Origin of the sequence: Acinetobacter nematophilus, assembly GCF_026344175.1 — a bacterium.
GTDB classification, from domain to species: domain Bacteria; phylum Pseudomonadota; class Gammaproteobacteria; order Pseudomonadales; family Moraxellaceae; genus Acinetobacter; species Acinetobacter nematophilus.
The window spans coordinates 173,015-229,396 of record NZ_JAPKMY010000007.1; the positions used below are offsets into that span (position 1 = coordinate 173,015).

50 protein-coding genes, 6 tRNA genes and 2 pseudogenes (1 of these 58 running past the window's edge) are annotated in these 56,382 nt (G+C 38.2%); 41 read left to right on the top strand and 17 right to left on the bottom strand.

Annotated features, from left to right (window positions below):
* The 3 genes from OSH00_RS13970 to ssb all read left to right on the top strand — a co-directional run.
* Window positions 1-609, top strand: partial view of a DUF475 domain-containing protein gene (locus OSH00_RS13970; RefSeq protein ID WP_266130970.1) — the 3' portion only. It extends 474 nt beyond the left edge of the window; the window shows 609 of its 1,083 coding nt (coding positions 475-1,083); its start codon lies off the left edge, out of view; its stop codon occupies window positions 607-609.
* A 139-nt stretch (window positions 610-748) separates the two neighbouring features.
* The gene (locus OSH00_RS13975; protein ID WP_266130922.1) at window positions 749-2,113 is read left to right on the top strand and encodes an MFS transporter; all 1,365 of its coding nucleotides are present in this window, start codon (window positions 749-751) and stop codon (window positions 2,111-2,113) included.
* A gap of 51 nt (window positions 2,114-2,164) precedes the next feature.
* On the top strand, window positions 2,165-2,749 hold the full coding sequence (gene ssb / locus OSH00_RS13980) for a single-stranded DNA-binding protein (RefSeq protein WP_266130923.1): 585 nt from the start codon (window positions 2,165-2,167) through the stop codon (window positions 2,747-2,749).
* Between the two features lie 151 nt (window positions 2,750-2,900).
* Here the strand turns inward: ssb and OSH00_RS13985 are convergent, their stop codons facing one another.
* Window positions 2,901-3,806, bottom strand: coding sequence for a DMT family transporter (locus tag OSH00_RS13985; protein WP_266130924.1), 906 nt, complete (start codon window positions 3,804-3,806; stop codon window positions 2,901-2,903).
* Window positions 3,807-3,989: 183 nt separating this feature from the next.
* Between OSH00_RS13985 and OSH00_RS13990 the strand changes: the two genes are divergently transcribed.
* Window positions 3,990-4,895 carry an AraC family transcriptional regulator gene (locus OSH00_RS13990; RefSeq protein WP_266130925.1) on the top strand — a complete coding sequence of 302 codons (906 nt, stop codon included), beginning with the start codon at window positions 3,990-3,992 and terminating at the stop codon, window positions 4,893-4,895.
* A 207-nt stretch (window positions 4,896-5,102) separates the two neighbouring features.
* Here OSH00_RS13990 and OSH00_RS13995 read toward each other — a convergent pair whose 3' ends face one another.
* Complete coding sequence (locus OSH00_RS13995) at window positions 5,103-5,438, bottom strand: hypothetical protein (RefSeq protein ID WP_196074807.1); 336 nt, start codon at window positions 5,436-5,438, stop codon at window positions 5,103-5,105.
* Window positions 5,439-5,635: 197 nt separating this feature from the next.
* Here OSH00_RS13995 and ahpC point away from each other — a divergent pair, with 197 nt between their 5' ends.
* On the top strand, window positions 5,636-6,199 hold the full coding sequence (ahpC, locus tag OSH00_RS14000; protein ID WP_266130926.1) for an alkyl hydroperoxide reductase subunit C: 564 nt from the start codon (window positions 5,636-5,638) through the stop codon (window positions 6,197-6,199).
* Window positions 6,200-6,266: 67 nt separating this feature from the next.
* On the opposite strand, the gene OSH00_RS14005 is transcribed toward ahpC, so the two are convergent.
* Window positions 6,267-7,190, bottom strand: a complete 924-nt coding sequence (locus OSH00_RS14005) for a LysR substrate-binding domain-containing protein (protein WP_196074809.1) — start codon at window positions 7,188-7,190, stop codon at window positions 6,267-6,269.
* Window positions 7,191-7,308: 118 nt separating this feature from the next.
* Window positions 7,309-7,935, bottom strand: a complete 627-nt coding sequence (gene ycaC, locus OSH00_RS14010) for an isochorismate family cysteine hydrolase YcaC (protein ID WP_196074810.1) — start codon at window positions 7,933-7,935, stop codon at window positions 7,309-7,311.
* Between the two features lie 276 nt (window positions 7,936-8,211).
* Between ycaC and OSH00_RS14015 the strand changes: the two genes are divergently transcribed.
* From OSH00_RS14015 to OSH00_RS14025, 3 genes are all read left to right on the top strand, one after another.
* Window positions 8,212-9,087, top strand: a complete 876-nt coding sequence (locus OSH00_RS14015; protein ID WP_266130927.1) for a pirin family protein — start codon at window positions 8,212-8,214, stop codon at window positions 9,085-9,087.
* A 718-nt stretch (window positions 9,088-9,805) separates the two neighbouring features.
* Window positions 9,806-11,104 carry an FAD-dependent oxidoreductase gene (locus tag OSH00_RS14020; protein WP_196074812.1) on the top strand — a complete coding sequence of 433 codons (1,299 nt, stop codon included), beginning with the start codon at window positions 9,806-9,808 and terminating at the stop codon, window positions 11,102-11,104.
* Between the two features lie 54 nt (window positions 11,105-11,158).
* Window positions 11,159-11,974, top strand: a complete 816-nt coding sequence (locus tag OSH00_RS14025) for an SAM-dependent methyltransferase (RefSeq protein WP_266130928.1) — start codon at window positions 11,159-11,161, stop codon at window positions 11,972-11,974.
* A gap of 105 nt (window positions 11,975-12,079) precedes the next feature.
* On the opposite strand, the gene OSH00_RS14030 is transcribed toward OSH00_RS14025, so the two are convergent.
* Both OSH00_RS14030 and OSH00_RS14035 read right to left on the bottom strand, forming a co-directional pair.
* Window positions 12,080-12,155 (bottom strand) — tRNA-Thr (locus OSH00_RS14030).
* Between the two features lie 668 nt (window positions 12,156-12,823).
* Window positions 12,824-13,051: a hypothetical protein gene (locus OSH00_RS14035; protein WP_004826172.1), complete on the bottom strand. Its 228-nt coding sequence runs from the start codon at window positions 13,049-13,051 to the stop codon at window positions 12,824-12,826.
* A gap of 282 nt (window positions 13,052-13,333) precedes the next feature.
* Here OSH00_RS14035 and OSH00_RS14040 point away from each other — a divergent pair, with 282 nt between their 5' ends.
* On the top strand, window positions 13,334-13,654 hold the full coding sequence (locus tag OSH00_RS14040) for a hypothetical protein (protein WP_266130929.1): 321 nt from the start codon (window positions 13,334-13,336) through the stop codon (window positions 13,652-13,654).
* A 163-nt stretch (window positions 13,655-13,817) separates the two neighbouring features.
* Here OSH00_RS14040 and OSH00_RS14045 read toward each other — a convergent pair whose 3' ends face one another.
* The 4 genes from OSH00_RS14045 to OSH00_RS14060 are packed head-to-tail and all read right to left on the bottom strand — an operon-like array spanning window position 13,818 to window position 15,061.
* Window positions 13,818-14,402: a hypothetical protein gene (locus OSH00_RS14045; protein WP_266130930.1), complete on the bottom strand. Its 585-nt coding sequence runs from the start codon at window positions 14,400-14,402 to the stop codon at window positions 13,818-13,820.
* A 47-nt stretch (window positions 14,403-14,449) separates the two neighbouring features.
* Window positions 14,450-14,674, bottom strand: coding sequence for a hypothetical protein (locus OSH00_RS14050; protein ID WP_266130931.1), 225 nt, complete (start codon window positions 14,672-14,674; stop codon window positions 14,450-14,452).
* Window positions 14,675-14,803: a hypothetical protein gene (locus OSH00_RS14055; RefSeq protein ID WP_266130932.1), complete on the bottom strand. Its 129-nt coding sequence runs from the start codon at window positions 14,801-14,803 to the stop codon at window positions 14,675-14,677.
* Between the two features lie 3 nt (window positions 14,804-14,806).
* Window positions 14,807-15,061 (bottom strand): hypothetical protein, encoded by a 255-nt coding sequence (locus OSH00_RS14060; protein WP_266130933.1) that lies wholly within the window; start codon window positions 15,059-15,061, stop codon window positions 14,807-14,809.
* A gap of 529 nt (window positions 15,062-15,590) precedes the next feature.
* Between OSH00_RS14060 and OSH00_RS14065 the strand changes: the two are divergent.
* The 10 genes and pseudogenes from OSH00_RS14065 to OSH00_RS14110 form a co-directional block, all read left to right on the top strand.
* A pseudogene (locus tag OSH00_RS14065) lies at window positions 15,591-15,740 on the top strand (recombination directionality factor); the annotation flags it as partial.
* An 82-nt stretch (window positions 15,741-15,822) separates the two neighbouring features.
* Window positions 15,823-16,050 (top strand): helix-turn-helix transcriptional regulator, encoded by a 228-nt coding sequence (locus OSH00_RS14070; RefSeq protein WP_266130934.1) that lies wholly within the window; start codon window positions 15,823-15,825, stop codon window positions 16,048-16,050.
* Between the two features lie 92 nt (window positions 16,051-16,142).
* Window positions 16,143-17,972: a GmrSD restriction endonuclease domain-containing protein gene (locus OSH00_RS14075; protein ID WP_266130935.1), complete on the top strand. Its 1,830-nt coding sequence runs from the start codon at window positions 16,143-16,145 to the stop codon at window positions 17,970-17,972.
* A gap of 180 nt (window positions 17,973-18,152) precedes the next feature.
* Window positions 18,153-19,175 carry a competence protein CoiA family protein gene (locus OSH00_RS14080; protein ID WP_266130936.1) on the top strand — a complete coding sequence of 341 codons (1,023 nt, stop codon included), beginning with the start codon at window positions 18,153-18,155 and terminating at the stop codon, window positions 19,173-19,175.
* A gap of 46 nt (window positions 19,176-19,221) precedes the next feature.
* Window positions 19,222-22,080, top strand: a complete 2,859-nt coding sequence (locus tag OSH00_RS14085; protein WP_266130937.1) for an SNF2-related protein — start codon at window positions 19,222-19,224, stop codon at window positions 22,078-22,080.
* Entirely contained in the window at window positions 22,081-23,898 is a 1,818-nt protein-coding gene (locus tag OSH00_RS14090) for an AIPR family protein (protein ID WP_266130938.1), read from the top strand.
* A complete protein-coding gene (locus OSH00_RS14095; protein ID WP_266130939.1) occupies window positions 23,895-25,601 on the top strand; it encodes a site-specific DNA-methyltransferase in 1,707 nt (568 codons plus the stop codon). Before OSH00_RS14090 ends, OSH00_RS14095 begins: the two co-directional genes overlap by 4 nt.
* Window positions 25,598-28,399 (top strand): DEAD/DEAH box helicase, encoded by a 2,802-nt coding sequence (locus tag OSH00_RS14100; RefSeq protein WP_266130940.1) that lies wholly within the window; start codon window positions 25,598-25,600, stop codon window positions 28,397-28,399. The genes OSH00_RS14095 and OSH00_RS14100 overlap by 4 nt, the downstream gene beginning before the upstream one ends.
* Window positions 28,400-28,533: 134 nt before the next feature.
* Entirely contained in the window at window positions 28,534-29,613 is a 1,080-nt protein-coding gene (locus tag OSH00_RS14105; RefSeq protein ID WP_266130941.1) for a dsDNA nuclease domain-containing protein, read from the top strand.
* A gap of 50 nt (window positions 29,614-29,663) precedes the next feature.
* Window positions 29,664-31,349: a hypothetical protein gene (locus tag OSH00_RS14110; RefSeq protein WP_266130942.1), complete on the top strand. Its 1,686-nt coding sequence runs from the start codon at window positions 29,664-29,666 to the stop codon at window positions 31,347-31,349.
* Window positions 31,350-31,457: 108 nt separating this feature from the next.
* Here the strand turns inward: OSH00_RS14110 and OSH00_RS14115 are convergent.
* Both OSH00_RS14115 and OSH00_RS14120 read right to left on the bottom strand, forming a co-directional pair.
* Window positions 31,458-31,763, bottom strand: a pseudogene (locus OSH00_RS14115) (tyrosine-type recombinase/integrase); the annotation flags it as partial.
* Between the two features lie 174 nt (window positions 31,764-31,937).
* Window positions 31,938-32,028, bottom strand: a tRNA-Ser gene (locus OSH00_RS14120).
* A 120-nt stretch (window positions 32,029-32,148) separates the two neighbouring features.
* On the opposite strand from OSH00_RS14120, the gene OSH00_RS14125 reads away from it, so the two are divergent.
* Window positions 32,149-34,029: a potassium transporter Kup gene (locus OSH00_RS14125; protein ID WP_266130943.1), complete on the top strand. Its 1,881-nt coding sequence runs from the start codon at window positions 32,149-32,151 to the stop codon at window positions 34,027-34,029.
* 47 nt (window positions 34,030-34,076) lie between these two features.
* On the opposite strand, the gene OSH00_RS14130 is transcribed toward OSH00_RS14125, so the two are convergent.
* Entirely contained in the window at window positions 34,077-34,430 is a 354-nt protein-coding gene (locus tag OSH00_RS14130; protein WP_266130944.1) for a hypothetical protein, read from the bottom strand.
* 295 nt (window positions 34,431-34,725) lie between these two features.
* Here OSH00_RS14130 and OSH00_RS14135 point away from each other — a divergent pair, with 295 nt between their 5' ends.
* Window positions 34,726-35,805 (top strand): DNA/RNA non-specific endonuclease, encoded by a 1,080-nt coding sequence (locus OSH00_RS14135; protein ID WP_266130945.1) that lies wholly within the window; start codon window positions 34,726-34,728, stop codon window positions 35,803-35,805.
* A 209-nt stretch (window positions 35,806-36,014) separates the two neighbouring features.
* On the top strand, window positions 36,015-36,260 hold the full coding sequence (locus OSH00_RS14140; RefSeq protein ID WP_196076529.1) for a hypothetical protein: 246 nt from the start codon (window positions 36,015-36,017) through the stop codon (window positions 36,258-36,260).
* An 88-nt stretch (window positions 36,261-36,348) separates the two neighbouring features.
* Here the strand turns inward: OSH00_RS14140 and aqpZ are convergent, their stop codons facing one another.
* Both aqpZ and OSH00_RS14150 read right to left on the bottom strand, forming a co-directional pair.
* Window positions 36,349-37,041 carry an aquaporin Z gene (aqpZ, locus tag OSH00_RS14145; protein ID WP_266130946.1) on the bottom strand — a complete coding sequence of 231 codons (693 nt, stop codon included), beginning with the start codon at window positions 37,039-37,041 and terminating at the stop codon, window positions 36,349-36,351.
* A 284-nt stretch (window positions 37,042-37,325) separates the two neighbouring features.
* Window positions 37,326-38,333 carry an AraC family transcriptional regulator gene (locus OSH00_RS14150; protein WP_266130947.1) on the bottom strand — a complete coding sequence of 336 codons (1,008 nt, stop codon included), beginning with the start codon at window positions 38,331-38,333 and terminating at the stop codon, window positions 37,326-37,328.
* Window positions 38,334-38,548: 215 nt separating this feature from the next.
* Between OSH00_RS14150 and OSH00_RS14155 the strand changes: the two genes are divergently transcribed.
* Window positions 38,549-39,187, top strand: a complete 639-nt coding sequence (locus OSH00_RS14155) for a sterol desaturase family protein (protein ID WP_266130948.1) — start codon at window positions 38,549-38,551, stop codon at window positions 39,185-39,187.
* A 661-nt stretch (window positions 39,188-39,848) separates the two neighbouring features.
* Here the strand turns inward: OSH00_RS14155 and OSH00_RS14160 are convergent.
* Entirely contained in the window at window positions 39,849-40,118 is a 270-nt protein-coding gene (locus OSH00_RS14160) for an oxidative damage protection protein (protein WP_004826212.1), read from the bottom strand.
* A gap of 11 nt (window positions 40,119-40,129) precedes the next feature.
* On the bottom strand, window positions 40,130-41,560 hold the full coding sequence (gene argH, locus OSH00_RS14165; RefSeq protein WP_266130949.1) for an argininosuccinate lyase: 1,431 nt from the start codon (window positions 41,558-41,560) through the stop codon (window positions 40,130-40,132).
* 134 nt (window positions 41,561-41,694) lie between these two features.
* Here argH and OSH00_RS14170 point away from each other — a divergent pair, with 134 nt between their 5' ends.
* The 18 genes from OSH00_RS14170 to OSH00_RS14255 all read left to right on the top strand — a co-directional run bounded on the left by OSH00_RS14170 (window position 41,695) and on the right by OSH00_RS14255 (window position 56,239).
* Window positions 41,695-42,711: a sensor histidine kinase gene (locus tag OSH00_RS14170; protein ID WP_266130971.1), complete on the top strand. Its 1,017-nt coding sequence runs from the start codon at window positions 41,695-41,697 to the stop codon at window positions 42,709-42,711.
* A 52-nt stretch (window positions 42,712-42,763) separates the two neighbouring features.
* The gene (locus tag OSH00_RS14175; protein WP_266130950.1) at window positions 42,764-43,501 is read left to right on the top strand and encodes a LytR/AlgR family response regulator transcription factor; all 738 of its coding nucleotides are present in this window, start codon (window positions 42,764-42,766) and stop codon (window positions 43,499-43,501) included.
* 96 nt (window positions 43,502-43,597) lie between these two features.
* Window positions 43,598-44,524: a hydroxymethylbilane synthase gene (gene hemC / locus OSH00_RS14180; protein WP_266130972.1), complete on the top strand. Its 927-nt coding sequence runs from the start codon at window positions 43,598-43,600 to the stop codon at window positions 44,522-44,524.
* A gap of 10 nt (window positions 44,525-44,534) precedes the next feature.
* Window positions 44,535-45,317, top strand: a complete 783-nt coding sequence (locus OSH00_RS14185) for a uroporphyrinogen-III synthase (RefSeq protein ID WP_266130951.1) — start codon at window positions 44,535-44,537, stop codon at window positions 45,315-45,317.
* Window positions 45,314-46,147 carry a hypothetical protein gene (locus tag OSH00_RS14190; RefSeq protein ID WP_266130952.1) on the top strand — a complete coding sequence of 278 codons (834 nt, stop codon included), beginning with the start codon at window positions 45,314-45,316 and terminating at the stop codon, window positions 46,145-46,147. The genes OSH00_RS14185 and OSH00_RS14190 overlap by 4 nt, the downstream gene beginning before the upstream one ends.
* A 1-nt stretch (window position 46,148) precedes the next feature.
* Window positions 46,149-47,342, top strand: coding sequence for a YfgM family protein (locus tag OSH00_RS14195; protein WP_266130953.1), 1,194 nt, complete (start codon window positions 46,149-46,151; stop codon window positions 47,340-47,342).
* 9 nt (window positions 47,343-47,351) lie between these two features.
* A complete protein-coding gene (locus tag OSH00_RS14200) occupies window positions 47,352-47,789 on the top strand; it encodes an acyl-CoA thioesterase (protein ID WP_266130954.1) in 438 nt (145 codons plus the stop codon).
* Between the two features lie 227 nt (window positions 47,790-48,016).
* A complete protein-coding gene (locus OSH00_RS14205) occupies window positions 48,017-48,343 on the top strand; it encodes an H-NS histone family protein (RefSeq protein ID WP_196076310.1) in 327 nt (108 codons plus the stop codon).
* Between the two features lie 163 nt (window positions 48,344-48,506).
* Window positions 48,507-49,253 carry a type II secretion system protein N gene (gene gspN, locus OSH00_RS14210; RefSeq protein ID WP_266130955.1) on the top strand — a complete coding sequence of 249 codons (747 nt, stop codon included), beginning with the start codon at window positions 48,507-48,509 and terminating at the stop codon, window positions 49,251-49,253.
* Window positions 49,250-50,101, top strand: a complete 852-nt coding sequence (locus OSH00_RS14215) for a type II secretion system protein N (protein ID WP_266130956.1) — start codon at window positions 49,250-49,252, stop codon at window positions 50,099-50,101. The genes gspN and OSH00_RS14215 overlap by 4 nt, the downstream gene beginning before the upstream one ends.
* Before the next feature lie 41 nt (window positions 50,102-50,142).
* Window positions 50,143-52,389: a type II secretion system secretin GspD gene (gene gspD / locus OSH00_RS14220; RefSeq protein ID WP_266130957.1), complete on the top strand. Its 2,247-nt coding sequence runs from the start codon at window positions 50,143-50,145 to the stop codon at window positions 52,387-52,389.
* A 174-nt stretch (window positions 52,390-52,563) separates the two neighbouring features.
* Window positions 52,564-53,298, top strand: a complete 735-nt coding sequence (locus OSH00_RS14225) for an FHA domain-containing protein (RefSeq protein WP_266130958.1) — start codon at window positions 52,564-52,566, stop codon at window positions 53,296-53,298.
* 128 nt (window positions 53,299-53,426) lie between these two features.
* Entirely contained in the window at window positions 53,427-54,095 is a 669-nt protein-coding gene (locus OSH00_RS14230) for an HAD-IA family hydrolase (protein WP_266130959.1), read from the top strand.
* Between the two features lie 142 nt (window positions 54,096-54,237).
* A complete protein-coding gene (trpE, locus tag OSH00_RS14235) occupies window positions 54,238-55,731 on the top strand; it encodes an anthranilate synthase component I (RefSeq protein ID WP_266130960.1) in 1,494 nt (497 codons plus the stop codon).
* Between the two features lie 98 nt (window positions 55,732-55,829).
* Window positions 55,830-55,905: transfer RNA gene (locus tag OSH00_RS14240), tRNA-Thr, on the top strand.
* A 54-nt stretch (window positions 55,906-55,959) separates the two neighbouring features.
* A tRNA-Tyr gene (locus tag OSH00_RS14245) sits at window positions 55,960-56,043 on the top strand.
* A 33-nt stretch (window positions 56,044-56,076) separates the two neighbouring features.
* Window positions 56,077-56,152, top strand: a tRNA-Gly gene (locus tag OSH00_RS14250).
* 12 nt (window positions 56,153-56,164) lie between these two features.
* Window positions 56,165-56,239 (top strand) — tRNA-Thr (locus OSH00_RS14255).
* Window positions 56,240-56,382 lie beyond the last annotated feature (143 nt).

Sequence of the window (56,382 nt, forward strand, 5' to 3'; positions counted from 1 at the left end):
AAGCGTTTAGCTAACTTGGCCAATGTGCCTGCGATGTCAGTTTTCCTTGCACTCATTGCTTTGTTGGTGATGGCAGCCAACGTTGAAGAAGCAAAACGCCTTGTGGTGACCATGGCGGGTATTTGGGGCATCGTGATTTATATCGGTGTGCAAGTGCTCAGTCATTTACTGGGCGGTGAACCAGAGGTTGACGAAGAGGGCAATGCAGTAGGTCATGACGCCAATGGTGCACCGACGGGTATCATCAAAGCCGGGATCGGTGGTTTTATTTATTTGGAAGTTCTCGATGCTTCTTTCAGTTTCGACGGTGTGATCGGCGCGTTTGCCATTACTTCTGATGTGGTTATCATCATGTTGGGCTTGGCAATTGGTGCAATGTTTGTCCGTTCAATGACGATCTATCTTGTTGATAAAGGTACACTGGATGCTTATGTCTACCTTGAACATGGCGCGCATTACGCGATTGGTGCTTTGGCTTTCATTATGATTGCAAGTGGTACAGGGCTCCATGTACCTGAAGTCGTCACAGGCTTGATCGGTGTTGCCTTTATTGTATGGGCGGTGATTGCATCAATCCAATATAACAAGCGAATTGAACAGCAACATTAATCCTTTTTTAAGAAAAGAGATTACAATGGGAGAGCACTTTGAAAGTGCTCTTTTTTATGCTCAATGTTTCCACAAAGTTGCCACAATATGCGATGATGTGTTGGAAAATTAGCTCGCCAGTTTTGATAAGCCAGTAGATATGATGAATCCTTTAGAACGCCGCTCGACCTTTGCATTAAGTAGTATTTTTGCTTTACGCATGTTGGGGCTGTTCATGATTATCCCTGTGTTTGCGGTGGTGGGACAGACTTATCAATATGCAACACCTGCCTTGATTGGTTTGGCGGTGGGTGTCTACGGTTTAAGTCAGGCCATTCTGCAAATCCCATTCAGTTTATGGGCCGATCGCTTTAGTCGAAAACCGTTGATTGTATTTGGTTTGCTGCTGTTTGCTTTCGGTGGCGCAATTGCAGCAATGTCTGAAACCATTTATGGTGTGATTCTTGGGCGTGCGATTGCTGGCGCTGGCGCCGTGTCAGCGGTTGTGATGGCCTTATTGGCAGATGTGACTCGTGAAGAAAACCGCACCAAAGCCATGGCAGTGATGGGCATGAGTATCGGTTTATCTTTTGTGGTTGCTTTTAGTTTAGGGCCTTGGTTGACCAGCTTGGTGGGAATTTCAGGCCTGTTTTGGGTCACCACCGTGATGGGACTGTTGGCTATTTCAATGTTGTTTCTGGTACCCAAAACCACACGCCATCATAAGAACTTTAAGCAAGGCTACCTCAATCAGCTCAAACAAGTGTTAAAAATGGGTGATCTGAATCGTTTGCACGTTTCGGTATTCGCCTTGCATTTATTGCTCACTGCAATGTTTATTTATGTGCCTTCACAGCTGATTAATTTTGCAGGCATTCCATTAGCCAAACATGGCATTGTGTATTTGCCATTGTTGGTGATCAGTTTATTTTTTGCATTTCCAAGCATTATTCTTGCTGAAAAATATCGCAAGATGCGCAGTATTTTTCTAACAGCCATTGCAGGCATTATTGCTGGGCTGGTGATTCTTATATTTGGTTATGAATCCAAATATATTTTATTGTTGGGTCTGGGCTTATTCTTTATTGCTTTTAATGTGATGGAAGCCTTGTTGCCTTCATGGTTGTCCAAAGCCGCTCCGATTCAGTCCAAAGCGACCGCGATGGGTGTCAATGCAAGTGCTCAATTTTTAGGTGCTTTTTTTGGTGGTACACTCGGCGGGCAATTAATTTTGCTTAATAATACAACAATGGGTTGGAGTGTTTTAGCAGCTATTGCTATACTTTGGTTGCTCATTAGCTTTGGGCTGGCTCAACCACGATATTTGACATCAATCGTTTTGCGATTACCTGAGGATAAACAAACCGATAATTGGACTTCTCAGTTATTGTCAATTCGTGGTATTGAAGAGGTCGTGGTGATGTCTGACCAGCAAGTGGCGTATATAAAGGTTGATAAACAGCAGATTGATGATGCTGCGCGACAACATTTAACGCAGTTGTTCGGGAAAGAGGTAGCCATTTAAACATAACTCTTATAAAGTAAAACATAGAATCGAATAGGAAGATAACATCTAATGCGTGGTGTAAATAAAGTTATTTTAGTTGGTACTTTGGGTCGTGATCCTGAGACGAAAACATTCCCAAATGGGGGATCTCTTACTCAATTTTCAATAGCGACCAGTGAATCTTGGACAGATAAAAATTCCGGAGAAAGAAAAGAACAAACGGAATGGCATCGTATTGTATTGCATAACCGTTTAGGTGAAATTGCACAGCAATACTTACGTAAAGGCTCAAAAGTTTATATTGAAGGTTCTTTACGTACTCGTCAGTGGACAGATCAAAATGGTCAAGAACGCTACACAACGGAAATCCGTGGTGAGCAAATGCAAATGTTGGATAACAACCGTCAGCAAGGTGAAGCGGGTGAAAACGGCGGGTATAACCAACCCCGTTTCAATAACAATCAACAAGGTGGTTTTAACAACAACCAAGGTGGTGGTTATATTCAAGGCAACCAAGGTGGCTATGGCAATGCAGCTCCTCAAGGAGGTTATGGCAATGGTGGAAACAATGTCAATCAGGGTTTCCAGTCGCCTAAACCACAACAGGCACCTGCAACGGCTCCAGCTGATCTAGATGATGATCTTCCGTTCTAGATCATATATCGCAAGTATTGGCTAGGCTGGTTGAGATTAATTTTATCCAAAGTAATTTAAACTCAAAAGCTTGCTGAAATACATCGCCGCACGTATTGGGTCAATAGGCGCGGCGATTTTTATTTTGTGTTGGGATCAAACCTTTAGTCATTTAGCTTCGGTTAAGTATCTGAGATAGCCTAAAATTCGGCAATTTTATAAAGAAAATCGCATTGCCACATAAAATCAGAATTACCCCGATCACAGCATTGATATGCCATTGATAGCCTTCCCAGAAGGTTGAAATGACCAAGGCGACCAATGGAAACAACAAGGTACTATAAGCCGCCTTGCCCGCACCAATACGCCCAACTAAATAGAAATAAGCAGTAAAGCCAATCACTGAGCCAAACACAGCCAAATATAATAAAGCGCTGACTGCACTGAGTTGCATGCTTGGGAAAAACTCATCCTGCTTCATCACCGCGATCAATGCCATTACGATTGAACCATATAACATGCCGTAAGCATTGGTGGTAAAAATATCGAGTCCTTTTTTTTGATGGCGCGTACTGATCATATTTCCCAGAGAAAAGCCATAGGTTCCCAATATGCAAAGACCTATCCCCATCAACGTATATTGATTTAAGCTGCTTCCCATCACATCATGCCAAAACAAGGCAATAATCCCCAAGCCACCGAGCAGAGCAGCAGGATAAAAACGTTTAGAAATCTTTTGCTTAAAGAAAATTTTGGCATTGAGTGTGTTAAAAATCACTGCCATCGAAAAAATGACAGCTTCTAAACCACTACTGATATATTGAACTGCAAAGTAAAAGCAAACAAAGTTGAAACCAAAAATACAGCAAGCTTGCAGCATGCAGAATAAATGGTCGTTTAAAGCCAACTTGTGCTTTTTTCGACACAAAAGAATCAAGGCAAATAGACACATCGCTGAAATAAAGAAGCGCCAAAACACTGCTACATTCACCGATATTCCACTTTGCTGTTGCAGACTAATCGCAATCCATGTCGTTCCCCAGATCACCACGACCAACACATATAAGAGTGCATTCATATTCTTTCAATCAAACTCAAACGATCGACATTATTGTGCTTGATTTAAGCCCATTGTTTCTTGTACCTCCTTGTGATTGCTATCATGATCTTGTGGTTTTTTTCTACTCACATGTTTATATCAATGATAAAATAAGCCTGAAGTCCTACTTAAAATATTCAAATTTAATACTGCCTATAGACGATGAAATATCAGATTCTCGATCAATTGCAACAGCATAAAGCGCAACTGCTTGATTCGGTTGAGTTGGGCTCCGGTATGCAATTGGCCATGTGGCAAAATGATCAAGACCGCGTCAGTGTTTGCAGTAACCACCATACCCTAAGCATGTATATTCAAGGGGGCTATCACAGTTATCAAAAGACGGCACAAGGTTGGCATAACGGCGGTGGTCCCGATCGTATGTGTTTGATGCCACAAGATTTTGAGTCCACATGGGACTTACGTGATTCCCTAACTTTTGTACACCTTTACTATACTAAGCAACATCTACAACGCGTTGCCGAACAGGTATGGGACCGTGAACCGAGTCAAATTATTCTAGACCCGCAAATTTTTGTCGCTGATCCACAGATTGCCATGATCTATCGTCACTTTTTATTAAATACGACTTGGCAGCAGAGTGAAAATCACCTGCAAATGAGTACAGCCACGACACTGTTGCTGAATCATCTCATTAAAAATTACAGTGCTGCTCAGTGGCAGGCGCCAGAGATCAAGGGAGGCTTGTCACCTTATACACTCAAATACTTGTTGGCATGGATTGATCAGCATATTCAGCACAGCTTGACCTTATCTGATTTGGCTCAACAGGCTCAACTGAGTGAATATCATTTTGCGCATATGTTTAAGCAATCCATGCAGATCCCACCTCATCAATATGTGATGCAACGTCGTCTGGAATTGGCTCACCAGGCTTTACTACAAACGACAGCAAGTTTGGTGGACATCTCAGAACAATATGGATTCAGCTCAAGCAGTCATTTTAGCAATCGCTTTAAAAAGCACTTTGGTTATTCTCCGTCTCAAATGAGGAAAGGGGAGAAAAGTCGCGATAAATATGATCGATACCCTGAAATCGAAAAATAAAACAAGGCTTTGCTACATAGAACTGATCATGGATAGTTTTTATGATCACAACAAAAATAAGGTCTTCAATGCTCAGGTATCTGCTAAAACGAATACTGCATGAATGCTTTAAACCTTTTTTGGCAATATGTTGAATATATGTCGATTTCACCCAACAAGGCTGAATGATCAACCTTGTTGAATGCATTTAAGTGAAAAACTGGTCATTTAAAAAATGCGCGAGCTGTGCATATAGTGATTGGTCACTTGATTATAGGTTTCGAGAATTTTTTGACTGCTGTTGGTGCGAAGTGCTGTATTGAACTGATGCATATACTCAAGTAATTGTGATTTTGCTTTGCTTGCAAACTCAGCGGTGATGGCTTGATCTTCATAGAGTAAAACATAGTTTTTGGCAAAGCCATAAATCATAAACAAAGCTGTTTTCTCAAAATCTGATTCGCAATCAAGAATTTGATCTTCACAGTTTATTTTCAATTGTTTAAAGGCATCGGTACCAAAAGGAAGGTTTTGGAATTGCTCCAAAATAGCTGAGAACGTCATTTTTAAAGTCCACGCAAAAAGAAAATCTACAGATTAAATCTTGCGAGGTCAAGCCGCTTTTCACGAAGAATGAGAAAGTTTGTTAATTTGTAAAACCGATTTATTTTATTAAAAACTACAGTTTTACCGATTTAATTATTTTTCGTATAGTGGTTTCACAGACAAGCAATCCCTGAAACCTATTGAAGGAAGACCCAATGAGTTTAATTAATACTGAAGTTAAAGCTTTCAACGCAACTGCATATAAAAACGGTGAATTTATTGAAGTATCTGAAAAAGATTTTTTGGGTAAATGGTCAGTGGTGTTTTTCTACCCTGCAGACTTTACCTTTGTTTGCCCAACAGAGTTAGGTGATCTGGCCGATCATTATGCTGAATTCCAGAAAATGGGAGTAGAAATTTATTCAGTATCGACCGATACACACTTTACCCATAAAGCTTGGCATGACAATTCAGACGAAATCAAAAAGATCCAATACCCAATGATCGGTGATCCAACTTGGGCACTGGCAAAAAACTTTGAAGTGCTGATCGAAGCTGAAGGTCTTGCAGACCGTGGTACCTTTGTGATCGATCCGGAAGGCAAGATTCAAATCATTGAAATCAATGCTGGCGGTATTGGTCGTGATGCACAAGAGTTATTGCGTAAGGTCAAAGCTGCACAATATGTACATGCACACCCTGGTGAAGTTTGCCCTGCTAAATGGAAAGAAGGCGATGCGACACTTGCACCATCGATTGATCTGATTGGTAAAATCTAATTGTTCAATCAATTTTACAATCAAAAAACCAGAAGTCTTACTTCTGGTTTTTATTTTTAAATGGGTTTTATAGTAGATAACCCTCATGTTGAGGTGCATAAGCACGGATGCCTTCAACAAGGTCTTCAATGAGTTTTTCCATCACCAAGCGTTGTCCTTTTCTTGAGGCATAAACCAGTTGTACAGTCCCTATATTGGAACACCATTCCGGTAAAAGATGGATTAATCGGCCTGAAAGAATATCTTGTTCTACCGTTAAATATGGCAAATCGGCAATACCTAAACCATCTAAAACTGCATAATAAGCCCCCATCAGATCATTACTTTTGATACGCGGCTGTAGTGGAATATCAATTTCTTCCTGTTGCTCATTATGATGTAAATGCCAATGATAGTGCTGTTTGTCAGTACCTAAGACAATGCTGGGAAATTCACATAATTCAGTCACATGTTGAATTTTACGATCACCCAAAAGTTCAGGGCTAATGACTAAACAATGGGTCGTTTTAATAATGTCGCGAACAATGATGCTAGAGTCTTCATTCATGGTGAAATTGGTACGAATCGCCAGATCAATATCATCATGTAACACATCAATACGTCGACTGGTCAGTGCCAATTCAACATTGACCTTGGGATATTTCTTTAAAAACCGATTTAAAATAGGACGAACTTGATGTTCTAACATGACGGGTGGACAACTAATTTTAATCAACCCTTGCAATTCAACTTTCTGTTTTAACAGTACATTCTGTGCAGTATCTGCTTGCTCAATGATTTTTGAACACTCTTCAAAAAACTCCTGCCCTAAAGGGGTGACTTTAAAATGACGTGTCGAGCGTTGAATCAAAGTGACATTAAATTTTGCTTCCAAATCCAGAATGCGTCGACTGAGTTTTGACTTGGTAATATTACTGGCTTCACTTGCAGCACTAAATCCGCCGTGCTTTACAACCAAATAAAAATAATAGTAGTCATCAAAAGAATGCACAGTTTTATCCCTGAATGAAGTCGCTTTAGATCATATCATTGATAGGAAAATATGCTCAATCATATCCACTCAAAATAGAAATGTAAGGGCTTACATTTCTATTTGAGTATGGATTGTCTTATTTTTGAGAAGTATTCTGGTTGTAGCTGTTGATGAGATTGCGATAGTCAGGAATATGGTTGCCAAATAATGTACCTAAGCCTTCGATATCATTACGCCAGTCGCGATGTAACTCACACGCAGCACCAAACCAGGTCATTAACTGTGCGCCCGCACTGCTCATACGATCCCATGCTGAATCACGCGTAAGTGGATTAAATGTGCCAGAAGCATCCGTTATGACAAAGACCTCAAAGTCTTCTTCAAGTGCAGAAAGTGCAGGAAAAGCCACACAGACTTCAGTGACAACCCCGGCAATAATCAATTGTTTTTTGCCTGTTGCTTTTACCGCTTTGACAAAGTCTTCATTGTCCCAAGCATTGATTTGACCGGGACGAGCGATATAAGGTGCATCTGGAAACAATTGTTTTAGTTCAGGTACAAGCGGGCCATTGGGACCATTTTCAAAGCTGGTGGTTAAAATGGTAGGAAGGTTAAAATATTTGGCTGCTGCTGCCAGTGCCAATACATTGTTTTTAAATTTATCAGGATCGATATCACGGACTAAAGACAGTAATCCCGTTTGATGATCGACCAACAATACGGCTGCATCTTCTTTATTTAAACGAACGTAAGGTTTTCCCATTTTTTATATCCTGACTTTAAAAAAGTTGAAATCATGCTTAAAAACAAAACAAACTGCTTTGTATGAACTTTATCTTAAGGTGTTTATATTGAACAAATAAGCCTAAAAAACGAGATAAATAATCCTATATATAAGATTATTATTGGGCGGGGAAGGCTCAGTATTGCGACCTAATGTCCTATTTTTGAGATACAGTGTATTGATGGATTCCTATATCCAGCACTTTAAAAAACATAAAATACAATCATATTAGAGCCTAGAGATAGGAGTATTGAGATGAAAAGAATTATCGGTGTATACCGCAATCAAAATATGCATTGGGTGGGTGACGGCTTTCCAGTAAAAAGCTTGTTTTCGTATGATCGTCTAGGTCAGGCAATCAGCCCGTTTTTACTTTTGGACTATGCTGCACCGTATACATTTGCACCTAGTCATGAACAGCATGGTGTGGGCTCGCATCCTCATCGTGGCTTTGAAACTGTGACCATTGCCTACCAAGGTGAAGTGACACATAAAGATTCACATGGTGGTGGTGGAACGATTAAAACAGGCGATGTGCAATGGATGACTGCGGGTGCCGGTTTGGTCCATGAAGAATTCCATTCACATGAATTTACTGAAAAAGGCGGAATTTTTGAGATGGTTCAACTTTGGGTGAATTTACCTGCGGCAGATAAAATGACCCAACCCAAATATCAGGCCATTGCTGCGCAGGATATCCCAGTGATTGATTTTGATGAGGATGCAGGTCATTTACGTGTCATTGCTGGAAAATATGCTGAACAGCAAGGCGCTGCATCAACCTTCAGTCCTGTGAATGTCTGGGATGGTCAATTAAAAGCAGGTCATGAGCAGATTATTCATGTTCCGGTTGACCATAATGCCTTGGTGGTTGTTCTTGAAGGTGAAATGTTGCTCAACGGTACACAAAAAGTACTCGACAGTTCGATTGTCATGTTTGATCAAGATGGCGATGCTGCAATCCAACTCGAAGCGGTGCAAGACGCTAAGTTTTTGGTGTTGACAGGAAAACCATTGAATGAGCCTATTCAAGGTTATGGACCATTTGTGATGAATACCAAAGAAGAAATCGTACAAGCGTTTAACGATTTCAATCAAGGTAAATTCGGTGAAATTGCAGCTGAAGCTTAAACGAAGGCGGATTGTAAAATCCGCTTTTTTTATACTTTAAATCGAAACAAGCACTGGCTGAAAAAGAAAAAGAGCTTTGATCTCATCAATCAAAAGCTCTTCACGCTGTAGTTTTCTTGTATTCGGCATCTGTATTTTTATCTGGTGGTTTTAATGTATTTCATGCATCATAATTAATAAAAAATGTGAAGTAAAGCACATATTTGCTTATTTGTTTAAATTATGATCATGAGCATTCAGATTGATCAATACATATTGCGACAGCAAGGTCAAAAATTTTCTTTCCATAAACCCATTTCCAAGTGAAAAAAAAGGATCTCTATTCCACACTATAGAGATCCTTTTTATGCTGTAGTTTCTTTTATTGTCGGTATTGTCATAATTATTTGTTTTTATTGTAAATGTGATTTGATTATCATTTTTATGCTGTAAATCATAAATAAGAAAATATGGTTTGTAAACGATTTTTTAATAAATAGTTAAATTATCTTCATGTTTTTAACAGAATTTTTTAATATATGAAAATAAAAATGAAATATAAATCATGTAGATCGCACACCTTATCACTGTTTAGGATTCCGATGAATGGTAAGCTTAAAATGGGCATTTTTTCCTAAAAAATTTCCAACAAAAAAAGTTAAATGTGGAACTTTTTAATACCGCGATTTAATCCGCTATAGCTCATAATAAAAAAAATGGTTACGCACGGATAATAACTTTGGATATTGCAGTGATTGGTAGTGGTATGGCTGGCCTGGCTACCGCAAGAATTCTTAAAGATGCAGGTCATCACATTACCATCTTTGAAGCATTACCTGGTCGTGGTATGGATAGTCACAGTATTGAGTTTGAAGGTGGTCTAATTGATGCGCCATTACGTGTGATGAATCCACATTTATGGAAAAATACACTGAGCCTCGCGACACATTTGGGTATAAAAACATTTCCTGTCCGCACTTTTATGGCGTGCAGTTGGTTATTTGAAGACAAGACAGAAACTTGGTTGACCACCTCACGCACTCGGATTGGTAATTTTCCGATTATCAATAACCGCAAAGGCATCAAGCAGTACGGATGGCGCTTAGTGAAAGGCATGTTGCAACTTAAAACAGCCATTTCTCAGTTTTTTAAATCTAAAAATCAGGAGATTACCCTCGCTGATTTTATCAATCATAATGAAATCGAAGAAGTATTTTGGCATGGCGCAGTGATGCCAGTGCTTTATACCATCTGTACCTGTGACCCTAAAACCATTGGTGAATGGCCAGCAAAACCGCTGTTAATCTTTTTAAAGCAATTGACCGATGGCGATGCTTTACTGCGTTTGCATGGGGGAACCCCTGCTTTTGTCGATAAATTAATTGAAGGCATTGATATACACAGCAGTTCTGAAATTAGGCTTGTTGAAGAACAGGGTGAAGGTGTATTGGTTAAAAATGCCCAAGGTGAGCAATTTCAATTTGACCGTGTTGTGGTGGCTACACCGACCAATAAATTGGAAAGCTTTTTAAATGCTGAACAGTTTGCTGATGACATTGAACTTTTGAAAAAGTTTAAGTTTGAGCAGGGCGAATTGGTGATGCATACCGATGCAACGGTGATGCCGCCCAATCGTAAAGACTGGTCAGTGCTGAGTTATATGATGGACCGTAAATTTACCAAGCAACAGTTTACAGTCTGGCTGAATTCGATCGAACCGAGCCTTGTCGGCAAATCTCCAGTGTTTCAGACATGGCGTCCAGTGACAGCCATTGATCCCAAGAAAGTGATTTCTACGGTGACTTTAACCCGTGCTGTAGTTGATTCGGAAACGGTCGCCTTGAATAAAGAGTTACAAGCACGTCATAAAGTGGCAAATCGCAAAGTGTTTTATTGCGGCTCATGGTCATGTGATGGTTTACCGATTCTAGAGTCTGCGGTAACTTCTGCCATGCATATTGCAGAGATTTTTAATGCCCCATTGCCATTTAAAGGCTTAAAGCCTAATGTTGAGGTTGCACCACAACTGGGTTATTAAGACTAAATCAGTCCAATGGTGTATGACCAAGCACGATAGATTGAGCATTTAACCATGAAATGGATTCAAGCAATTCAGCAGCAGCTTCCCCAACATAAATATGCAATCAATGCAGAGATGTTGGGCGATACGGCTGAATGTGCTTGGACCAATCTCGGTTTTTGGAACGATACTACAGCATCGTATCCGCACGCCTGTCAGCAGTTGGCAGAACGGCTTGCGCAAACGGTACAACTACAACCAAATGATCGTGTGCTGGATTTGGGTTGTGGGCAAGGCGCGAGTTTAAAGTATTGGTTAGCACAGTATCAGATCAAAGACCTTGAAGCGGTAGAGTTACAACCAAAGTGTGTCGATCACATTCAAAAACAGCTACCGCAACTTAAAGCAGTACATTGCCAATCATTTTTGAATTTAAACAGAAATTCATTTTCAGATCTTTTTGATGTGGTGATGTGTATCGATGCGGCCTATCACAGCGATTTAAATTCCTTCTTGGCTTCAGTCTCACCCCTTTTAAATTCAAAAGGACGTTTAGGTTTTCATTATCTGATGCTGTCAGATGCGCATTTAAATTCAAAACAAAAACTCAAATATCGTTATTTACTTAAAGCCGCAGATGTACGCTTCAACGCTTTAATGACAGAGCAGCAGATTCAGCAAACCTTAGCGCAGCATCATTTTGAGCAGATTAATATTCAAGATCTGTCCACTGCGGTATTTGCAGGGTTCAGTCACTATATTGCTTCAAGAAAAGACATGGGGCGGGGGCTAGAGCAATTTAAAATACAAATGACCGCAAAGCTATGTAAGACCTTATTTGCAGAAGGGATTGTGCGTTATATACAGGTCAATGCGGTAAAAATATAACGATAGTCGGTTCGATTGAACCGTCTCAATTGACTTAAAATACGCATGATGAATGCATCCGCCAAAAACAACAAAGCCTCACTAAAAAGCGAGGCTAAGTAAAAATGGTGCCGGCACACGGATTCGAACTGTGGACCTACTGATTACAAGTCAGTTGCTCTACCAACTGAGCTATGCCGGCAACGTGGCGAGAATTCTACAGAAAAATGATAAGAATGCAAGCCAAAAAATAAGCACTTAATTGGGGTTGAGTAATTTTTTTAAAATCAATGACTTTTTATATGTTTTCGAGTGCTGTGATACCGAAAGATCGATTAAAGGAAATTAAAAAATTAAATCATGATAGATAAAACATAGATGGGTGTATAAAGCGATCTAGCGTGTAATGTTAAAATTTTGATGGTTTCAGAGGTTTAGCCAAAAATTGTCATTGAAAAAACCACACTGTTGGCAAGCAGTAAAATTGCAAATAAAATGATCTGGAAATTTTTCATGGTATTTATTTTTTAATGTGAAATAATATGCATTATTTGTATCAAAGTTGATTTGATATGTAAATAGTGAAGTATTTATTATTTCAAAAAAACATATTATTTTTTAAGTATTTTTAAATCCAAACCATAAAAAATTGATCGTGAGTGATCTTATCTTTCTGTCAATGGTGTGGATTGATGTCAAACATCTTCTGGAACAATCTGAGCATATACATTATTCAGCCTAAACTGACCTAAAGTAAATGAATGCTATACGGATGAACGCTGTATGCTGGCAAAAAGGCTTACGGTGATGTAAGCCTTATGGTTTTAAGTGAATTTGAATAAATCTTTATCCGATATTAAAAATATAGACTTATTTTCTCCTCAAAATATGATCTAAATCTTGTGCGCATTCTTCTAGAGTGATTGCCATATCAAATTGCATTTGGGGTTTCAATTCGTTTGCGAGTTTTCTCCATTGCTCAATCAACTGGATAGCTTTCTGAATTTTATGTTTATTTACATCCTTGGCAATTGTTGGGGTGTATCCACCACGTTTAGCATTTTTGACTTGTCTTACATAATTGGCGCTGTTATTCATTATGGCTCCCGAATAGCAGTTTTATGTCATAAACTTGTTTGAATCGCTAAGAGTTACTGCATCATCATTATCTAAAGAGAATATTACATCTATATGATTTTTATTTTGTATTTCACCTCCTATGCATGTCACGAGAAGTTCTTTTCACTTGATACTAATTCAAGAAAGTATGAATTGAAATAGGGAATTGTCTGATTCATTGAGTGGATATGTATCTATTTGCTTCAAAAAGTCGGTCAAATATCGTATAACTCAATGAAGTTAAAATGAGAACAATTGAGAATGAAAAGATTCAGTATTTTATTATTTTTGGTTTCGGTCGCACATGCTGAAGTTCCGAATGAATGTCAGTTGGTTGAAGAAACCTCCGAAATGTTAATGCAGTTACGTCAACGTGGTTTGTCGTTGGATGATGTGGACTTTAATCCTGAAGCCTTGTCTCCCAAAGAACAGGTATTGTTAAAAGGTATGATTGACGATGCAAAGGATGTTCCGATTTATCAAATTCCTTTAACCCGGCAAAAAGCCATTGATGATTTTAAACTCAAGTGGCAAGAGATGTGTCAGTCAGCAGATGTAGTGATGCCGACTGAAACGAGATAGCTCTTATTTTTCGATCAAGCTAACAAGTGGGTAGAAGTGAGACAGTTTCTGATTGTTCCATTCAATCGGATTGGAATAGAAACCGAGGTGTCCAATACAAATCGGTTTCAGTCAAAGTTACATCATATCTGTGTTTGATGTTTTCGATAGACCATACCCAGACTTAAGTGAACCGATAAAGCTGACCTTCTATTTTAAGTTCAACATATTTGATCTGTTTGGTTGGGCAGTGATCTAGAATAATACTCAAACCCTCATCCGTCAGGTTTTCACCATCCGCTCCCCAAGTCACAATTTCACAAGATCGACCATCTTTTGTTGCAATCTTTAACTCATCTATCCACAGATCCCTGAATTGATGGGCTTTCATAAATTCAATACTAATAATCTGATCTATATGGGGTCTTGGATCTGCGGTGTACATGAACCAGATCAGCGGGTATGTAGGATTGTTACAATCAATGCTGTATTCATTTGAACCACAATGCTGCATGTTCATCGCTGATTTTGATGATGTTTTTACTGCTTGTGTTGTTAAAGGTGGTGTAGAAAGGCGTAAAGAATCATGTTGTGAGGTGTTTGTGACAGTGGCTTCTGATGCTGAGCTTTGGGGCTGATTAGGCTGAAGCATTGCTTTAGCATAGTTCTCTCGTTGGGCTTGCTGGGAACGAGTCAATAAAATATACACAATTCCTGCAAGGGCAACGACCAATATGGCAATGATGATGATTTGTAGCTGAAGTTTCATGTCATTCTCCTTTTTATTTTTTTATAAAAGGTGATGATGGTCAAAGCCTATTTGGATTTAAGCAGCAATCCACCGACGATCAAAAAAATAATTACGCCACCAATGAACTTTCCAACGGAAGGAAACATCATCGCAGGCCAAATCACGCCTTGACCTAGATGGTAGGTAAATGATTTGTAGCTGTGTGGTCCCCAATAGTTTTGGTAGAGCGCAAATAGAAAACCCACGATGAAGTAACCACGGATCAGCCAAGATGTAATAGATGTATTCATTTATTTTTCCCCAAGTGCAAATTTAAGAAGTAGGTAGAACAGTCCAAACATGATCATCAAGCCAATGAAAGGCAGGCCTAGAAAACAGATGATCACGATCACACAAATGATTGCTGCAATTGCTCTCATGGCTTACTCCTTTAAGCATTGCAGACCGCTTTGCATCAAGTCGTATTGAAATGATTCGCTCTGGGTCAGTGTGTAGAGGTTGTTCTTTAAACCGTCTTCTCCGTATTTGCTTTCGAGTTTTTTATAGGCGCATTTGCATGCGCTGCGGTCCATACCTGTAGACTGACAGCCACTGATAAACTCGCGTTCTGATTTACTGGCGCAACCGAGCGTCAGGAGTGAACAGGTGATGATTAAAATTGAAGTTTGAATGTTCATGATTCTCTCTCTTTTATTGTTGTGGTTATTTTTTAAATTTAGATTCAGCGATTTGATCGAATTCAAGGCGTAGTTTGCCTGTCCAAAGTGCAGTTGTACCTTTAGATCAATCTAAGCTGAAATAAATCTATAACGCTTGCCGAAGGCAGGGGATATGCCTAAAACGTTTTTGAGAAAGGAATAAAAATAAGAAATGTTGAGTCATGGTGACTACTCCTAGATGTAAATAGAAGTTCTACCGAATCACTGTCAATTGATTATGGTGGCAGAACGAAAAGGGGTTGACAGACTGGACATCTAGAACCAGCACGCGCGGACGCGTCCCCCTCCCGTTCTACCGCAAAGAGGGACGAGAAGGTTTTACGCATGAAGATACTCAGAAAAAAATGAGTCCTGATGCGCTAGATGAATCGGTCTGTCAAAACCGACTGGCAATGTAGGCCAGCAGTTGAATGATAAGTTTTGGGATGGGTTTAGTCAAATGGGGTTTTTTGGGGGCTTAAGGATTATGTGATTGATGTTAATTTAAGTAAATGAGTTTTATACGGATGAGCTTATTGAATCTGAACAAACTCAGCCTGAGCTAAAATCTAAAGTTAAAATTAAGCTCGATCAGGGGGATAGTTTTGTTCGAGATATTCAGCAGGGATTGCAGGGGAATGTGAGGGCTGTGAACTGAATGAGGTCAAATACTAAAAGTTTACAGACTTACTGGATTATTTGAGCAGTAGCGCTCGCATCAATGATCAGGCGTAAACATCATGAATGCGTTCACAGGTCAAACTTTTCAAATGAACCAAATTATTAACATTAAAGAAGTTATTCAATATACGAGTATCAGTCGGGCAAAAATCTATGAAATGATTAATGTAAACTCTAAGTATTATGATCCAACATTCCCGAAACCAGTACGGTTAAGTGAATCACGTATTGGTTGGGTGGCTTTAGAGATTCATCAATGGATTGAAGCTAAGATACAAAGTCGATAAGTGCAGGGAGTGAAAGCTCCCTTATTTTTTGCTAATTGAAAAATTTATAAGATAATGTATTTTAAACAAATGAATTTAAATAAGTTTGGCATATGAGTAATTTTGACAGTTCAAAAGAATATTTGAATGATATTTTAAAAAAAGTTATTGAAGGTAAATTACAGTTACCTGATTTTCAGAGAGGTTGGGTATGGGATAATTCACATATAAAATCTTTGCTAGTGAGTATATCTAGGTCTTTTCCAGTTGGTGCAGTGATGTTATTGGAAACAGGTGGAGATGTTAAATTTCAAGTGCGCCCAGTAGAAAATGTGGATCTAAAAAATAAGGATATTGAGCCTGAAGAGCTCATATTAGATGGTCAACAACGATTAACATCTTTAACTCAAGTACTAATGCTTGATAAACCAGTAAAGACTTTTGATGAAAAAGGGCGTTTAATTAAACGGTTCTATTATATTGATATTGAAATGGCTCTTAGTGGTAATCTTGAGGAGGCCTTTATATCGGTAGAAGAGGATAGAATTGTTAGAACTAATTTTGGGCGCGATATTAAAAAAATAACAAATGAAAAAGGGGGCGAGATTCTACTAGATTTTTCTTCAACACAGAAGGAATGCAAGGCATTTTTCTTTCCCTGTAATAAAATTCTAAACTCTGATGAATGGGAAGAATCTCTTTTTGAAAATGCCCCTGAAAATATGCCTAAATATATGCAGTTTAGGAAAAAAGTATTAGATGCTTTTCGAAAGTATGCTGTGCCAGTGATTAAGCTAGATAAGGATAACTCAAAAGAAGCAGTATGTTTGGTATTTGAAAAAGTAAATACTGGAGGTGTTCCATTATCTGTTTTTGAGTTAGTAACAGCAACTTTTGCAGCTGAAGGTTATAACTTAAGAGATGATTGGTACGGTCACCCAGAGAGAAATCCTATTGGGCGCTTCCAGCACTTATTTGATAAAGAGTCAATTTTAAAAGTGATTGAACCTACTGATTTTTTACAAACGATAAGCCTTTTGAGTACATTGCAAAAACGAACAACAGATTTAAAAGAAAATAAGTCTGGAAAGTTAGTTTCAGCAGTCAGTGCAAAACGTTCAGCGATATTGGCAATGTCATTAGAAGAATATAAGCAGTGGGCCGATAAAGTAGAAAATGGTTTTTTACTGGCTGCAAAGTTTTTGAGAAAAGAGTGTTTTTTCTTTACAAAAGATCTGCCATATAGAACTCAGTTAGTCCCTTTAGCTGCAATATTAAGCCTCTTAAATGAAAGATGGCTTGAGCCAAAAGTTTATGAAAAATTAACACAATGGTTTTGGTGTGGTGTTTTAGGTGAACTATATGGTGGGGCAGTTGAGACTCGTATTGCAAATGACTTAGAAGACTTCGTAAGTTGGTTAACAGATAACCATCATGATGTTCGTACTATTCAAGAAGCCTCTTTTCAGGCACAACGTCTAATAACTTTAAGATCTCGTTTGAGTGCTGCTTACAAAGGACTAAATATACTGGTATTAAGAGATGGAGCTCAAGACTTCTTTTGGAAAGAGTCTATTCAAAATTTGGATGTAGAAGAGGTAGCTCTAGACATTCACCACATTTTCCCTAAGAAATGGTGTGAAGAAAATAAGAAATCTGTAAAAGTGTATGACTCGATACTTAATAAAACTCCAATATCTTATAAAGCAAATAGAATGATTGGGGGGAAGGCTCCTTCTAAATATCTAGAGGATTTACAGAATCATAAGACGGTTATGATCAATAATGAAGTAATGAATCAAATCTTGGAATCTCATCTTATTAGCATTGATGCTATTAGAAATGATAATTTTGAACTTTTCATTGAAAATAGAAAAAATGATTTACTTGGATTAATTACAAGAGTAATGGGTAAATCTTGCTCAGATATGAGTGTTGGTTAATTAGAATTGGGAGATAGCTTATCTCCCAATTTTTCATATGTATCTATATAAAGGAATATTTGATTTTATGGGGCTAAATTTTTTAGTTGGAATAGGGTATGTCTTAATATTTTTTAGGAGAATTGAGGAGGAAATAATTATCGCTTAGAGTATTTGATTATAAATATAAAAGGTAAGTTTATGGCACGTTATCAATATGCTAAAGATCGATTAGGGCAAGTAGTTAGAGCTATTGATCTAGTTAATAAGGAGCTACAGTCAGATTTTACATGTTTAGGCTGTAATAATATTTTAATAGCTAAAGTGAATGGAAAAGTAAAACAACCGCATTTTGCACATAAAAGTATTCAAGAGTGCAATGGTGAAACATATTTGCATCGTTTGGGTAAACAGGTTTTTTTTGAGGTATATCAAAAATGCTTAGAAGAAAATGAACCTTTTTATATTACCTTTCATGTTTCTAAGAAATGCAATAAATTCAGAAGAAATATTCGTAAGAATTGTAATCTTGGATTTATTGAAAAGAAGTTTGATCTGACCGAATATTTCTCAATTATTGAAGTTGAGAGGAAAGAAGAAAATTTTATTCCAGATTTGTTACTTTCTAGAGCAAATTTTCCAGAAGACAATATTTATATTGAAATTGCCGTAACGCACTTTTTGAGTGAGAAAAAACAAAGCTCAGGAAAACGTATTATAGAAATAAGAATTGATTCTGAAGAAGATATAGATCAAATATATCAAGCAAATTTAGAGCCTCATGGTGCCTTGTTTTTAGGTTTTAATCAGGGTGGTACCTCAGTTACTGATGCTGAGTGTAAATGTTTACGCAAGCAATTTTTTGGCTTCTATGTTTGGGATTCAGGTAAGTCCTTTTTAGAGCTCGCTTATTTGTCAGATATTGAAGCAAAGCTTGTTAAGTACAAGGATAAAATTATCTATAGTAATATTATTGAAACAGATTTAGAGTTTGTGAACTCTACCGTATATATGGGCTATGCTCACGGCGATATATTTTTAGACCAGCTAAAGTTGGCAGCTCAGAACAAAGTACCTATTAAGAATTGTTTTTTATGCAAATATAGTGGGAATAATTGGGATTACGCAAATAATCAGCCTATTTTTTGCAAAGCCAAAAGGTTTAAGTGTGGGTCCAATCAGGCGGCTGAATGTGATTGGTACAAACCTGAAAAACTGTTTTAAAAATGCTAAAATATTTATTATTTCTTAATTCCAAAACAATACGGTTATGTTATCCAAGCTTTCTAATCAACAAAAACAATATTTATCATGGTTACTAACGAAAAAATCTGCTGATAACTCAATTGACTCTTTAGCGTCTACATTGATTGATTCACAAGTTGATTTGAATCCGCATCAAGTGGATGCTGCTTTATTTGCTTTTAAAAATCCATTATCTCAGGGAGTATTACTTGCAGATGAGGTGGGGTTAGGTAAAACGATAGAAGCAGGTTTAGTGATTGCTCAAACTTGGGCGGAGAGGAAAAAAAGTATTTTAATCATTACACCAGCGAATCTTAGAAAGCAGTGGTATCAGGAGCTTTATGATAAATTTGGCTTAAAGGCTTTTATTTTCGAAGCAAAAGTTTATAACCAATTCAAGAAAGAAGGTTATACGAAGCCATTTATTCAAGATGACATTATTATCTGTTCGTATCAATTTGCGAAATCCAAAGCAAATGACATAAAAAATATTGCTTGGGATTTGGTTGTAATAGATGAAGCACATCGATTAAGAAATGTTTATAAAAAACAAAATATAACAGCAAATGTGATTAAGCAATCTCTAGAGCATGTTCACAACAAAGTACTATTAACCGCAACCCCATTACAAAATTCTTTATTAGAACTCTATGGCTTGGTGAGTATTTTGGATGAGCGAGTCTTTGGCGATTTGGAAAGCTTTAAAAGTCAATTTATTACAGGTGATAAGGAAGTCACACTCCCTCAGCTTCGAGCAAGATTATCAATGGTATGCAAACGAACTTTAAGACAACAGGTACAGCCTTTTGTTTCGTATACAGCACGACGTGCAATTGTTCAGGACTTTACGCCATCTAAGGAAGAACAACAATTAAGAGAATTAGTTGCTGGTTATTTGCGTCGCCCTAATTTGCAAGCATTACCAGTTGGACAAAGACAGTTGATTTCTCTTGTGTTGTGGAAGTTACTCGCTTCATCAACTCAAGCAATTGCTGGTGCGTTGGCAACAATGACAGCTCGTTTAGAAAAAAAATTGATTGATCAAGATTCGAATATTTTGGATGAGCTGGATGATGATTATGAAGCTTTGACAGAGTCTGGAGATGACTATGAAGAGCTTCTTGAAGAAGATGAAGTTTTATCAGCTCAAGAAAAGCAAGCCATTGAGTTGGAAATTGCTGAGCTTAAAGAATTTCAATCTTTAGCTATAAACATTAAACAGCAGTCCAAAGGGCAAGCTTTACTTACAGCATTAGAAACAGCATTTGAGGCTTTGCAAGAGTTAGGTGCTGAAAGAAAAGCCATTATTTTTACTGAATCGAAACGGACTCAAGAATATCTAACTGAATTGCTGAAAAGTACATCTTATTTGGAAGGTTTAGTTTTATTTAATGGCACCAATAATGATGATAAAGCGAAGAAAATTTATAAAGAATGGATTGAACGATATAAAGGAACAGATCGCGTCACAGGTGCGAAGTCAGCAGATACACGTGCTGCATTAGTAGATTACTTCAGAGAAAAAGGTTCTGTCATGATTGCGACGGAAGCTGGTGCGGAAGGGATTAACTTACAATTTTGTTCTTTGATCATAAACTATGATTTGCCATGGAATCCACAGCGTATTGAGCAACGTATTGGACGTTGTCATCGTTATGGGCAAAAGCATGATGTTGTCGTTGTAAATTTTGTTGATCGTAGTAATGAAGCCGACTCTCGTGTTTATGATTTACTCTCTGAAAAGTTTCAACTCTTTGATGGAGTTTTTGGTGCAAGTGATGAAATTCTAGGAACGATAGGTTCAGGTGTGGACTTTGAAAAAAGAATTGCAGAAATTTACCAAGAATGTCGTGATCCTGAAGAAATAGCGCAAAGTTTTGAAAGTTTACAGAATGAGCTTTCGGCTGAAATTAATGAAGCGATGCTGAATACTCGTAATTTACTGATGAATCATTTTGATGAAAATGTCCTATATCGTATCAAATCAGATGCTGTTCAAATTCGACAGACTTATGAGCAATATTTACTAGCATTGCTCAATGATGAGTTTAGCCAACATGATGCAAATGTAATGTTTGATGCAAATGGATTTCAGTTGGATGATGCAATCACTATAGATGGAATATTATTTAATGCAGGACGTTATGATCTAGCAAAAACGAATACACATGAACATGTCATACGTTTAAATCATCCTTTTGTTCAATCTTTATTAGATCGATTTAAGGCACAAATGCTAAAGCCTGCAAAATTGGTATTTGATTATGATGCATATGGTTTGCAAGTATCGAGTTTAAAGCCCTTCATCGGTAATTCAGGTTTTTTAATTGCTGAGTTATTAGAAGTTTCTAGTCTTGGTCGTCTTGAGCAACACATTGTTTTGAGTGCGATGACTAATTCAGGAGAACTCTTGGCGGATGATGATCCTGAGAAACTCTTAAAATTACCAATGAAATCTCAAGTTGATATTGCTCACATTACATTGCCTGAGAAGATATATTTAGAGCAAGAAAATCGTAAGAACAGGATTCTTGAGGAAGTAAATGTTCGGAACCTTGGATTTTTTGATCAGGAAATTATCAAGCTTGATGGCTGGGCAGATGATTTAAAAAATGGTCTTGAGGTTGAGATTAAGGAAATTGATAAAGCGATTAAAGAAGCAAGAAAGTCAGCGACGATTGCAGCTTCATTACATGATAAGCTGAATTGGCAAAAGACTCAGCGTGAATTAGAGATGAAACGTACAAAGTTACGTCGCGAGTTATTTGATCGACAAGATGAAATTGATATGCAACGTAATGAGTTGATTGGTCAATTAGAGGGGCAGCTTGAACAGCAAGTTCAAGTGAAGAAATTATTTGAAATTGAATGGGAAATTATTTAAATGCCAGCTTTGAGAGCAGATTTATTAACAATTTTAAAAAAAGAGCTGAGCGATCATTATCTCCATCACTTACCACCTTTACTAGATCAAAGTCGACCGATTGAGGAACAAAATGAAAAAAATATAGCAAGAGCATTTGGTGCTTTTACTTTGCGAGCACTATGTAATGCTTCTGTTGTGGAAAGTGCCAGAGCAGTTATCGATGACTTTAACGATAATGGCATTGATGCGATTTATTTTGAACCAACCTCAAAAGTTTTGTATTTAGTTCAAAGTAAATTAAAGGCTTCTGAAGAGTTTAAGCAAACAGAAGCACAAGCTTTCGTTGATGGCTTGAGGCAATTATTAAATTCTCAATTTGGCTCATTTAATCAAAATGTTTTGAATCGCCAATCAGAAATTCAAAGTGCACTTCATGATGCTGAAAAAATCATATTGGTTGTTTGCTATACAGGCCAACAAGTTTCTACACATGCTCAAGATTGTTTGAAGCGTTTTATTGAAAGTGAATCGGAGAATGAAGATCGTCTAGAGGCTAATGTTTTATATTTTAATCCTTCTGAAGTTGAAAATTTTTTGATTAAGCAACAGTCTTATCAAATAGTTTCTGAAAAAATTGATATTTATAATTTTGCAAGAGTTTTATCACCAAGGAAGACACTGTATGGGCAAGTTAAATTAAAAGATTTAGTCAAATTACATGAAAATTATCAGCTAGCTTTGTATCAACAGAATATTCGTTATTTTATTGGCGGGAATACAAATCCTAATAAAGCAATTAAAAAAACTTTGAATTATGAAGCAGATAATTTCTTTTTTTATAACAATGGAATAACAATTTTATGTTCTGATTTTACAAGTGCAGGTACTTTTGGTGGAAGTGAAAAAAATCGAAAATATAAAATTTTAAATATATCAGTTGTTAATGGTGCTCAAACAATTACATCAGCTTATGATTTTTATAAAGAAAATGGAGATCAAATTTCTGATGATGCAAAAGTTTTAGTTACTGTAATTCAAGCAGATTCGATGCAAGATATTGGTAAAAAAATTACTCAAAATCGTAACAATCAAAATCCAGTAGATTTAACAGATTTCGTAGCGTTAGATGGGCATCAAGAAAGATTAAGGCAAGAAATTAAGTATTGGGGGTATGATTATTTTTATCGGTCTACAGAATTGTCTAGTACATCAATGGGGCTTACAGTTGATGAAGCTATGCGATCTTTGGCAATGTTAGAAAAAAATACAACATATCCAATCCAGCTTAAAAACAATGCAACCTTAATGCTCGATTTAGACTCACAGGAGTATCAACATATTTTTTCAAATACTCTAAGTGGTTTGAAATTAGTCAATTCAGTTTTGTTATACAGATATTTTCAACAAATTTGGAATGGCTATATAAATTTGTCAAATGGACAAGAGAAGCAGATATATAAACATTCATTTTTTGTAGCATTTTTTATTTTTTCAAAACGTTTTTTGAAACAAGAGCTTAATAAGCAAAAACTCGTTTTAATAACAAACATTCCGTCGAGTGTTAGTGTGGAGTTAGATAAACTTAGATTCTCTATATTGACTAAGTCACAAGCTAATCTTGCTAATGATACACCTCTAAAGTTTTATAAAAATAGTTCATCTGTTCTAAATGTACTTGTAGATGTCATGATTGAGCATTTTGGTAAGGCATCTGATCCGAATGTTTTGGGAATGTTGGCTACTTCTAATCCAAATGAAAGTTATCCAAGGGCAAATTTGGTAAACTACCTGACAGATAACGCTCCACAATTGACTTTAGGAACTGCTAGCCCATGACCAAAACAAAACTTGAACTGACTTGGATTGGTAAAGACAAGCGACCACGCCTAGAGCCACGAATTTTACTGGAAGATTCAAAAAAATCTTATCATGCAACGAATAAATTTTCAGAAAATGATATTTTTGATAACAAAGTAATTAAAGGTGATAATTTACTTGCACTTAAAGCTTTAGAGCGTGAGTATACTGGTAAAATAAAATGTGTCTTTATTGATCCACCTTATAATACAGGTAGTGCTTTTTCTTATTATGATGATGGATTAGAGCATTCAATATGGCTCGGCTTGATGCGTGATCGTTTAGAGATTTTACGTAACTTATTAACAGATGATGGGAGTCTTTGGATTACTATTGATGATAATGAGGCTCATTATTTAAAGGTTTTAGGTGATGAAGTTTTTGGTAGATCAAATTTTGTAGCTAATATTGTTTGGCAAAAATTTCATTCTGTTAAAACTAATTCAAAATATGGCATTTCACAGGCTCATGATCACATTTTAGTATTTAAAAAGTCAGATGCTATGTCTGATTTTAATTTATTAAGCATGGATGAAGATGCGTTAAAAGTATACAAAAATCCTGATAATGATAGTCGTGGAAGATGGAGAACAGCACCATTAACCGTTAGTCTATTAGGTGGCGCTCGGGGAGCTGCTTATGCCAAAACAGGGATATCAACTGGTATTTACGAAATAATATCTCCCACTGGAAAAGTACATCTACCTAGCAAAGGAAGATGCTGGATATCTAAAAATGGATTTGAAGAATTGCTAGCAGATAACCGCATTTGGTGGGGTAAAGATGGTAATGCTGTTCCAATGAAGAAAGTATTTCTAAATGAGTCTGGAGGAAAGAAAATAGCTTCAACATTCTGGGACCATCATGAGGCAGGTAGTAATAAAACAGCAAATGAAGAGCAAAAGATATTAAATATTGCTAAAGAATCATTCCCGACCCCAAAACCAGAAAAACTGATGGAACGTATTTTATCTTTAGCTACTAATAAAGGTGATTTAGTTTTAGATTCCTTTGCTGGCTCAGGTACCACAGGTGCTGTTGCCCATAAAATGGGGCGTCGTTGGATTATGGTTGAGCTTGGTGAGCATTGTCATACTTATATAATTCCTCGTCTGAAAAAAGTCATTGATGGTGAAGATAAAGGTGGAGTAACTGAGTCAATAGGTTGGCAAGGTGGTGGTGGTTTCCGTTATTACAAACTCGCGCCAAGTCTGATGAAAAAAGATCAATGGGATAATTGGGTCATTAATCCTGAATATAATCAGGAAATGTTAGTTGAAGCCATGTGTAAGCTAGAAGGCTATACCTATATGCCATCAGAAACTGAGTACTGGAATCATGGTAAAGGCAGTGAAACTGATTTTATTTATGTCACGACACAGACTTTGACTGATCAACAGTTACAAGCGATTTCTGAAGAAGTAGGTGAAGGACGTACTTTGCTGATTATTGCAAGTGCATGGCGTTCAAATAATATCGATCGTTTTACCAATCTGACTTTAAAGAAAATTCCAAACAGTATCATTAAGGCATGTGAATGGGGACATGATGATTACAGTTTGAATGTTCAAAATTTGCCAATGTCAGAACCTGATATTGAAGATAAGCCAAAAGCAAAAAAAGTTAAAAATACGCAAGAACAAAGTCAAGTAACGGGTGACTTATTTGGGGATCAAACATGACAGCATCAAATCAACATTCACAACGAAATCCTGTTGCCCAAGTTGTTAAAGATTTGAAAGCACGCCTATCTTTGCGTGCACCTCAAGCAGAAAGCTTAGATAAACTTGATCTAGCTATTCAAAATGCCAAAGAACTATTGACAAAGCAGGGACGAGATACTGAAGTTAATGAGCAAACACTAGCAAAGTTACAAACAGTATTTCCAACATTAGCTAACTTTGAAAGAGATTTTCCAAGTATTTGCTTTAGCTTAGCGACAGGTGTGGGTAAAACACGCCTGATGGGTGCTTTTGTTGCTTATTTGCATTTGGCTTATGGGATTAATAATTTTTTTGTTTTAGCACCAAACTTAACCATTTATGAAAAGTTAATTACCGACTTTACCCCAAATACACCTAAGTATGTTTTTGCAAATTTAGCTCAATTTAACTTTCAGTCACCAATGATTATCACTGGTGATAACTACGATAGTCGTGATACTGCAACAGCCAGTTTATTAGGTCAAATACGCATAAATGTATTTAATATTTCAAAAATTAATAGCGAAGTTCGTGGCGGTAAAGAACCTCGTATTAAACGTATGCGTGAAGTATTAGGGGAAAGCTATTTTAATCATTTAGCTGGGTTAGATGACTTAGTGCTTTTAATGGATGAGTCGCATCGTTACCGTGCAAGTGCAGGAATTAAAGCGATTAATGAGCTTAATCCATTGATGGGATTGGAAGTAACAGCAACACCATTTGTGGAAACGGCTAAAGGTTCAGTTGCATTTAAAAATGTGGTGATGGATTATCCATTAGCAAGAGCAATGGAAGATGGCTTTGTGAAAGAGCCTGCTGTGGTGACCCAGCGAGACTTTAATCCCAAAGGATTCAGTACTGAACAATTAGAAGAAATTAAGCTTAAAGATGGTATTCGCTTACATGAAATGACCAAGGTTCATTTAATTAACTATGCCCAAAATACAGGTCAGCCAAAAGTTAAACCATTTGTTCTCATTATTGCACGTGACACGACACATGCGGCTCAATTAAAAGAGCGTATTGAATCTGATGAATTCTTTAAAGGTCAATACAAAGATAAAGTAATTCAGGTTGATAGTAGTACGAAAGAAGAAGAAATCACTCAAAGATTACTGTCAGTCGAAGATCCAAATGAACCTACAGAAATCGTTATTCATGTCAACATGCTAAAAGAAGGTTGGGACGTAACCAACCTTTATACGATCATCCCTTTACGTGCTGCAAATGCTCGTACTTTGGTAGAACAGTCTATTGGTCGTGGTTTGCGTTTGCCTTATGGAAAGCGTACAGGTGTGGAAGAAGTGGATCGCCTAAATATTGTGGCACATGATCGATTCCAGGATATTGTAGATGAGGCGAATCGAGAAGATTCTATTCTTAAGTTAAAGACTTATATTCTTGAACCTGAGAATGAAGAGCAAGAAGTCATCAGTGTAACAAGTACATCTCGTTTAGATGTGCTGTTAGGTACTGGGCACAGTCAGCAAACGGATACTCAAGAAACCGTCACTATTCAAGATCAGGTTGAGCTGAAGGATGAAAAGACAAATGAGACAAAGCTTAAAGTTGATTTGGATTTAACTGATCCAAATGTAATTCAGGCCATTCAGCAAGTAAAGAAAGAGATTCAAGCGCAGGCTAAAAATACTGAAACAGTAAAACATAGTGAAGATTTAACTCGTCAAGAAGTTCAAGCTCAAATGACGGTAAATGTACTTAAGGCGATACAAGATAATGTTTCGGATATAGTGCAGGAGTTAGATTTCGGTGAAGAGCAAAGTAACAAAAAACTTCCATCCGAGGAAGAAGTGCTAAAAATTGTTCAGCAGGTTACTGAAGTACATATTCAGAATACGATTGATATTCCACGTATCTCGGTAACTCCTTCTGATGATGTAACTACAGGGTTCAGTTTATTCAATCTTGAGGTTCAAGGGTTGCATTTGCAGCCACAAGATCGTGAATTGATTGGCCAAAACTTAAGTAATAATCAAGTCTTCAGTATAAAAGCAGAAGAAGCCTTAAATGAAAAGAGTCCTCAGGATCGTATCGTGTATGCACTGATTGATTTTGATGATATTGATTACTTTACTCAAGCGGACTTGTTGTATGACTTGTCGAATCAAATGGTAGATTATTTTAAAACCTACTTAACTGATGATGAGGTAATACAGGTTGTTGAACAGAATTATCAAACGATCGCCAATAATATTCATGGTCAAATGCAAGAGCATCATTGGGAAAATGCATCAAACTATAATGTTGTAATTAACCGCAGTTTTGTTGAGCTAAAACAGCCAAGTTTTACGGCAGTAAAGGAAATTCCACCTCAGTCTATTCGCATGACACCTTCTAAAGGAATATCGATTAAAAAGTTACTTTTTACGGGTTTTGCAAAATGTCTTATGGTCTTTCAAAAATTTGATTCAGATACAGAAAGACGTTTTGCAATTATTTTGGAAAGAGATAGTAATAAATGGTTTAAGCCTGCTAAAGGACAATTCCAAATTTATTATAATTTTCAAGGAGTACAGCCTGAATATATTCCAGACTTTGTAGTTGAGACAGAAAAGTATTATTTACTTGCTGAAACAAAAGCAGAAAATGAAATGACTTCGGAAGAAGTGATTATCAAGGCTCAAGCTGGAAGTGAGTGGTGCAAAAATGCCTCGACAGTGTCGACTAAACCCTGGCATTATTTATTGATTCCACATAATCAAGTTACTGAAAACAAAAGATTGGATGACTATTTGCGTTTTAAAGTAAATGTATAAATTGAAATGCTTAAGAGGTTTTCTCTTAAGCATGGTTTAATTCTTCTTAAATTTATGAGATAAGATTAGAAGTACATTTAAAAGTTTATGCTTTTAACTTTCCATAAACCAATAATTCATTTAAATTTATTAATATGAAAAATTTGAATATCCTTAATGATGATGAGCGTGAAAATAAAGGACTAGATACTTCATTACGGTTTGAGTACCAAATTGATTGGGCAATTTATCATGCTTTAGATAAATTAAGTCAAAATCAAGAATTTGTAGTATTTGTCGAATTTCATGAAGATGTTTTATTCGCTAATAGCTGTGTTTTTAACCCTTCTATCAAGTTTGAGCTCTTTCAAATTAAAACTACATATAAGTCATATACCCCAAAAAGTATTACTAATGTTGGCCAAACTAATTCGATTTTAGGAAAAATGATTATAGGGGTAAAAGATAAAATTTTTGAAAATTATGTGGATAAGTTATGCTTGCTTTGCTTGGAAGATATTAACTTTAGCGATAAAATTCAAGAAACTGACAAAGACTATAGATTTAGCCAGTTACAAGAGCATGATAAAAAAATTATTGCAAATGCAATTTCAAGTGAGCTGAATTTTTATATTAATTCTCAATATGAGGATATGATAATTTTTCGTAAAACAGGATTAAAGTTAGATAACTCAGATTCACATATCAAGCATAAAATTTATGATTTTATTGAAAATAATTATGGTGATGTGAGTTCAAGACCGAATAGCATTTATCGTCTATTAAAAGATGATCTTCGACCAAAATCTAAACATAAACAACGGTATGAATACTGGGAAGACTGTGTTAAACATAGAGGATTAGAGAGTAAAAAAATTTCAGAAGATATTTTAAAAAATACAGATAGGGATATTGAGCCTGAACTTAAAAAAATAATTGAGTCTCAGCTTATAGAGGAGGGTGAAGATACTATGAAAATAGCAAGAATATTAAAAAAAATACGTGATTATTATTTGTTTAAATTATGTTTGAAACCAGCTGCTGTACAAACCGAGTTGGACCAGTTTCTTGATGAGCTTGTACTACCTCTAGATATTGATGATAAAACAACATATTGGAAATCTATAGATTTACTGGATAAAAAAGTAAATAAATATCTTTCTTTAAAAGAATATAATAAATTTCGAGCTGTAGCTATTTATGAGGTTTTTGGAATGCTTTATGAACAATTTTAAAAATAAGAATCCCAAAAGAAATTTTAAGCTTTTAATTAGGAATTTACGTCATGAAAACTACAAAGAGTTATTTCCAATTTCAGAGAATCGTCCTGAGATCTCTCAAAGAGCGTGGCGGGAAAGTTTTAAAACTTTATCCCAGAACACTAATTGATTCAGAAGATAATACTAAAGGAAAATCAACTCTTATCAATAGCCTATTTTGGGGGCTTGGTTGTGAAGTGAAGTTTGAGGAGACTTGGTGTGATGATTTAGAAACACTTATTTCTTTTTCAGTAGCAGAAAAAAATTATGATATTTATAGAAATAATGAATATATTTCTATTGCTTGTATTAATACGAATGAGGCTTTTAAATATTCAATTCAATCTAAAAAGGTTGGAAGCGATTTCATTAAAAAGTTGAATGAAATTTTAAATTTCAATGTCTTATTGAAATATGCCAATGCAAGTAAACTTTCTCAAGTGCCACCAAGTTATTATTTTGCCACAACTTATATTGAGCAAATGACAGGTTGGGCAGATTTCTGGTTATGCTTTAAAAATATGAATGCTTTTAATAAAAATAACCGGACTGAGTTAATAAAATATATTTGTGGTGTTTTGGATCAAAATTATTATGAAAAGAAAAATAAAGAAAATGAAATATTGCAAGAAAAGAAAGAGTTAGAGAGAATTATAGAAAGGGATACTTATAATTTTAATTACTTGAGAAGCTTTAAAAGTGAAAAGTATTCAGATAAAGTAATACATAAGTCTATTGAATTAGAAGGGTATGAAGAAAATATATTAGAGCTGAGAAATGAATATCTAATGAAAGCTTCAAATATATCTTCATTAAACAATGAAATTCAATTGGTTAATGTTGCACTTGGTGAATTAGAACAGGATTATGAGTATAGCGTTCGTAATGTTGATCCAATTGAAGTTACTTGTCCAACATGTGGTGTGATTCATGAAAATGATATTGTTAATAAATTTTCAATTTTGAAAGACGCTGATTTATTGTTGGAACGAGTTGAATATTTAACGAAAGAAAAGAATAGGAATAGACAAGATGTAAATAGGTTATCAAGGCTTATTCAGTTTGAAGAAGATAAAATAACTGAACTTTTAGACCGTAATGACATTAAAGAGTATTTAAATTATTCGGCATTGCAAAAAGTAATGATTCCAGATATTCAAGAGAGTCTCCAAAAAAATGAAGTTTTAGTTGAAGAAAAGCAAACCCTGATCTCAGAGTTTCAGAATGAAAAATTGTTAATTCAAAAGGAAAATCAAAAAGCTTTGGAAAATGAATTTATAGATTATTTTGAAAATTTATCTAAAGAACTCGAGATAACGATTGTAAAAAAGAAAAACTTCACACAAATTCTTAACCATACAAGTGGCGGAGCAAATGGCGTTAAGTTAATGTTAGCTGTTCGTTTGACATTATTACATGCAATGTGTACTTATGCAGAATCATCTATACCGCCTTTCGTTATTGATTCACCTCGTCAACAAGATATTAATGATTACAATTACAATCTAGTATTAGCTGCTTTTGCTAAAATTCCAGAAGAAGTTCAATTTATTGTTGCGGCAGTAAAAACCCAACCTATTAGTGAAATTCGTGATCGATTTGAAGAAATTTTTATTGAAGAAAACTTATTAGTAAGTCATGAGTTTGATATGGCTAGTAATTTAATTAATAATCACGAGACTATCATTTATTTGGAAAATACGGATCTCTAAAGAAATTAGCATGATATAGACGGGTATAATAATGTCTAATATTTTGTTTCTAGTAAAGAATGCTGCGAGAAGTATTTGTAAAATAGTCTTTTCTTTAACAAGATAATTTTATCTCCTCAACCCATCAATAAAATCAGACCATTCCTGCATCATCTTTACTCGGTAGTCTGAATGTTGGGCATGGTTATAGGCTTGAGAAACTGCATTACCAACTCTATGAGCTAATTGAATTTCAATCGCATCGTGCATATAGCCTTGCTCATGCAAAGTCGTGGATGCAAGTCCACGAAATCCATGCCCTTTCATTTTGCCGTTATAACCCATCGTCCGAATTGCGCATAAAAGGGCATTACTACTGATTGGTTTAGCTGTACTGTGACTATAAAAAACGTATTGCTTATTGCCTGTAAGGGGGTCGTAATTTTGTTTAATTGATTTCAAACTATTCTGTTGATCTAAATTTAGTTGTTTGAATAAAAGTTAACAGAATCACTTGATTTGTAGACTTGATAGAGTCAGACAACAAAAAAGCCTAAACCACGACAGTTTAGGCTTTTTAGCTTCCAATGGATGAGGTTGGAATAAATTTGGCGGTGAAAGAGGGATTCGAACCCTCGATACGCTATTAACGTATACACACTTTCCAGGCGTGCTCCTTCAGCCACTCGGACACTTCACCAAGGCGAAGGATGATAACCAAAAAAAAGAATTCTGCCAAGCAACAATTGAGTTAGAGCAAAAAAAATTTCACAGTGATATGATTGCGCAAAAATAGTGTCTAATTTTTGAAGACGAATCTATGCAAAGTACTGCAAAAAAAGCCGCGTTACCTGCGATCACACTCGCAGCACTAGGGGTGGTATTTGGAGACATCGGAACCAGTCCCTTGTACGCCCTGCGCCAATGTTTTCTCACCGCACACATCGCCATCACTGAAGCAACAGTGCTGGGGATACTATCGCTGATCTTCTGGTGCATGATGCTCACCATCAGCTTTAAATATGTCACCGTCATCATGCGGGCAGACAACAATGGTGAAGGCGGGATCATGTCTTTGCTGGCACTCAACTTACGTTCCAACCGAATTCCAGAAAACCGAAAAATCTTTCTGATTGCTTTAGGTTTTATCGGGGCATCACTGTTTTTTGGTGACGGGATCATTACCCCAGCCATTTCAGTGCTTTCTGCGATTGAAGGCTTAAGTATTGCCACGCCAATGTTTAACAAATGGTTAATGCCCTTGGCGATTGGTATTCTCACCGCATTGTTCCTTGTGCAACGACACGGTACAGGGACCATGGGGAAATTCTTTGGTCCGATTACTCTGACTTGGTTTGCCTCCATCGGTTTGATCGGGATTCACAGTATTAGCCAAACACCTTATGTACTCAGTATGCTGAGTCCACACTGGGCATTAAACTTTATTTTTCATCAGCCTTTTGTTGCTTTCTTAACCATGGGCGCGGTGATTCTCACCGTAACAGGTGGTGAAGCACTTTATGCAGATATGGGGCATTTTGGACGACTGCCGATTCGTTTAGGTTGGTTTATTATTGTATTGCCATGTCTTTTACTGAATTATGCAGGGCAAGGGGCGCTGTTACTGCGTGATCCAAGTGCGATTGAAAACCCATTCTATTTACTTGTGCCTGAGTGGGGCTTGTACCCGATGATTGCCTTGGCAACAGCAGCGGCAGTGATTGCCTCGCAAGCGGTGATTACGGGCGTATTCTCAATGGCAAACCAAGCCATCCAACTGCGCTATTTACCCCGCTTAACGGTTCATCACACCTCTGATGTCGAGCAGGGACAGATTTACTTGCCGTTTATTAACTGGATTTTATTTGTTTCAATCCTGCTGCTGATCGTGATTTTCCAAAACAGTGCCAATCTTGCCAATGCTTATGGTGTGGCAGTCACCATGACCATGCTGTGTGACACGATTTTAATCGCAATTTTGGCCTATGGTTTCTGGCGTTGGCCAAAGTGGAAAGTGGCATTATTTGCGGTGCCATTTTTAGTGATAGACAGTGTTTTTATTGGCTCAACCTCATTGAAAATTATATCTGGTGGTTGGGTGCCGATTTTGATTGGTGCAATCGTATTTACCATTTTGATGACATGGAAAACTGGACGTGAAATCGTCTTTAACCGTTTGGAAAAAGATGCTTTGCCACTGGACCTGTTTATTAAGAGTGTGAGTCTGAGTGATGAAACTCAGTTTGTACCCGGACAAGCGATATTCTTAACAGGTAACCCAAATATCGTACCGCATGCGATGTTGCATAATATTAAGCATAATAAAGTGCTGCATGAACGCAATATCATGGTGACGGTGATTACCCGTGATGTGCCTTATGTACCAGACCAAGAACGGATTCGTGTTGAAGTTCTTGATGATCGCTTTCAACGTGTCTTTGTTTATTATGGTTTTAAAGATCAGCCGGATATTCCGAATGCACTTGAGCTGGCATATAAGCAACTTGAAGTTGAGTTCGATATGATGCATATCAGCTTCTTTATTTCACGTGATCGTTTAATTCATACCGTGGGTGAGGGTATGGCGCCATGGCGTGAAAAGCTGTTTATTTCAATGCAACGTAATACCAGTCCTGTCAGTGATTTCTACCAAATCCCACCGAACCGTGTGGTGGAAATGGGCAGTCAAATCGAGATCTAAAACGCTCAACCTCGCAAAAGTCGGAAGTGATTCTGGCTTTTTTTGTTTCAATCTCTTGTCTGTATTGAAGTGGGTGCGGACGATGGATTCTGCGAGGGGTTTCTGTGTCGAGGAACAGGGGCAATATCGATAATTCGGCGTGGCTCAGTCGAGTTAGGATCTTTTGGAATGACTTCCAATATATGTGGAGCAGGCTTAACTAGAGGAAGCATTGGTGTTTTTAAGCGCTGCTGATGATGTTGGCTTCTATCCGCTAAACGAGGTTTTATTGTGGCTGGGGACTGCTTTTCAACACACTGATGTGATGTTGATGAAGCAGCAAAAGCAGTGCAATGCAGCAAAGTAAAGATCAGCAGCATTCCATATCTGGCGTGGAGTTTGAATCGTCGGAATATTCGCATGCTCTGTGATTCCGCAAATAGGATAGATAAATATAAATCATACGACAGATTATGTCGCAAAGCTGTCGAAGATATTGAATCAACATGACATAATCTCAAGCATAAATGCAAGCAAGAGCAGGGAAGTGATTTAATTTCTTGGTTTTTTAAGAATCTCTATTGTGAACAGCAGAATTGTTTTATTGAGTTAAATCTGTAGAAGCTTTATTCAGTTGAATATTCACATAATATCTTTCATTGCCTGAGCTTGTTAAGCTGTTTGATTCAAGTCAAAACTGAATAGGGTTTGACTTGAATGTATTGTTCTTCATGTTGTTTGGGATGGTTTTTGTTGAAAAATTCAGTAGTTAAAATGGTGTTGGGTCTTGTGGCTACTGGAAGCTTTGCGATCGCATTTGGTCAAGAAAAAATTATGCAATTGTTGCCTTTTACGCAGGGCGGTTCACTGAATGCTGAATGTTTAAATCAGTTCTATCGAGATCAACCGCCAATCTTGATGAAAGACAGTTTAAAAAAGAACAGTTATCCCTTGTGTTTTAATGGCTTTAATGTGATGTATTCGGGTGTTTCCAAAACACCGCTGTGGACAGCAGAGTATTTATCGCCACAGCGTTTAAGCCAAAAGATTAAGCGCGAAGACAGCTTCCATGAAGAGGAGCGAATCAGCAGCCAGCATCGCGCGCTATTGTCTGATTATCGTGGCTCTGGTTATGACCGAGGGCATATGTCACCCAATGCCGATATGTCGACAAAAGTTTCTCAATTCGATAGCTTTTCTTTGGCGAATATGGTGCCGCAAGCGCCTAAAAATAATCAGCAAGTTTGGCGTGAACTGGAAGAAGCCACTCGTGCAATTGTGACCAAGCAAAAAAAAGATGTTTATGTGGTGACTGGACCATTGTTTAGTGGCAAAAAGCTTAAAACGATTGGTCGTGGAGTAATCGTCCCTACTGCCGTATATAAGGCCATCTATTTACCTAAACATGGCATTATTGGTGCTTACTATGCACCGAATAATAATTCATTGCAGGTCAAAGTTGTCAGCGTCTGTTATTTGGAGGAACAGCTAGGAATCAACTTATTTCCACAGCTCACTGAAGAACAAAAGCGCAATACCTATAAATTGCCGTTAAATGCCAATCAGGTAAAAGTCAATAAAGAAATCGAATATTCTCATTGGGATGCAGAAAGTCAATGTGCGGAAAACGTACAACAGGATCAGATCGCAGCAGTACAAAAGCAATTTCAACCTGCCAGTCGTTCAAGCACTGCAAATACCATTGAATTACCTAAAGTCGATGAAGAAACCAAAGATGCTTTGGTAAAACAATTGGCGGAAGCTTTGTTGCATTATATTTTACAAATTTTGAAATAATTAAAGCAGGATCAGGAGAGAATCTATCTATACTGGAACTGTCTTATTCATTAAGAAATACTGATGCGGCCTAAAGCATATTGATATTTAAGCTGGCTACTCCCTTGACTCAGGCGATGAGGGCGGTGCTTTGAAGTTGAATGATGATGCTAAAAAGGGCGTATACAAGTCGGTTTTTGGTTATAACGTTAAAAATAGAGAAAATTAAAATGTTTAAAGCTTTTGAAAATGATACGGAATCGCATGCAATTCATGATTTGACCTTAGAAAATCAACTGGATTGTGTCAATGTCTATGGCAACTTACAGATTACCAAGGATCAGGCAGGTTTGAAGGCAGCCAAGCTTTTACAAAGTTATCTGAATGATATTGTGGCAACTTTGGAGAAGCAAAGTGATCTGCCAGAGCAGATTGTTCGTCAAAGTGAAGGTGAAATAGAAAACCCTTTTCTTTAAATATACGCTCAATACTGCTGTAAAAAAAACCTGCCGCAGCAGGTTTTTTAATTTAAAGGATTCAACCGTGTTGTTGAATCAATACGACTTAATGGTGTGATTCATTGCCCACTACTTTATAAATAATTGCACCAATAACCGCACCTACGATCGGTGCAACCCAGAACAGCCATAACTGACTCAGTGCAGCCGTTTCCGCAAATAATGCCACAGCGGTACTGCGTGCAGGATTCACTGAGGTATTGGTCACTGGAATGCTGATGAGATGAATCAGGGTGAGTGCCAAACCAATGGCAATCGGCGCAAAACCAGCAGGTGCACGTTTATCTGTTGCCCCCAAAATGACAATCAAGAACACAGCGGTTAAGACAATTTCAATGATCAGTGCTGAAACCAAAGAATATTTTCCAGGAGACAAATCTCCATAACCGTTGGTTGCAAATCCACCTGTTCCAGCGAATGCTGCTTGTCCTTGAACAATTAAATATAAAATAAAAGCGGCAAGGATACCGCCGACGACTTGAGCAATGATATATGGAACGAGGTCTTTGGCATCAAAACGACCACCCACCCATAAACCGACGCTGACCGCAGGATTGAAATGCCCACCTGAGATATGACCGAGTGCATAAGCACCTGTAAGAACTGTAAGACCGAATGCGAGTGCTACACCTGCAAAACCGATACCCAACTCTGGAAAAGCCGCAGCAAGCACCGCACTACCACATCCTCCAAAGACGAGCCAAAAGGTTCCGATAAATTCTGCAAGATATTTATTCATATTGATTCCTATTTATTTTTTTGAACGGAATGGGTTATGTCGCTATTTTTAAAATAGTTGATAACCTTTCGATGAGGTACAACTTTATATTTTCAGCATCATTATCATAGGTTAAAAATATGAAAATTGAATCACAAAGGTAAAAAATTGCTAATAATATCACTTAATGTTCTGATTTAATTATGGAAAAAACTATCTGGATTTGCCCAAAGTATGATCTAAATACGGCAATAACATGGGAAATTTACTGGATATTTATCTGTTCAAATCAGGCTTGCTGAGGTTTAGGTATTTGGGTTTTGAAGTCGCCATTGCTGCGGTGTAAGTCCAGTCCAATGCTTAAAAGCACGTTGGAAAGCACTTTGTTCAGAGTAGCTCAAAAGCAATGCAATTTCATGTAGCCCTAAATAGCGATCTTGCAAATATTGAAAAGCCAGTAGTTGCCGAACGTCTTGGACACGTTGCTGATAAGTGGTATTTTGACTTTGTAAATGACGTTGTAATTGTCGTGTAGACATATTGAGCTGTTTGGCAATTTCTTCAATTTGATAATTATTTTTTTGCAGTCCCAATAAAATACTTTGTTGCAAGCGCTCATCCAGTTGGGTGGTATTCGGCAGGCTGTCCAGTAAAGCTTGCGCTTGTTGCATAAGCAACTTTTGTAAGGTCTGGTCACTTTGTTTGAGTGGAATCGTGAGTGCGCTGGTCGGAAAGATCAACTCAACTTTGTCTTGTTGAAAGTTTACAGGACAATCAAAAAATTTTTCATATACCCTACTGTTTTTAGGTTTAGGGTGAATAAAATTAACTTGGTGAGGTCGAATATCGCTGGAAGAAATTGATAAGCGCAAAAATTGAACCATCAATGCAATGGCGATTTCATTGGTGATTTGCGTGGTTAGATGAAAAGGAAGATTTTCCCAACGAATCGAAATGTATTTTTCATCCACATACTCAATCTTAAGTGGACTGCCATCATAAATTAAGCGATGAAAATCATGATAACGGGTGAGCGCTTCACCTAGGCTGTCACAGGATTGTGCGATATAGGCTATGATGCCGATATGTTTGGGTTGGACAAAATTGGCAATTTCCAAACCCAAAGCAGGGCTGTGTACCTGTGACTGTATATCATCCAAAATTTCACGCCAAACGGTATAGTCAAAGCGTTCAAGATTTTGAATGTGTTGCAGCTTGGGTGAAATGTTTAAGCCCTTAGCTTCGCTAAAGGTATAGAGTAATTGCCCAAGTCCTCCATAAACGGAGCCTGCATAATCCTTTAATAGCATCATTAACACATCTTGTGGTTGTATGATTTACATCATGTAAGATCAAACTTGGCGCTATTTTAAGCGAGTTTAATTCCTGCAAACAAGTCGCATTTTATACGCTTGAACATAGATTTTCTCTATGGATTATGTCGTGATTTGTCAATGAAAAGCCTTTTCTATGTCAATATCTTTTTTCAGCAGCGTTTTATATTAAAAATAAGCAGAGGAGAAAAAAGATGTTAAAAGGCTTTTTAGTTGGATTGGTCTTTGCGAACGGCTTTGAGTGGGTTGCACATAATTATATTTTGCACGGTCAACACCGTCCTGGAAAACCGCGTTTTAGCCCTGTGCCAAGAAGTATGAAATCACACTGGGAACATCATCGCGAAGTCCGTAAGCAGGATTTTCATGATGATGGCTATGTGCAAGGCATATCGAATTGGCGCACCAAAAATGAAATCGTTTCATTGGCTGTGGTTGCAGGTGCTGCGAGTTTAATTTTTTATCCTATTTCAAAAGGCATGGTGGCTGCATCGTTATATAGTGCCTGTAATTATTATTATATTCATCGCCGTGCACATTTAGAGCCCGAGTGGGCAATGAAAAAAATTCCTTGGCACTATGATCATCATATGAATGCCAATCAGGATGCAAACTGGTGTGTGACCAAGCCGTGGTTTGACTATCTGATGGGAACACGGGTGATCTCATCCGCAGATTTAAAAGAGCAGAATCCATTGGGGATTACGCTGCCTCAGCCGATTGCAGATTGGGTTTCAACAACCATTGAAAAGTATTTTCCAGCCAAATGGGTCGAGAAAAAGCCACAAGTGATTGAACAAAATTCGGATAACCGTGTGGATTCGGTCGCCTGAATTTGTATTTTATTGAAGTTTAGCGTCGATCAATCTGATTGGTTTTGAGCGCTATTTTTATCTCCGTTGATCTGAAAGTGCAAATGATCAGTTCGATTGTCGTGATTTGTCATAAAAATATGTATGTTTGGTCAATGTATAACATTTTTTCATGATTATACTGGCTAGCATCCAGATATGTTTGATATTGCAAATAGCTGTGGTTTATGAAGTTTATAGGAGTCTCCAAGACTCCTTTTTTTATGTCTGGAAAAACATAAAATCGGACTTTCCATAGGGCACGATCAGCATTTTTAAGTGGGAGTTTAGGATGTACCCTTGCTTAACGAGAGATTTTTATTATCTTTTTATTTTTGAGAAATAGGGCATTGCCTACGCAAATTTATTCAAGCTTTCGATGTAAAGTGTAGCAATGACGGCTTTATATCATTCAGCAACAGATTGATTGTATGGATCAAGAAGAACTGCATTTTCTGGATATGCGTTTTTCAACAGACTGACTTTATATTGAACTGAGATGACGCTTTGATCATGGAAATGTCCGAGGTACTTTCCTCTGTCGATAGGGAGACAGCATAAAAAAAATCCCCAGAAGGGGATTTCTCTGTGAAGCACCAATATACAGGTTGTTTTCAATGAATATTTTATAAATCTTTGAAAATTACTCCGGTTTTAGGCCTTCTGCTTTTTCCAACGATTCATCATTGTTGAAGAATTTTTCACGTTGCTCTTCTAAAAACTTCTTTGCATCCGCTTCAAATACATTTAAACGTTTTTCGTTAATCAATGTAGTTTGATGCTTTAACCATTCTTGCCAAGCTTGTTTAGACACGGTATCAAACAATTCCTGTCCTTTTGCGCCCGGGAAGGGGGCAAAGTCTAAACCTTCTAACTCTTTTTGATATTTACGGCAAAATACTTGTCGAGTCATATCAAAACTCCTTATGCATAAAGTTTTTCTAAACGTGTATGAGCGCGTTCAATCGCAGCAGCCACTTGAGCAGGTGCAGTTCCACCAATATGGTTACGGGCATTGACTGAAGCTTCCAATGTAAGGGCCTTTTCAAATACATCTGCCTGAATTAAATCGGAGAATTGCTGTAATTGTTCAAGCGTTAATTCTGAAAGGTCTTTAGATTCCTGCACACCCAATGCAACTGCTTTACCTACGATTTCATGGGCATCACGGAAAGCGACCCCATTTTTAACCAGATAATCGGCCAAATCTGTTGCGGTAGAGAAGCCACGCAGTGCTGCTTCACGCATTACATCAACATTGGGTACCAGTGCTGGGATCATATCAGCAAAAGCCATCAATGAACCACGAATGGTATCAATCGCATCAAATAAAGGTTCCTTGTCTTCTTGATTGTCTTTGTTATAGGCCAAAGGTTGACCTTTCATTAAGGTTAACAGACTCATAAGGTCGCCATAGACACGACCTGTTTTACCACGAACCAGTTCAGGAACATCTGGATTTTTCTTTTGAGGCATGATCGAAGAGCCAGTACAGAAACGATCTGGAATATTCACAAATTTAAATTGTGCAGACGTCCAAAGAATCAATTCCTCTGACATACGAGATAAATGCATCATGATCAGTGAAGCCGCTGCATTGAATTCGATGGCAAAGTCACGGTCTGAAACAGCATCTAATGAGTTTTCAGCAACTGCTTCAAATCCTAATAGTTCCGCAGTCAATGCACGGTCAATCGGGTAGGTTGTTCCTGCCAAAGCTGCTGAACCCAAAGGCATACGGTTAACACGTTTACGACAGTCAATCAGACGCTCCGAGTCACGTAGCAACATTTCAAACCATGCCATTAAATGATGACCAAAAGTCACTGGCTGTGCCGTTTGCAAATGCGTGAACCCAGGCATGATGGTTTGGGTATTGTTGCCGGCTAAACTCAGGATGCCTTTTTGTAGTTTTTCCAGTAATTTTAAAATCACATCAATTTCATCGCGCACATAGAGACGGATGTCTGTTGCAACCTGGTCATTACGGCTACGTCCGGTATGGAGTTTTTTACCTGTGATACCAATACGCTGAGTCAAGCGAGATTCGATATTCATGTGCACATCTTCAAGATCGATGCGCCATTCGAATTGACCTGCTTCAATTTCAGTTTTAATTGTGTTCAAACCATTGATAATGTCATCACGTTCTTGTTCTGTAAGTACCCCAACTTTTGCTAACATAGTTGCATGCGCAATAGAGCCTGCAATATCTTGTTTATAAAAGCGTTGGTCAAACTGGACAGAAGCAGTAAATTCAGCAACAAAAGCATCAGTAGCTTCAGAGAAACGACCGCCCCACATGCCTGAAGTTTGGGCTTGTGACGGATTAGAGGAATTAGAAGATGTGGTCATATCGGCTCAGTAGGAAAAAAAGCAGTAGAACTAAACGCAGTATAACAAATTCAACCTCACTTGCCGAAGTAAAGCACAATCATTCATCAAGAAAATCTGCATCGCATTTTCAGCCCTCGTATTTTTTAAGCAAAATGGGGCGTCGTCAGTATTTATTGGAATTATTTATTTCCAGTAATGTGTTGGCTTTTTTATTGGCGTTGGCAGAGGCACAGTCGTGGAGCAATCTGAATGTTTGGCATATTTTAGAATATATTTTATATATTAATTGGATATTATTGGCATTTGCTGCTTTTCAGGATCTATTTGCCAAAAGATTAGCGCAATATACTTATTTATCGGTGATGATTTTTAGTTTTATACTTTTGCAGATCATCGTCATGTGCACCACTGTGGTGCTGAATATTGTGTATTATTGGGCTGTGCATTTTTCTTTACAAAGTATTTCGGTAAGTGATATCAGTCATAATCTTATTTTGCATTTAAGTTATGGCGTATTACTCGGCGCATTTTGCCTGCGTTATATGTATATTCGCGAGCAAGCTGTTTTGCAGCAGCACAGTGAATTAAATGCGCGGGTTCAAGCAATGCAGGCGCGAATTCATCCTCATTTTTTATTTAATAGTTTAAACAGTGTGGTGAGTTTAATTGCAATTGATCCAGATAAAGCAGAACAAATGCTGATTGATTTGTCGAAATTGTTTAGAGCAAGCTTTCAAGAATTAAAATTGGTGACCTTAAAAGAAGAAATACAATTATCAAAACAATATATTGCAATTGAACAAATCCGTTTGGGCGAGCGTTTGAACGTTGAGTGGAATATTCCACAGCCTGGATTATTGGAATATGTGCAAATTCCATTATTAACATTACAACCCTTAATTGAAAACAGTATTTTTTATGGGGTCGAAAACCAAATGAAAGAGGCCAAGATCGGTATACTGGTTGAAATATTGCAAAATCAAGTCAATATAGTCATTACCAACCCATTTTTACAAGATAGAATAAAAGTAAGACAAGGGCATGGAATTGCTTTAGAAAATGTAAAACAGCGTTTAAAAGCACATTTTGGCGATTCTGTTTATTTTCGGAATTATGCAGGGAATGGATTATTTACTATGGTCATTCAATATCAGTATAAAAATAGATGATTGGTACATGTATTAAAAATAAATAATGTAGGTATTTGGGTAAGGAGGAGCAATGGACATCCTGATTTGTGATGATGAACCGCTTGCAGTGGAACGCTTATCACGGCTGGTGTCGCAACTTGGGCATCAGGTTATTGCCACAGCACAACATGGAAAGCAAGCGTTGGAGATGATTCAACAGTTTGAGCCTGACGTTGTGTTGCTGGATATTCAGATGCCAGAAATGGATGGCTTAAGTTGTGCGCAACATTTGGCGCATTTTAACCCGATGCCTGCAATCGTATTTTGTACAGCGTTTGACGAGCACGCTTTACAAGCGATTCAATCTCAAGCAAAAGGATATTTGTTAAAGCCAATTGCCAAGGATGAATTGGAAACAGTTTTAGGGAATGTGACTAAACTGACACAAGCTCAATTAACTCAGATAGAAAAAAAAGAACTCATGGAAGAAAAAGTGCAAAGGCAGCAGATTGCTGCAAAAACCTATCGTGGTTTGGAATTGATCCCTGTTGAAAATATTTACTATTTTTTAGCAGATCAGAAATATGTCACCGTTCGCCATAAAAATGGCAGTGTTTTGATTGATGAAACCTTAAAGGATCTGGAAACTGAATTTTCAGATCGTTTTATACGAATACATCGTAATGCACTCATTTCTTTAGATTATTTGGATGGTCTGGAAATGGTTGCTTCAGGACAGTATCAAGCGCGATGTCGTGAGTTAGAGGAACGTCTGGCCGTGAGCCGTCGTCATTTACCATTGCTTAGGGAACGCATGCAGAATTTATAGCTTTGTGTGAAAGATAAATCATTTTGATAATTTACTTGCATTTTTAAGATTGCAGGGTAAGTTTAGAGTGTTTAAAAGTTTGGCAAAACTGAAATGATGAAAACCTTGAAAATCGCAACTCGACAAAGCCCGCTTGCATTGTGGCAGGCAGAACATATTCGTGATCGTTTGGAACAATTGCATCCGCATATCAAAGTAGAGTTGGTGACTTTTGTCACTCAAGGTGACAAAATTTTAGATACACCCTTGGCTAAGATTGGCGGTAAGGGGTTATTTGTCAAAGAACTTGAAGCAGCATTGATGGATGGACGGGCAGATTTAGCCGTACATTCTATGAAAGATGTACCCATGCAGTTGCCTGAAGGTTTAGAGCTGGCGGTGATTTGTGAGCGTGAAGATCCATTTGATGCTTTTGTTTCAAATCACTATGCAAAGTTTGAAGATTTACCGCATGGCGCAAAGCTTGGGACGTCTAGTCTACGCCGTAAATGTCAAATTCTAAAACAACGCCCTGATTTGGAAGTGATTGATTTACGTGGAAATGTCGGTACACGCTTGTCTAAACTTGATGCGGGTCAGTACGATGCAATTATTCTTGCCAGTGCTGGGTTAAAACGCTTGGGACTTGCAGAGCGTATACGTCATACGCTTTCAGCAGAGCTCAGCTTACCTGCTGTGGGACAAGGTGCATTGGGCTTAGAGTGTCGCTCAAACGACCCTGAAACTTTAAATTTGATTCTGCCTTTGATGCACAATGAAACCAATGCTTGTGTACGTGCTGAACGTGCCTTCAATGCTTATCTGGAGGGGGGCTGTCAGGTACCGATTGCCGGTTTTGCAACATTGAACAATCAAATATTGTCTGTAGAGGGACGTGTTGGAAGTACCGATGGTCAGACTTTGCTATGTAGCACAGTTCACGGTACAGTCGATCAAGCAGAGCAGTTGGGCGTACAGCTCGCACAAGATTTATTACAACTGGGTGCTGGAGAGTTACTTAAAGCACTGTATCAAACACAGTAATTGGGTTGCAATGCTGTTTATCAATACACGTCCGATTGACCGAGCTGAGCCTTTAACAGCATGCTTGCGTCAATCCGGTTTTACTGTGGTTGATCTGCCTTTATTGGTGTTAAAGCCCCGTCCATATGACGATAGCTTATCTGCACTGTATGCAGAACTTTTAACAACTCAGTGTATTGTTGTGGTCAGCCCCATGGCTGTGCAGATGGGGATGCAATACCTTCAGCAGTCTGGACTGTCACTTGCGCAAATACAACATATTCAGTGGATTGCCGTAGGCAGGAAAACCGCGCAGCATTTGGCTGAGTTTGGTATTCAAAGTCATGTCCCAGAAGTAGAAAGCTCTGAAGGCATGCTGAGTTTACCGATATTTAACAGCATAGAAAATATTCAGAGAATAGCCTTTTGGCGTGGTGAAGGTGGTCGTCAGTTTATGATGCAGCAGTGCCAAGAACGTCATATTGATGTTTTAAACTTTGTTTTGTATGAGCGTCTATGTCCACCTGAAACCCATAAACGGTTTGCTGCTTTGCTTGATCAAATTGATCAGTTTGAACCACCTTATTGGATTTGCATCAGTAGTGAGGCAAGCTGGCGAAATTGGTTGGCGTTGACAAAAAAGCATCCTCATTTGGTCGATGCCTGTCATTATTTGGTTTTGGGTGAGCGTTTGTATCAATTATTAATGCGTGATAAAAATGCTGCTCAAAAATGTTTTAATATCACTGAAATTTTAACACTGGAACCAGAAGCAATTTTACACAGCATCGTGCAGTTGCAAAGGAAATTATGAAGAAGTTTATTTATATCTTATTGTTGATCGCTTTAGGATGGCTCATTAAGTTGAGTTATGACTTCTATCATGTTTCACAACAGTTGAATGAGATCCAGCAAACACTACATAAAAGTGAACAAAAAAATGCCAGTTTGAACGATCAATTGGTGGCAGTAAAAAGACAGGCGGATGAACCGAGTCAAGAAGCGAGCAAGCAAACCCCTGTATTTAAAGAACCCAGTACTGGAATCAACCCAAGTGTATTGATTAAACAACAATTAGAATTGGTTCAATTTGCGATACAACAACAGCAATTTGTCTATGCTCTGGAGCATTTAACCCAAATTAACCAATCGTTAGATCAGTATGCCGTGGCAGAAGCAGTCAAGCAAAGCCTGCATCAAACCATTGCTCAAGATATGCAGAATATCCAACAGTTTGTGATTGAAAGAAATGCGCAGCAAGATCAGTTGGATAGCTTGATTAAACAGGTTGATCAAAGTTTAAATGCAGAGTTAAAAAATAATCAACTCAAATTAAATACCAGTCAGCGTGCTCATTTTTGGGAGAAATGGTTCAAAGTTGATGTGCTTAATAGCGATGCACCAGAACTGAGCAATCGCCGCTTTATTTTAAAAGAAACCCAGTTAAGACTGCTGCTGGCACAGCAATTGCTGATTAAAGGTCAGAACGTAGAATATAAAGCCATGCTGAACCAGGCGATTCAACAGCTTGAATTGCTGCCAGATGCAGCAAGCCAAAAAATCAAACAGCAATTACTCAACATTAAGCAAAGCTCACAGGCACCAGTACCTAAACTGAATAGTTTGGCAGTGTTGGGGTTGTAAGATGAAACATATCTTTTTGATCTATGCCTTTATTAGCCTGATTATTTTTGCGATTTTAAGTGTGTTGAGTTATGCCGCAGGGGCAGGCTATGTCTATGTACTTTGGCATAATATTCAAATTCAGACTAACTTGTGGGTGTTATTGTTTCTAGGCGTTATCATCAGCTTTGTTATGCATGTGATGTGGTATGTCTTGAACCGCTATCTACGTAGAGAAAAAAGAAAATTAGAACAAGTACTCAACTTTAATGATTTGCACCCTTTTGAGCAATTGGGCGTATTATGGTTATTGGAGGGTGAAGACGAACAAGAACAAGTCATTCAAAGTATTTTTGATCAGTCTGGTTTATTAAAACCGATTATTCAATCTCGATTATTGTTTAAGCAAGGTCAGTATGCTGCAGCGTTACACGCGTTAGAAAGTAGTCCACCTTCGGCATTTGAACTGGCGGAAATTCTACGTATCGAAATTTATTTGGCACAGCATGACAGTCAGCAAGCTTTGACGCATCTCGAGTTTTTAAATGGTCATGAGTTGTCGCCATGGCTCAGCCAACTTGCAGAAAGTTATAAATTATCAGTACAAAAGTTATGGGGACAGTTCGCGATTCAGTCACCTTGGCACTATTTGCACTCAAGCCAATTTGGACAATTGGAAGTAGCGACCAAACAACAATGGTTGATTGGGCTTTTAGGTTGTTATGATCATGCCCAATTTGAAGACTTGGAATTATTACAGCATAAGTTTTTTGAAATCGCCCCTTTACTTGAACAAATGCCCTATGACACCAAAGTATTATGGTTGAAGTTAATAACCCGTCTCCCTGAGCTGGCACAGCAGCAGCAACAACTCGCCATTCAATTACTGGATGAGAAATTTGATCAGGATGTTTTCTATTTATGGTTTCAACAACAGTTGCTTCGGCAAAATCCAGATTATGAATATCTGGAACAACAGATTATTCATCTGGAAAGTAAATATATCAATATTCCTGTATTTAGTTTTGCAAAGTGGCATATATATACGGCGACCCAGCGAGAAACAGAAGCGGATCAGCTCTTGTCATTATATCCAAATGATATATTGATGAATTACTTGCGAATTAAAGCCACGTTAAATGGAAATGATGAATTAATTCAGCAATTGAATTCAATTTTTGAAAAAGACAGCAATTACATTCAGTTTAAAATTTGAGAATACATTATGAATCTATTGGCACAGTTTCCTATCGTTTATGAACAAAAGGTGGCTTGGGGGGATATGGATGCTTTTGGTCATGTGAATAATGTGCAGTATTATCGTTATATAGAAAGTGCGCGTATTGCATATTTCGATCGCTTAAATGTATTTGAACAAGATGTTTTAACTGTAGTTGCTTCAAGTCAATGTAAATATTTAAAACCAGTATTTTATCCAGATGTGCTGCATATTGGTGCAGGTATAGTGGAAATGCGAAATAGTGCGATACGCATGCATTATGTATTATTCAGTGAACAGCAACAGGAGATTGTTGCTGATGGTGAAGCGGTCATCGTATTTGTAGATAAACATTCTATGAAAAAAGCTTTAATACCTGAAAATTTAAGAAAAGTTATAATTGATCTAGAAGCAACTGTTCAAAACAATTTACTGAATTTATAAAAATGCTTCAGTTATCATCATTATATTTAAAACATGCAACAAAATTTATTTTTGTTGTATGTTTATTTCGAATGAGATAAATAAACAATTTTGGCGTGTTATAATCATTTTTTGTTGTTTTATGTATTTATTGGGGAATATATGTATTGCCAATTGATATAAATAAAAATACTATTGCTGTGAATTTATTTTAAATAGCTGTTTGCGAAGTTTAATGTGGAGCGTTAATGATGCCTGATATTAGTAATTTATCTGTGGAAGAGTTAAGAAAGTTAACAGCTGAAGCTGAAGCTTTAATTGAAAGTAAAAAAGATCAAGCGATCGAAGATGCTTATAATAAGATTGTTGAAATTGCAGAATCTGCGGGTTTAAGCTTAGAGCAGTTTATTGAGTATGGCGCTCAAAAACGTAAAAAGACAACACGTAAAGCTGTTGAGCCACGCTACCGCAATAAGAAAAATGCGGCTGAAACTTGGACAGGTCGTGGTAAGCAACCTCGCTGGTTAGTTGCTGAAATTGAAAAAGGCGCTAAATTAGAAGATTTCTTGATCTAATCTTCATCTAAATGTCATTCAATGACGATAAAATAAAAGAACCAAGCAAAACTGCTTGGTTTTTTTATACGAGTGAATTGGCGATATGAAAAAATTATGCATAATGTATAAACAAGAGGACATCATCTTGCATGGAAGAATAAATCAATGATGGTAAAGCTGGATGAATAAAAAATCAAAACAGATGACCTGGTGGATTACTGGAGTTGTTGCTTTTTTAATTTTTGTACTTTTACAAGTTCCTGCAACATGGTTAATTGCTAAATTTTATAAGAATAATCAAACCTTACAGAATGTAAGTGGTAACCTCTGGCAAGGACAAGCAGATTGGCGCAAAGGTAACTTGCGGGGTTCTGTGTCATGGCGCACTCGTCCTTGGGATTTAATCTTACTGCGTGTTGGGGCAAATGTTGAAGTTCATAGTGGGCAAACTCAACTCAAGGGAGTGGTGGGTTATGGTTTTGGTAAAAAAATCATTGTTAATCAAATGCAAGGTCAGATTGCTCCTGAAACTTTAAAAAATATCGCCAGCTGGCAATGGCCCGCAAATGCAATACAGATTTCGGACATGAGCCTTCGTTTTAAAAAGGATACTGGGTTTAGTGATGTGGATGGTCAGCTCCATTGGGCAGGCGGTGAGTTGCGTTATACCTTTGGTCAACGTCAAGATCAAATGACGATCCCCTCTTTAAATGCTCAGTTAAAAGATGAAGCAGGGAAACTGATTTTTGACATTCAGGATCAACGCAGTCAAAAAATGGCGAATATCAGTTTAGATCCAAACATGATGTTGGATGTGCAATTGACCCAAAGAATGTTGCTCAATGTTCCATCTTATGATGGAAAAGCAGGACTGGATACATATGTGATCAGTTCAAGACAACCACTGATTCAGGGTGGTTTCCAATGAATATAAAAGAACAGTTCGAAAATATTTCTTGGAAAAAAGCAGAGCATCTCGCACCTGTTACCCTGTTTATTTTAATTCTGGCATTGTGTTGGAAATTAGCCTCTATTTTTTGGTGGGTGGTTGCACCACCGCAAGTGATGCAACCTGAACAAGTGAGTTTAGGTTCACAACAAGCTCAAGTGCCTAATATTTCAAGTTTTTCGTTGTTTAATGAAGTCGGTTCGAGCGCGACAGCCGATGACAGCATTCCAATGGTATTGCAGGGCGTAGTGGTGAGCTATCCTGCACGTTTTTCCTCAGCTGTGATTAAAGTCAAGGAAACAGCCGACCGCTATGTGGTTGGAGAAACCATTGAAGGCACCAGTTATCAGTTGTCCGAAGTATACTGGGATCATATTGTTTTAAGCCAAGGCGGCAATAATAGTAAAGAGTTGCGTTTTACAGGTTTAGATAATCTATACCAGCCTTTACCAGGGCAGTCTGCAGATTCGAATATGGCATCGCCATCCAGTAATCCAGATCAAGCTGTACCACCACAACAAAATTCGAGTCAAAATGCTTTAGGGCAGGCGATTGATCGAATGAATGAAAATCGAGAACAATATCTAAAGAACATGGGGGTGAACACCAATAGCGGACAAGGCTATGAGGTGACAGAACAAACCCCCGCAGCACTTCGAAATAAATTAGGGCTTCGGTCTGGGGATCGCATTCTTTCACTCAATGGGCAGTCAGTCGGTCAAGGACAGAGTGATGTTCAACTGCTAGAACAGGCAAAGCGTGAAGGAAAAGTAAAAATTGAAATTAAGCGTGGTGATCAGGTGATGACCATTCAGCAAAGTTTGTAAGTGGCTAGGACTACAAATAAAATTAGGATAGATAATAAGTTATGGCTTTTTTGACTCACAATCGACCACTCTGGGCTATCGTTGCAGCAGCACCCATGATGGTTGCAGTTAGTACAGCAACATATGCTCAGACGTGGAAGATTAACTTACGCGATGCTGATCTCACGGCTTTTATCAATGAAGTTGCAGATATTACGGGTAAAAACTTTGCTGTTGATCCGCGCGTACGTGGCAATGTAACTGTTATTTCAAACAAACCACTCAATAAAAACGAAGTTTATGACCTATTTTTAGGCGTGCTTAATGTCAACGGTGTTGTGGCGATTCCCTCTGGTAACACGATTCGCCTAGTGCCTGACAGTAATGTCAAAAATTCAGGTGTACCTTATGATCCACGTAATCATGCACGTGGCGATCAGGTCGTGACACGGGTGATTTGGTTGGAAAATACCAATCCAAATGATCTCATCCCTGCACTTAGACCTTTAATGCCTCAATTCGCTCACTTGGCAGCAATACAAGGCACCAATGCATTGATTGTGTCAGACCGAGCTGCAAATATTTATCAACTTGAAACGATTATCCGTAATCTGGATGGTACGGGACAAAATGATATCGAGGCTGTGCCTTTACAGCAGAGTCAGGCTGAAGAAATCATCAAGCAATTGGATGCCATGAGTGCGACTGGTGCATCAAAAGATTTCGCAGGGGCACGGGTACGTATTATTGCAGATGTACGCACCAATCGTATTTTAATTAAAGGCGATACGGGTACACGTAAACGTATCCGCAATATGATTGAGATGCTGGATGTTCCATCGGCAGATCGTTTAGGCGGCTTAAAAGTATTCAAACTCAAATATGCCAGTGCAAAAAATCTCTCTGAAATTTTACAAGGCTTGGTGACTGGGCAAGCGGTCAATTCGAATTCAAATAATTCTTCGACTAACAGTAATTCTAGTAATACCAGTAATTTAAATAATAACAGCAATAGCACATCTTCAAATTCCAGCTCAGGTAGCACTATTTCAACACCTGCGATTAATTTAAACAGCAATTCAAATAACAATAATCAGAACAGTGTCACCAGTTTTAATGCCAATGGTGTCAGCATCATTGCTGATGGCGCACAAAATGCCTTGGTGGTCAAAGCTGAACCACAATTGATGCGAGAGATAGAAGCTGCAATCCAGCAACTTGATGTACGCCGTCAACAGGTATTGATTGAAGCGACCATTCTAGAGGTGTCAGGAAATGATATCGATCAATTGGGTGTGCAATGGGCTCTGGGTGATATCAGCAGCGGTGTAGGGGTGGTCAATTTCTCCAATGTCGGAACCAGTCTATCTAAATTGGCAGCAGGCTATCTATCTGGTGGTGCTGCAGGTTTGGGGAGTGCTGTAGGTTCGGGGACGTCGCTTATTTTGGGGGATTATAAAGAAGGTGCAGATGGTTCACGCAAGCTCTATGGTGCAGTGATTCAAGCCTTGAAAGAGCGGACCAAATCAAACCTACTCTCTACACCTTCAATTCTGACCATGGATAATGAAGAAGCGTATATCGTTGTTGGTGAAAATGTTCCTTTTGTAACGGGCTCGGTATCTACAGGTACGGGCGGAACGGTCAACCCGTATACTTCAATCGAACGAAAAGATGTCGGGGTGACTTTAAAAGTCATTCCACACATTGGAGAGGGTGGTTCAATTCGTTTGGAAGTTGAGCAAGAAGTTTCAGGGGTCAAATCGAATAAAGGACAAGCTCAGGATTTGGTGACCAGTAAACGTGCAATCAAAACCACGGTACTTGCTGATCATGGACAAACGGTGGTGTTGGGCGGACTGATTTCAGATGATAGCGAGCATTCACGTCAATCCGTACCGTTCCTGGGAGACATTCCTGGTTTAGGACGTTTGTTTAGAGCAGATGGTAAATCGAATATTAAACGCAATCTTTTGGTCTTTATCCATCCAACCATCGTGGGTGGAGATACAGAGATTCGCCGTCTATCACAACAACGCTATGATCAGCTTTATAGCTTACAGCTGGCGATGGATAAAGACGGTAATTTTGCCAAACTGCCTGCCAATGTTGATGATGTCTTCCAACAGCGTTTGCCTATTTCGTCGTCACCGAGTACTCAGCCTAAACTGGTTCAACCGCAGCCGACAGCACAGCCATCCAGTCAGTATCAGAAAGTACCCACAGGTGGAGCAGCGAAAAATTCCAATAAGAGCAATGTGGTCACGACACCTGTTGCAGAGGAACCCAACGATATTCTGAAGCAGTAGTGGATATTTTTAAGGACTAAAATCAAACATTCTCTTTGATTGAGTGTTTGATATTTACAGTTGATTTGTTGCAATGACTTGTTTGATTCTTAAGCTAAAGTATGGTTTTAAGTGGATTTAGAACGCTAGAAATGTCGTGTTAAGATAAATGTAAATTGGAATGAGAGAATGACGATGACTTGGAAATTACAAGCAATTTCAGGTGAGTTAGAAGGGCAGGAAGTCACGATTGATCGTGACATGCTGGTGGGTCGCCATCAAGATGCAGATCTTTTATTGCAGTCTGCGGAAATCTCACGTCGCCATGCTGCTTTTTTATTGAAAGAAGATGCGTTATGGGTACAAGATTTAAAGTCATCAAATGGAACTTTTGTTAACGATATCCGCATCGATCAAGATAAGATGTTGATGGATGGTGATATTGTTCAATTTGCTAGCATTAAATTCAATGTGCTTGCCCCTGCTAAAGTGCAGGATACGGCTCACCAATCCGAAGTTGAGACACCACCTGCTGTGGTGGTTGAGCCAGTGATTACACCAACTGCAGATACTCCAGTACAGCAACCGGTTGAGGCGGTGGCGACAGCAGAGATTAAAGAGACTGCATCTGTAGAACGTAGCGCAGCTGAGCAAATGAGTGAGCAAGGCATGCCAGAGCTTTCCGCACGAGATCGCAATGTGCAAATCACCCGTGAAGGAATGCCATCAGGTGTAGCTGTACCTAAGCCGGCTCCAATTCCTGAGGGTGTTGATATTCATACACCTGTAGTTCCAGAAGCTGATGAAGTTAAAGCGCCAGTAACGCGTGTTCAAGAAGAAGTCGAAACCCAGAAAAATGCCAAAGTTGGCCTGATGACGGTGGTGAGCTTAATCATTTTGGCAATTATTGCATGGCTGTTGTTTAAATAATCTGTGAATGCGATACACTCAAGGCATGCAATCGCATGCCTTTGTTTTATGTGAGGTCTGTATAAAGGCTGAAGTTGGATTTTATTTTTGGTGCAATAAATTTTTAAAAACTATTTTGGGTATACAGCATGAATGTGGCAAAGCTAGATCAACGAGAACTTATTTTATTTGATTTGGATGGAACATTAGTTGATTCAGCATTTGATTTATATCGTGCCATGAATCTGAGCCTGGCACGTTTAAATCTTCCTTTAGTCACCGAACAACAAGTTCGCGTCTGGATTGGCAAAGGCACATCATTATTTTGTGAAAGCACATTAAAATATTTAAAAGGTGAGGTTGATCCTGCACTGCATCAACAGCTGTTGGATACTTTCTTGGAAATCTACAATGCAGAGCCTTGTGTCGATACCAAACCATTCTCTGGTATTTTAGAGTTTTTAGATTGGGGAACGCAAAATAACAAGAAGCTGATTTGTGTGACCAATAAACCTGAGCAGCCTGCAAGAAAAATCTTAGAAGAATTGAAAATGGATCACTATTTTGTTGATGTGATTGGTGGAGATCGTTTTGAAGTCCGTAAACCGCATCCAAAACCATTGTTGTACTGTATGGAAACATATCAATCTTCAGTTGATAAAACCTTAATGATTGGTGATTCAAGTAATGATGTGGAAGCTGCGCGCCGCGCAGAGGTTGATTGTATTGTGGTCAGCTATGGCTATAATCACGGTGAGGATATTCATTTGTGTCAACCGCAGCAAGTGGTTGATGATTTGACTGAGCTTTTGGCTTAATCCCTGGATTTGAATGTCGTTTTGAATATTGTGGTGAGAAAAGGAAAGAGGAATGAATGGTAAAGGCACTTTTCGATGGCGTCACTAAGTGAACTGTATGCAAACCCACACTTAGTGATATCGAAAATAGAGAGAATTCCTCATGACAACTTTAACGCAATTTGAACAATTAAAATCAGCGGGATATAACCTGATTCCTGTTTATCGCCAACGTTTGGCAGATACGGATACCCCACTGTCGGTATTTGCACGTTTACAACAGCACCAACAGGCGTATTTATTTGAATCTGTTGAGGGGGGGGAGAACTGGGCGCGTTACTCAATTATTGGACTGGGTGAATCAACCGTATTTTCCTGTAATGCTGGACAGCTTACAGTTAAATTTCCGGATGGGCGTATTGATACGCAGACGTGTACTGACCCATTTCAATATATTCGTGATTTTCAAGCTCAGTTTAAAGTGCCCACGCAACAGGATTTACCTGCACTGCCAAATTTTACGGGTGGTTTGGTTGGGTATTTTGGTTATGACGCTGTACGTTATATTGAACCACGCTTAAACAATGTCCCTGAGGCGGACCCTGTGGGATTGCCTGATTTATGGATGATGCTGTCAAAGACTGTGGTGGTGTTTGATAACTTAAAAGATACTTTGTTCTTGATTGTGCATGCAGATGTCAACGACCCACAGGCTTATGACAAGGCGCAACAACAGCTGGATGCTTTAGAAGCGCTATTGGCAACGCCAATCAGTTTGGTTGCAAAAAAACATACTGCACCGCATTTTGAGTCTTTGACGGGGCATGATCGTTTTCTAGAGTCGATTGAAAAAGTCAAAGAGTACATTCGTGCTGGGGATGTCATGCAGGTTGTACCTGGACACCGCATGGTTTCAGATTTTGATGGTGATCCATTACAAGTCTATCGTGCGTTACGTCATTTAAATCCTTCCCCTTATCTATTTCTGGTACAAGGGCAAACGCTCGCTGACCAGAAACCATTTCATATCGTGGGTTCTTCACCAGAAATTCTTTCTCGACTTGAAAATGGTATTGCAACTGTACGACCACTTGCGGGAACGCGCCCACGTGGAAAAACCAAAGAAGAAGATTTGGCACTGGAAAAAGATCTGCTTTCGGATGAAAAAGAAATCGCAGAGCATTTAATGCTGATTGATTTGGGGCGTAATGATATTGGACGCGTCTCAAAAATCGGTAAAGTGCAAGTGACTGATCAAATGGTGATCGAACGTTACTCGCATGTCATGCATATTGTTTCCAATGTGCAAGGGGAGGTGTTGGATGATGTTGATGCTTTGGATGTTTTTAAAGCAACGTTCCCAGCGGGAACACTTTCAGGTGCTCCAAAAATTCGTGCGATGGAAATTATTGACGAAGTTGAACCCGTAAAACGTGGTATTTTTGGTGGAGCTGTGGGTTATTTAGGCTGGCATGGTGAAATGGACATGTCGATTGCGATAAGAACCTGTGTTATTCGTGAAAATAAAGTCTATGTACAGGCTGGAGCGGGGCTTGTTGTAGACTCAAATCCTGAATCAGAGTGGAATGAAACCCAAATAAAAGCTCGCGCAGTGATCAAAGCGGTTGAATTATCATCAAACGGATTGATTTTATGAGTTTTTGAGGTTTTTTTTGAAAAAAACACTTGCAAGGATTCTGAGTTTTGCTAAACTGCACACCGTTCCGATACGAAACGTACGAAACACTAAGAAACGCCGGCATAGCTCAGTTGGTAGAGCAACTGACTTGTAATCAGTAGGTCCACAGTTCGAATCCGTGTGCCGGCACCATCTTAAAGTTTTGTGTTATAATGTAGACGAACGACACTGAAAGTAAGTGTAAATGGTGAGATTCCCGAGCGGTCAAAGGGAGCAGACTGTAACTCTGCCACGAAAGTTTCGAAGGTTCGAATCCTTCTCTCACCACCATTACTTCGATAAGTGGTTAATTACCAACATTAAGCGGGAGTAGCTCAGTTGGTAGAGCGGTAGCCTTCCAAGCTACATGTCGCGAGTTCGACCCTCGTCTCCCGCTCCATCGAAGATGATTGCTCTTATAGCTCAGTGGTAGAGCACTCCCTTGGTAAGGGAGAGGTCTCGAGTTCAAATCTCGATAAGAGCTCCAGATACAATTTAGTAGATTATTCTACACCAGTTTTTAAAAAGCAGGCTTATTAGTCTGCTTTTCAAGTATTAGGTGTCTAGTTTTTTAGACGATTGTCGATGCTGAGTTGTTTAACTCGTGTTCGACATAAACGAGGAAGAGCA

Coding starts and splice junctions, on each gene's coding strand:
- OSH00_RS13975 (WP_266130922.1), top strand. CDS start 749: ATGATGAATCCTTTAGAACGCCGCTCGACCTTTGCATTAAGTAGTATT.
- ssb (WP_266130923.1), top strand. CDS start 2,165: ATGCGTGGTGTAAATAAAGTTATTTTAGTTGGTACTTTGGGTCGTGAT.
- OSH00_RS13985 (WP_266130924.1), bottom strand. CDS start 3,806: ATGAATGCACTCTTATATGTGTTGGTCGTGGTGATCTGGGGAACGACA.
- OSH00_RS13990 (WP_266130925.1), top strand. CDS start 3,990: ATGAAATATCAGATTCTCGATCAATTGCAACAGCATAAAGCGCAACTG.
- OSH00_RS13995 (WP_196074807.1), bottom strand. CDS start 5,438: ATGACGTTCTCAGCTATTTTGGAGCAATTCCAAAACCTTCCTTTTGGT.
- ahpC (WP_266130926.1), top strand. CDS start 5,636: ATGAGTTTAATTAATACTGAAGTTAAAGCTTTCAACGCAACTGCATAT.
- ycaC (WP_196074810.1), bottom strand. CDS start 7,935: ATGGGAAAACCTTACGTTCGTTTAAATAAAGAAGATGCAGCCGTATTG.
- OSH00_RS14015 (WP_266130927.1), top strand. CDS start 8,212: ATGAAAAGAATTATCGGTGTATACCGCAATCAAAATATGCATTGGGTG.
- OSH00_RS14025 (WP_266130928.1), top strand. CDS start 11,159: ATGAAATGGATTCAAGCAATTCAGCAGCAGCTTCCCCAACATAAATAT.
- OSH00_RS14035 (WP_004826172.1), bottom strand. CDS start 13,051: ATGAATAACAGCGCCAATTATGTAAGACAAGTCAAAAATGCTAAACGT.
- OSH00_RS14040 (WP_266130929.1), top strand. CDS start 13,334: ATGAAAAGATTCAGTATTTTATTATTTTTGGTTTCGGTCGCACATGCT.
- OSH00_RS14045 (WP_266130930.1), bottom strand. CDS start 14,402: ATGAAACTTCAGCTACAAATCATCATCATTGCCATATTGGTCGTTGCC.
- OSH00_RS14050 (WP_266130931.1), bottom strand. CDS start 14,674: ATGAATACATCTATTACATCTTGGCTGATCCGTGGTTACTTCATCGTG.
- OSH00_RS14055 (WP_266130932.1), bottom strand. CDS start 14,803: ATGAGAGCAATTGCAGCAATCATTTGTGTGATCGTGATCATCTGTTTT.
- OSH00_RS14060 (WP_266130933.1), bottom strand. CDS start 15,061: ATGAACATTCAAACTTCAATTTTAATCATCACCTGTTCACTCCTGACG.
- OSH00_RS14070 (WP_266130934.1), top strand. CDS start 15,823: ATGAATGCGTTCACAGGTCAAACTTTTCAAATGAACCAAATTATTAAC.
- OSH00_RS14075 (WP_266130935.1), top strand. CDS start 16,143: ATGAGTAATTTTGACAGTTCAAAAGAATATTTGAATGATATTTTAAAA.
- OSH00_RS14080 (WP_266130936.1), top strand. CDS start 18,153: ATGGCACGTTATCAATATGCTAAAGATCGATTAGGGCAAGTAGTTAGA.
- OSH00_RS14085 (WP_266130937.1), top strand. CDS start 19,222: ATGTTATCCAAGCTTTCTAATCAACAAAAACAATATTTATCATGGTTA.
- OSH00_RS14090 (WP_266130938.1), top strand. CDS start 22,081: ATGCCAGCTTTGAGAGCAGATTTATTAACAATTTTAAAAAAAGAGCTG.
- OSH00_RS14095 (WP_266130939.1), top strand. CDS start 23,895: ATGACCAAAACAAAACTTGAACTGACTTGGATTGGTAAAGACAAGCGA.
- OSH00_RS14100 (WP_266130940.1), top strand. CDS start 25,598: ATGACAGCATCAAATCAACATTCACAACGAAATCCTGTTGCCCAAGTT.
- OSH00_RS14105 (WP_266130941.1), top strand. CDS start 28,534: ATGAAAAATTTGAATATCCTTAATGATGATGAGCGTGAAAATAAAGGA.
- OSH00_RS14110 (WP_266130942.1), top strand. CDS start 29,664: ATGAAAACTACAAAGAGTTATTTCCAATTTCAGAGAATCGTCCTGAGA.
- OSH00_RS14125 (WP_266130943.1), top strand. CDS start 32,149: ATGCAAAGTACTGCAAAAAAAGCCGCGTTACCTGCGATCACACTCGCA.
- OSH00_RS14130 (WP_266130944.1), bottom strand. CDS start 34,430: ATGCGAATATTCCGACGATTCAAACTCCACGCCAGATATGGAATGCTG.
- OSH00_RS14135 (WP_266130945.1), top strand. CDS start 34,726: ATGTATTGTTCTTCATGTTGTTTGGGATGGTTTTTGTTGAAAAATTCA.
- OSH00_RS14140 (WP_196076529.1), top strand. CDS start 36,015: ATGTTTAAAGCTTTTGAAAATGATACGGAATCGCATGCAATTCATGAT.
- aqpZ (WP_266130946.1), bottom strand. CDS start 37,041: ATGAATAAATATCTTGCAGAATTTATCGGAACCTTTTGGCTCGTCTTT.
- OSH00_RS14150 (WP_266130947.1), bottom strand. CDS start 38,333: ATGATGCTATTAAAGGATTATGCAGGCTCCGTTTATGGAGGACTTGGG.
- OSH00_RS14155 (WP_266130948.1), top strand. CDS start 38,549: ATGTTAAAAGGCTTTTTAGTTGGATTGGTCTTTGCGAACGGCTTTGAG.
- OSH00_RS14160 (WP_004826212.1), bottom strand. CDS start 40,118: ATGACTCGACAAGTATTTTGCCGTAAATATCAAAAAGAGTTAGAAGGT.
- argH (WP_266130949.1), bottom strand. CDS start 41,560: ATGACCACATCTTCTAATTCCTCTAATCCGTCACAAGCCCAAACTTCA.
- OSH00_RS14170 (WP_266130971.1), top strand. CDS start 41,695: ATGGGGCGTCGTCAGTATTTATTGGAATTATTTATTTCCAGTAATGTG.
- OSH00_RS14175 (WP_266130950.1), top strand. CDS start 42,764: ATGGACATCCTGATTTGTGATGATGAACCGCTTGCAGTGGAACGCTTA.
- hemC (WP_266130972.1), top strand. CDS start 43,598: ATGAAAACCTTGAAAATCGCAACTCGACAAAGCCCGCTTGCATTGTGG.
- OSH00_RS14185 (WP_266130951.1), top strand. CDS start 44,535: ATGCTGTTTATCAATACACGTCCGATTGACCGAGCTGAGCCTTTAACA.
- OSH00_RS14190 (WP_266130952.1), top strand. CDS start 45,314: ATGAAGAAGTTTATTTATATCTTATTGTTGATCGCTTTAGGATGGCTC.
- OSH00_RS14195 (WP_266130953.1), top strand. CDS start 46,149: ATGAAACATATCTTTTTGATCTATGCCTTTATTAGCCTGATTATTTTT.
- OSH00_RS14200 (WP_266130954.1), top strand. CDS start 47,352: ATGAATCTATTGGCACAGTTTCCTATCGTTTATGAACAAAAGGTGGCT.
- OSH00_RS14205 (WP_196076310.1), top strand. CDS start 48,017: ATGATGCCTGATATTAGTAATTTATCTGTGGAAGAGTTAAGAAAGTTA.
- gspN (WP_266130955.1), top strand. CDS start 48,507: ATGAATAAAAAATCAAAACAGATGACCTGGTGGATTACTGGAGTTGTT.
- OSH00_RS14215 (WP_266130956.1), top strand. CDS start 49,250: ATGAATATAAAAGAACAGTTCGAAAATATTTCTTGGAAAAAAGCAGAG.
- gspD (WP_266130957.1), top strand. CDS start 50,143: ATGGCTTTTTTGACTCACAATCGACCACTCTGGGCTATCGTTGCAGCA.
- OSH00_RS14225 (WP_266130958.1), top strand. CDS start 52,564: ATGACTTGGAAATTACAAGCAATTTCAGGTGAGTTAGAAGGGCAGGAA.
- OSH00_RS14230 (WP_266130959.1), top strand. CDS start 53,427: ATGAATGTGGCAAAGCTAGATCAACGAGAACTTATTTTATTTGATTTG.
- trpE (WP_266130960.1), top strand. CDS start 54,238: ATGACAACTTTAACGCAATTTGAACAATTAAAATCAGCGGGATATAAC.